The 54,372-nt window shown below is 62.3% G+C and carries 60 protein-coding genes (2 of these 60 running past the window's edge); 33 read left to right on the top strand and 27 right to left on the bottom strand.

Translation table 11 applies throughout. The annotated features are described in order from the left end of the window. From NKJ15_RS21860 to NKJ15_RS21840, 5 genes are all read left to right on the top strand, one after another. Window positions 1-710, top strand: the 3' portion of a protein-coding gene (locus NKJ15_RS21860) for an amino acid ABC transporter substrate-binding protein (protein ID WP_254820740.1). The gene continues 319 nt to the left of window position 1, outside the view; the window shows 710 of its 1,029 coding nt (coding positions 320-1,029); its start codon lies beyond the left edge, outside the window; the stop codon is at window positions 708-710. Window positions 711-773: 63 nt separating this feature from the next. Then, window positions 774-1,961 (top strand): amino acid ABC transporter permease, encoded by a 1,188-nt coding sequence (locus tag NKJ15_RS21855; RefSeq protein WP_352472636.1) that lies wholly within the window; start codon window positions 774-776, stop codon window positions 1,959-1,961. Window positions 1,962-1,965: 4 nt separating this feature from the next. Beyond that, window positions 1,966-3,123 carry an amino acid ABC transporter permease gene (locus NKJ15_RS21850; protein WP_352771783.1) on the top strand — a complete coding sequence of 386 codons (1,158 nt, stop codon included), beginning with the start codon at window positions 1,966-1,968 and terminating at the stop codon, window positions 3,121-3,123. A gap of 69 nt (window positions 3,124-3,192) precedes the next feature. Then, complete coding sequence (locus NKJ15_RS21845) at window positions 3,193-3,942, top strand: amino acid ABC transporter ATP-binding protein (protein ID WP_031212005.1); 750 nt, start codon at window positions 3,193-3,195, stop codon at window positions 3,940-3,942. A gap of 255 nt (window positions 3,943-4,197) precedes the next feature. Continuing rightward, window positions 4,198-6,114: a multicopper oxidase domain-containing protein gene (locus NKJ15_RS21840; RefSeq protein ID WP_352501894.1), complete on the top strand. Its 1,917-nt coding sequence runs from the start codon at window positions 4,198-4,200 to the stop codon at window positions 6,112-6,114. A 74-nt stretch (window positions 6,115-6,188) separates the two neighbouring features. On the opposite strand, the gene NKJ15_RS21835 is transcribed toward NKJ15_RS21840, so the two are convergent. Genes NKJ15_RS21835 through NKJ15_RS21825 form a run of 3 tightly spaced genes read right to left on the bottom strand, consistent with a single transcriptional unit; the run spans window position 6,189 to window position 8,215 of the window. After that, the gene (locus NKJ15_RS21835) at window positions 6,189-6,902 is read right to left on the bottom strand and encodes a HoxN/HupN/NixA family nickel/cobalt transporter (RefSeq protein ID WP_352817522.1); all 714 of its coding nucleotides are present in this window, start codon (window positions 6,900-6,902) and stop codon (window positions 6,189-6,191) included. Between the two features lie 30 nt (window positions 6,903-6,932). Further along, window positions 6,933-7,955, bottom strand: a complete 1,023-nt coding sequence (locus NKJ15_RS21830; RefSeq protein WP_502906936.1) for a cation diffusion facilitator family transporter — start codon at window positions 7,953-7,955, stop codon at window positions 6,933-6,935. Further along, on the bottom strand, window positions 7,952-8,215 hold the full coding sequence (locus NKJ15_RS21825; RefSeq protein ID WP_023719742.1) for a metal-sensing transcriptional repressor: 264 nt from the start codon (window positions 8,213-8,215) through the stop codon (window positions 7,952-7,954). Before NKJ15_RS21825 ends, NKJ15_RS21830 begins: the two co-directional genes overlap by 4 nt. Before the next feature lie 104 nt (window positions 8,216-8,319). Between NKJ15_RS21825 and NKJ15_RS21820 the strand changes: the two genes are divergently transcribed. Beyond that, window positions 8,320-8,991 (top strand): TIGR02117 family protein, encoded by a 672-nt coding sequence (locus NKJ15_RS21820; RefSeq protein WP_352817520.1) that lies wholly within the window; start codon window positions 8,320-8,322, stop codon window positions 8,989-8,991. Between the two features lie 33 nt (window positions 8,992-9,024). Here NKJ15_RS21820 and NKJ15_RS21815 read toward each other — a convergent pair whose 3' ends face one another. Next, complete coding sequence (locus NKJ15_RS21815) at window positions 9,025-10,242, bottom strand: FAD-dependent monooxygenase (RefSeq protein ID WP_352817517.1); 1,218 nt, start codon at window positions 10,240-10,242, stop codon at window positions 9,025-9,027. Window positions 10,243-10,261: 19 nt separating this feature from the next. Next, entirely contained in the window at window positions 10,262-10,507 is a 246-nt protein-coding gene (locus NKJ15_RS21810) for a zinc-finger domain-containing protein (protein WP_254820632.1), read from the bottom strand. A gap of 149 nt (window positions 10,508-10,656) precedes the next feature. Here NKJ15_RS21810 and NKJ15_RS21805 point away from each other — a divergent pair, with 149 nt between their 5' ends. From NKJ15_RS21805 to NKJ15_RS21795, 3 genes are all read left to right on the top strand, one after another. Continuing rightward, window positions 10,657-12,858: an RNA degradosome polyphosphate kinase gene (locus tag NKJ15_RS21805; protein WP_352541624.1), complete on the top strand. Its 2,202-nt coding sequence runs from the start codon at window positions 10,657-10,659 to the stop codon at window positions 12,856-12,858. Then, window positions 12,858-14,390 carry an exopolyphosphatase gene (ppx, locus tag NKJ15_RS21800; RefSeq protein WP_352817514.1) on the top strand — a complete coding sequence of 511 codons (1,533 nt, stop codon included), beginning with the start codon at window positions 12,858-12,860 and terminating at the stop codon, window positions 14,388-14,390. The genes NKJ15_RS21805 and ppx overlap by 1 nt, the downstream gene beginning before the upstream one ends. Before the next feature lie 63 nt (window positions 14,391-14,453). Continuing rightward, entirely contained in the window at window positions 14,454-15,077 is a 624-nt protein-coding gene (locus tag NKJ15_RS21795) for a hypothetical protein (RefSeq protein ID WP_352588586.1), read from the top strand. Between the two features lie 18 nt (window positions 15,078-15,095). Here the strand turns inward: NKJ15_RS21795 and NKJ15_RS21790 are convergent, their stop codons facing one another. From NKJ15_RS21790 to NKJ15_RS21770, 5 genes are all read right to left on the bottom strand, one after another. After that, window positions 15,096-15,509, bottom strand: coding sequence for a DoxX family protein (locus NKJ15_RS21790; RefSeq protein ID WP_352588583.1), 414 nt, complete (start codon window positions 15,507-15,509; stop codon window positions 15,096-15,098). A gap of 140 nt (window positions 15,510-15,649) precedes the next feature. Then, complete coding sequence (locus NKJ15_RS21785; protein WP_352501902.1) at window positions 15,650-16,084, bottom strand: DoxX family protein; 435 nt, start codon at window positions 16,082-16,084, stop codon at window positions 15,650-15,652. A 159-nt stretch (window positions 16,085-16,243) separates the two neighbouring features. Then, window positions 16,244-17,641: a class II fumarate hydratase gene (gene fumC / locus NKJ15_RS21780; RefSeq protein ID WP_352817510.1), complete on the bottom strand. Its 1,398-nt coding sequence runs from the start codon at window positions 17,639-17,641 to the stop codon at window positions 16,244-16,246. 265 nt (window positions 17,642-17,906) lie between these two features. After that, on the bottom strand, window positions 17,907-18,662 hold the full coding sequence (locus NKJ15_RS21775; protein ID WP_352817508.1) for an SDR family NAD(P)-dependent oxidoreductase: 756 nt from the start codon (window positions 18,660-18,662) through the stop codon (window positions 17,907-17,909). Between the two features lie 114 nt (window positions 18,663-18,776). Continuing rightward, entirely contained in the window at window positions 18,777-19,559 is a 783-nt protein-coding gene (locus tag NKJ15_RS21770) for an NIPSNAP family protein (protein WP_352817505.1), read from the bottom strand. A gap of 150 nt (window positions 19,560-19,709) precedes the next feature. On the opposite strand from NKJ15_RS21770, the gene NKJ15_RS21765 reads away from it, so the two are divergent. Continuing rightward, entirely contained in the window at window positions 19,710-20,303 is a 594-nt protein-coding gene (locus tag NKJ15_RS21765) for a TetR/AcrR family transcriptional regulator (protein WP_352817502.1), read from the top strand. Window positions 20,304-20,362: 59 nt separating this feature from the next. Here the strand turns inward: NKJ15_RS21765 and NKJ15_RS21760 are convergent, their stop codons facing one another. Beyond that, a complete protein-coding gene (locus NKJ15_RS21760; RefSeq protein ID WP_352817499.1) occupies window positions 20,363-20,956 on the bottom strand; it encodes a hypothetical protein in 594 nt (197 codons plus the stop codon). A gap of 119 nt (window positions 20,957-21,075) precedes the next feature. Here NKJ15_RS21760 and NKJ15_RS21755 point away from each other — a divergent pair, with 119 nt between their 5' ends. After that, a complete protein-coding gene (locus tag NKJ15_RS21755; RefSeq protein WP_352472656.1) occupies window positions 21,076-22,206 on the top strand; it encodes a metallophosphoesterase in 1,131 nt (376 codons plus the stop codon). 63 nt (window positions 22,207-22,269) lie between these two features. Here NKJ15_RS21755 and NKJ15_RS21750 read toward each other — a convergent pair whose 3' ends face one another. Continuing rightward, window positions 22,270-22,449 (bottom strand): CsbD family protein, encoded by a 180-nt coding sequence (locus NKJ15_RS21750; protein WP_254820647.1) that lies wholly within the window; start codon window positions 22,447-22,449, stop codon window positions 22,270-22,272. A 147-nt stretch (window positions 22,450-22,596) separates the two neighbouring features. Here NKJ15_RS21750 and NKJ15_RS21745 point away from each other — a divergent pair, with 147 nt between their 5' ends. Beyond that, window positions 22,597-23,265, top strand: coding sequence for a glutathione S-transferase family protein (locus tag NKJ15_RS21745; RefSeq protein WP_352541615.1), 669 nt, complete (start codon window positions 22,597-22,599; stop codon window positions 23,263-23,265). Between the two features lie 83 nt (window positions 23,266-23,348). Continuing rightward, window positions 23,349-24,104 (top strand): SDR family NAD(P)-dependent oxidoreductase, encoded by a 756-nt coding sequence (locus tag NKJ15_RS21740; protein ID WP_352817496.1) that lies wholly within the window; start codon window positions 23,349-23,351, stop codon window positions 24,102-24,104. Window positions 24,105-24,122: 18 nt separating this feature from the next. Here the strand turns inward: NKJ15_RS21740 and NKJ15_RS21735 are convergent, their stop codons facing one another. After that, entirely contained in the window at window positions 24,123-24,974 is an 852-nt protein-coding gene (locus NKJ15_RS21735) for a LysR family transcriptional regulator (protein WP_352817494.1), read from the bottom strand. Window positions 24,975-25,071: 97 nt separating this feature from the next. On the opposite strand from NKJ15_RS21735, the gene NKJ15_RS21730 reads away from it, so the two are divergent. Next, window positions 25,072-25,533 (top strand): RidA family protein, encoded by a 462-nt coding sequence (locus NKJ15_RS21730; protein WP_352817491.1) that lies wholly within the window; start codon window positions 25,072-25,074, stop codon window positions 25,531-25,533. 66 nt (window positions 25,534-25,599) lie between these two features. Beyond that, a complete protein-coding gene (locus tag NKJ15_RS21725; RefSeq protein ID WP_352771814.1) occupies window positions 25,600-26,391 on the top strand; it encodes an SDR family oxidoreductase in 792 nt (263 codons plus the stop codon). 312 nt (window positions 26,392-26,703) lie between these two features. On the opposite strand, the gene imm45 is transcribed toward NKJ15_RS21725, so the two are convergent. After that, entirely contained in the window at window positions 26,704-27,045 is a 342-nt protein-coding gene (gene imm45 / locus NKJ15_RS21720; protein ID WP_352771816.1) for an Imm45 family immunity protein, read from the bottom strand. A gap of 689 nt (window positions 27,046-27,734) precedes the next feature. On the opposite strand from imm45, the gene NKJ15_RS21715 reads away from it, so the two are divergent. The 5 genes from NKJ15_RS21715 to NKJ15_RS21695 all read left to right on the top strand — a co-directional run bounded on the left by NKJ15_RS21715 (window position 27,735) and on the right by NKJ15_RS21695 (window position 29,627). Continuing rightward, window positions 27,735-27,944, top strand: coding sequence for a cold-shock protein (locus NKJ15_RS21715; RefSeq protein ID WP_010915421.1), 210 nt, complete (start codon window positions 27,735-27,737; stop codon window positions 27,942-27,944). 490 nt (window positions 27,945-28,434) lie between these two features. Then, window positions 28,435-28,662: a hypothetical protein gene (locus NKJ15_RS21710; RefSeq protein ID WP_352817488.1), complete on the top strand. Its 228-nt coding sequence runs from the start codon at window positions 28,435-28,437 to the stop codon at window positions 28,660-28,662. Beyond that, a complete protein-coding gene (locus NKJ15_RS21705) occupies window positions 28,662-29,069 on the top strand; it encodes a hypothetical protein (protein ID WP_352472663.1) in 408 nt (135 codons plus the stop codon). Before NKJ15_RS21710 ends, NKJ15_RS21705 begins: the two co-directional genes overlap by 1 nt. 1 nt (window position 29,070) lies before the next feature. Beyond that, a complete protein-coding gene (locus NKJ15_RS21700; RefSeq protein WP_023722752.1) occupies window positions 29,071-29,235 on the top strand; it encodes a hypothetical protein in 165 nt (54 codons plus the stop codon). A gap of 50 nt (window positions 29,236-29,285) precedes the next feature. Continuing rightward, complete coding sequence (locus tag NKJ15_RS21695; protein WP_352685019.1) at window positions 29,286-29,627, top strand: YkgJ family cysteine cluster protein; 342 nt, start codon at window positions 29,286-29,288, stop codon at window positions 29,625-29,627. A gap of 34 nt (window positions 29,628-29,661) precedes the next feature. On the opposite strand, the gene NKJ15_RS21690 is transcribed toward NKJ15_RS21695, so the two are convergent. Then, complete coding sequence (locus NKJ15_RS21690) at window positions 29,662-30,582, bottom strand: AraC family transcriptional regulator (RefSeq protein ID WP_352817485.1); 921 nt, start codon at window positions 30,580-30,582, stop codon at window positions 29,662-29,664. Between the two features lie 89 nt (window positions 30,583-30,671). Here NKJ15_RS21690 and NKJ15_RS21685 point away from each other — a divergent pair, with 89 nt between their 5' ends. Both NKJ15_RS21685 and NKJ15_RS21680 read left to right on the top strand, forming a co-directional pair. After that, the gene (locus NKJ15_RS21685; RefSeq protein ID WP_352817482.1) at window positions 30,672-31,172 is read left to right on the top strand and encodes a nuclear transport factor 2 family protein; all 501 of its coding nucleotides are present in this window, start codon (window positions 30,672-30,674) and stop codon (window positions 31,170-31,172) included. A gap of 86 nt (window positions 31,173-31,258) precedes the next feature. After that, window positions 31,259-31,870, top strand: coding sequence for a LysE family translocator (locus NKJ15_RS21680; RefSeq protein ID WP_352472666.1), 612 nt, complete (start codon window positions 31,259-31,261; stop codon window positions 31,868-31,870). Window positions 31,871-31,895: 25 nt separating this feature from the next. Here NKJ15_RS21680 and NKJ15_RS21675 read toward each other — a convergent pair whose 3' ends face one another. Genes NKJ15_RS21675 through NKJ15_RS21665 form a run of 3 tightly spaced genes read right to left on the bottom strand, consistent with a single transcriptional unit; the run spans window position 31,896 to window position 33,815 of the window. Beyond that, a complete protein-coding gene (locus NKJ15_RS21675) occupies window positions 31,896-32,282 on the bottom strand; it encodes a nuclear transport factor 2 family protein (protein ID WP_352472667.1) in 387 nt (128 codons plus the stop codon). Window positions 32,283-32,298: 16 nt separating this feature from the next. After that, entirely contained in the window at window positions 32,299-32,745 is a 447-nt protein-coding gene (locus NKJ15_RS21670; protein WP_352622135.1) for an OsmC family protein, read from the bottom strand. Window positions 32,746-32,804: 59 nt separating this feature from the next. Further along, a complete protein-coding gene (locus NKJ15_RS21665) occupies window positions 32,805-33,815 on the bottom strand; it encodes a zinc-dependent alcohol dehydrogenase family protein (protein ID WP_352817479.1) in 1,011 nt (336 codons plus the stop codon). A gap of 95 nt (window positions 33,816-33,910) precedes the next feature. On the opposite strand from NKJ15_RS21665, the gene NKJ15_RS21660 reads away from it, so the two are divergent. Further along, window positions 33,911-34,510 (top strand): TetR/AcrR family transcriptional regulator, encoded by a 600-nt coding sequence (locus tag NKJ15_RS21660; RefSeq protein ID WP_352684914.1) that lies wholly within the window; start codon window positions 33,911-33,913, stop codon window positions 34,508-34,510. Between the two features lie 93 nt (window positions 34,511-34,603). On the opposite strand, the gene groL is transcribed toward NKJ15_RS21660, so the two are convergent. Further along, window positions 34,604-36,259, bottom strand: a complete 1,656-nt coding sequence (gene groL / locus NKJ15_RS21655) for a chaperonin GroEL (RefSeq protein ID WP_352817476.1) — start codon at window positions 36,257-36,259, stop codon at window positions 34,604-34,606. Between the two features lie 62 nt (window positions 36,260-36,321). Further along, window positions 36,322-36,618 (bottom strand): co-chaperone GroES, encoded by a 297-nt coding sequence (gene groES / locus NKJ15_RS21650; protein ID WP_006203049.1) that lies wholly within the window; start codon window positions 36,616-36,618, stop codon window positions 36,322-36,324. A 217-nt stretch (window positions 36,619-36,835) separates the two neighbouring features. On the opposite strand from groES, the gene NKJ15_RS21645 reads away from it, so the two are divergent. After that, window positions 36,836-37,771, top strand: a complete 936-nt coding sequence (locus NKJ15_RS21645) for a bifunctional helix-turn-helix transcriptional regulator/GNAT family N-acetyltransferase (RefSeq protein WP_352817474.1) — start codon at window positions 36,836-36,838, stop codon at window positions 37,769-37,771. A gap of 39 nt (window positions 37,772-37,810) precedes the next feature. Here NKJ15_RS21645 and NKJ15_RS21640 read toward each other — a convergent pair whose 3' ends face one another. Next, entirely contained in the window at window positions 37,811-38,473 is a 663-nt protein-coding gene (locus NKJ15_RS21640; RefSeq protein ID WP_352817471.1) for an FAD-binding oxidoreductase, read from the bottom strand. A gap of 135 nt (window positions 38,474-38,608) precedes the next feature. Here NKJ15_RS21640 and NKJ15_RS21635 point away from each other — a divergent pair, with 135 nt between their 5' ends. The 4 genes from NKJ15_RS21635 (at window position 38,609) to NKJ15_RS21620 (ending at window position 44,965) form a co-directional block, all read left to right on the top strand. After that, window positions 38,609-39,088 (top strand): MarR family winged helix-turn-helix transcriptional regulator, encoded by a 480-nt coding sequence (locus NKJ15_RS21635; protein ID WP_352474535.1) that lies wholly within the window; start codon window positions 38,609-38,611, stop codon window positions 39,086-39,088. After that, complete coding sequence (locus tag NKJ15_RS21630; RefSeq protein WP_352474507.1) at window positions 39,085-40,263, top strand: HlyD family secretion protein; 1,179 nt, start codon at window positions 39,085-39,087, stop codon at window positions 40,261-40,263. The genes NKJ15_RS21635 and NKJ15_RS21630 overlap by 4 nt, the downstream gene beginning before the upstream one ends. Before the next feature lie 304 nt (window positions 40,264-40,567). Beyond that, complete coding sequence (locus NKJ15_RS21625) at window positions 40,568-42,103, top strand: DHA2 family efflux MFS transporter permease subunit (protein ID WP_352474508.1); 1,536 nt, start codon at window positions 40,568-40,570, stop codon at window positions 42,101-42,103. 174 nt (window positions 42,104-42,277) lie between these two features. Next, entirely contained in the window at window positions 42,278-44,965 is a 2,688-nt protein-coding gene (locus NKJ15_RS21620) for an EAL domain-containing protein (RefSeq protein ID WP_352817468.1), read from the top strand. A gap of 43 nt (window positions 44,966-45,008) precedes the next feature. Here NKJ15_RS21620 and NKJ15_RS21615 read toward each other — a convergent pair whose 3' ends face one another. Then, complete coding sequence (locus NKJ15_RS21615; RefSeq protein WP_352817466.1) at window positions 45,009-45,527, bottom strand: CAP domain-containing protein; 519 nt, start codon at window positions 45,525-45,527, stop codon at window positions 45,009-45,011. 235 nt (window positions 45,528-45,762) lie between these two features. Next, the gene (locus tag NKJ15_RS21610; protein WP_352817463.1) at window positions 45,763-46,218 is read right to left on the bottom strand and encodes a MarR family winged helix-turn-helix transcriptional regulator; all 456 of its coding nucleotides are present in this window, start codon (window positions 46,216-46,218) and stop codon (window positions 45,763-45,765) included. 63 nt (window positions 46,219-46,281) lie between these two features. Between NKJ15_RS21610 and NKJ15_RS21605 the strand changes: the two genes are divergently transcribed. Next, a complete protein-coding gene (locus NKJ15_RS21605) occupies window positions 46,282-46,731 on the top strand; it encodes an SgcJ/EcaC family oxidoreductase (RefSeq protein WP_254817420.1) in 450 nt (149 codons plus the stop codon). Window positions 46,732-47,007: 276 nt separating this feature from the next. On the opposite strand, the gene NKJ15_RS21600 is transcribed toward NKJ15_RS21605, so the two are convergent. Then, window positions 47,008-47,373 (bottom strand): winged helix-turn-helix transcriptional regulator, encoded by a 366-nt coding sequence (locus NKJ15_RS21600; RefSeq protein WP_352474516.1) that lies wholly within the window; start codon window positions 47,371-47,373, stop codon window positions 47,008-47,010. A 108-nt stretch (window positions 47,374-47,481) separates the two neighbouring features. Between NKJ15_RS21600 and NKJ15_RS21595 the strand changes: the two genes are divergently transcribed. Next, on the top strand, window positions 47,482-48,186 hold the full coding sequence (locus NKJ15_RS21595) for a glutathione S-transferase family protein (protein ID WP_352817460.1): 705 nt from the start codon (window positions 47,482-47,484) through the stop codon (window positions 48,184-48,186). A gap of 143 nt (window positions 48,187-48,329) precedes the next feature. Next, entirely contained in the window at window positions 48,330-49,154 is an 825-nt protein-coding gene (locus tag NKJ15_RS21590) for a DUF2189 domain-containing protein (RefSeq protein ID WP_352503372.1), read from the top strand. A gap of 6 nt (window positions 49,155-49,160) precedes the next feature. Here NKJ15_RS21590 and NKJ15_RS21585 read toward each other — a convergent pair whose 3' ends face one another. Beyond that, window positions 49,161-49,793 carry a LysE family translocator gene (locus tag NKJ15_RS21585; protein WP_352817458.1) on the bottom strand — a complete coding sequence of 211 codons (633 nt, stop codon included), beginning with the start codon at window positions 49,791-49,793 and terminating at the stop codon, window positions 49,161-49,163. Between the two features lie 120 nt (window positions 49,794-49,913). After that, window positions 49,914-51,881, bottom strand: a complete 1,968-nt coding sequence (locus NKJ15_RS21580) for a pilus assembly protein TadG-related protein (RefSeq protein WP_502906935.1) — start codon at window positions 51,879-51,881, stop codon at window positions 49,914-49,916. Between the two features lie 338 nt (window positions 51,882-52,219). Here NKJ15_RS21580 and NKJ15_RS21575 point away from each other — a divergent pair, with 338 nt between their 5' ends. Both NKJ15_RS21575 and NKJ15_RS21570 read left to right on the top strand, forming a co-directional pair. Next, window positions 52,220-53,080, top strand: coding sequence for a TIGR01459 family HAD-type hydrolase (locus NKJ15_RS21575; RefSeq protein ID WP_352503369.1), 861 nt, complete (start codon window positions 52,220-52,222; stop codon window positions 53,078-53,080). Between the two features lie 9 nt (window positions 53,081-53,089). After that, on the top strand, window positions 53,090-54,073 hold the full coding sequence (locus tag NKJ15_RS21570) for a bifunctional riboflavin kinase/FAD synthetase (protein ID WP_352541594.1): 984 nt from the start codon (window positions 53,090-53,092) through the stop codon (window positions 54,071-54,073). Between the two features lie 79 nt (window positions 54,074-54,152). Here the strand turns inward: NKJ15_RS21570 and NKJ15_RS21565 are convergent, their stop codons facing one another. Further along, on the bottom strand, window positions 54,153-54,372 hold the 3' portion of the coding sequence (locus NKJ15_RS21565) for an HdeD family acid-resistance protein (RefSeq protein WP_352685523.1). The gene runs 335 nt beyond the window's last position; only the last 220 of its 555 coding nucleotides appear in the window; its start codon lies off the right edge, out of view; it ends in the stop codon at window positions 54,153-54,155.

Raw genomic sequence — 54,372 nt, 5'->3', positions numbered from 1 at the left:
TCAATCGCGACACCGCACTCGGCCTGAACTTCATCGGCACGACTTATTACGACGGCCAGGGCTTCATGATCAACGCCAAGAAGCTACCGGGCGTGAACTCGGCGCTGCAGCTTTCGGGCGCGGCGGTCTGCGTGCAGAGCGGCACCACGACCGAGCTCAACCTTGCCGACTATTTCAAGTCGAACAAGATGGAGTACAATCCTGTCGTCTTCGAAAAGCTGGAAGAGGTTAACGCCGCCTATGACGCCGGCCGCTGCGACGTATACACCACCGACCAGTCGGGCCTCTATGGCATCCGCCTGACGCTCGGTGCGCCGGCCGACCACGTCGTGTTGCCCGAGATCATCTCCAAGGAACCGCTTGGGCCGGCCGTACGCCAGGGCGACGACCAATGGTACCACATCGTCAAGTGGACCTATTTCGCGTTGCTCGACGCCGAGGAACTCGGCATCACCAAGGCCAATGTCGACGAGATGAAGAACTCGGACAGTCCAGAGATCAAGCGCGTGCTCGGCCAGGAAGCCGACACCAAGATCGGCACCGATCTCGGCGTCTCTAACGACTGGGTCGTCAACATCGTCAAGGCCGTCGGCAATTACGGCGAGATGTTCGAGCGTAATGTCGGCTCGGGCAGCCCGCTGAAGATCGCGCGCGGCATCAACGCGCTGTGGACCAAGGGTGGCCTGCAGTACGCTCCGCCGATCCGCTGATCGAAAATGGATCCGGAAGGCAGATCGTCTGCCTTCCGGTCTCTCTTTCCAGGGGACTGTCGAATGGCATCGCAGGAAGTTCTTCGCGAGGAGCCAAGCCGCGGTTCCTTCATCAATGATCCTCGTGTCCGCGGAATATTCTTTCAAGCGCTGGTCCTCGTCCTGCTGGTAGCGGGGGTCTGGTGGGTTACCCACAACGTCATCGTCAATCTGACGCGCTTGCACATCGCTTCCGGCTTTGGCTTCCTCAGGGGCCGCGCCGGCTTCGACATCAGCGAAAGCGCGATCGCATATTCGTCGGATTCGACCTATTTCCGAGCCATCCTGGTTGGCTTCATCAACACCGTGATCGTTGCCGTCGTCGGCATCATCACCGCGACCATTATCGGTTTCATCGTCGGCATCGGCCGGCTTTCGCGCAACTGGCTGATCAGGAAGATCTGCACGGTCTATGTCGAGGTCTTCCGCAACATCCCGCCGCTGCTGGTCATCTTCTTCTGGTATTCCGGCGTGCTCGCCGTGCTGCCGCCGCCGCGCGAGAGCATTAATTTGCCGTTCGGCTCCTTTCTCAACCAGCGCGGCTTCTATTTTCCGCGCGCTGTCTGGGGCGAGGGCTCCTGGCTGATCCTGGTCGCCCTGCTCCTCGCCCTTGCCATGGCCTGGTTCGTCGCCCGCAAGGCGCGGCAGCGGCAGATGGCGACGGGTCAGCCGTTCCCGGTGCTGTGGACATCCATAGCGTTGATCGTCGGCCTGCCGCTGCTGGCCTACGCGCTGAGCGGCTTTCCTCTGACCTTCGAATTCCCGAAACAATCGACTTTCAACCTGGTCGGTGGCTTTCAGGTCAGACCGGAGTTCCTGTCACTCTATCTGGCGTTGTCCTGCTATACGGCCGCCTTCATCGCCGAGATCGTGCGCGCCGGCATCAGGGGCGTCAGCACGGGCCAGACCGAGGCGGCCGCGGCACTCGGGCTGCGCTCGGGATCGATCCTCAGGCTTGTCGTCGTGCCGCAGGCGATGCGCATCGTTATTCCGCCGCTGACCAGCCAGTATCTGAACTTGACCAAGAACTCTTCACTCGCCATCGCCATCGGCTATCCGGACCTGACGGCGACTGCCGGCACTGTCTTGAACCAGACCGGGCAGGCGGTTGAAGGCGTGGTGATCATGATGGCTGTCTATCTCGCGCTCAGCCTGATCACGTCGGCGATCATGAACGTCGTCAATGCCAGGATGGCGCTGGTGGAGAGGTAGGGCCATGCAGGAACACGACATGTCCTGGGTGCGGACTGAGATGGCGCTGGCCCAACCGGCGCCGTCGAGCGAGCGTGGCCTCACCGCCTGGATCCGCAAGAACCTGATTGCCACCACGGGCGACACCATTCTCACCATCGTTGGCATTGCGCTGGTCGCTGTGATCCTGCCCCAAATCATCAATTGGGCCTTCATCAACGCCCAGTGGACTGGACCGGACCGCTCGGTCTGCGCCACCGTGGCGCAAGGCGGCATCCAGCCGGATGGCTGGACCGGTGCTTGCTGGGCATTCGTCAACGCCAAGTTCGGCCAGTTCATGTTCGGCACCTATCCTATCGAGGAGCGTTGGCGGCCGATCGTGGTGGCCATCCTGTTCGTGGCACTGCTGGTGCCGTTGCTCATTCCGCGCATACCGCGCAAGGGGCTGAATGCCATTCTTCTCTTTTTTGTACTGCCGGTCGTCGCCTTCGTTCTGCTGGTCGGCGGCATGTTCGGCCTGCCGCATGTCGAGACTTCGCGTTGGGGTGGACTGCTGGTGACGCTCAGCCTGTCGTTCGTCGGCATTGCCGTGTCGCTGCCGATCGGCATCGTGCTGGCGCTTGGCCGGCGCTCGAACATGCCGATAGTCAAGCTGCTGTGCGTGATCTTCATCGAGACGGTACGCGGCATCCCGCTGATTACGGTGCTGTTCTTTGCCAGCGTGATGCTGCCGCTGTTCCTGCCGGCCGGCGTCAGCTTCGACAAGTTCCTGCGCGCGCTGATCGGCGTGTCGCTGTTTGCCGCCGCCTACATGGCCGAAGTGGTGCGTGGCGGCCTGCAGGCGATCCCCAAAGGCCAGTATGAGGGCGCCGATTCGCTCGGCCTCAGCTACTGGCAGAAGATGGGCCTGGTCGTCATGCCGCAGGCGCTGAAGCTGGTCATTCCCGGCATCGTCAACACCTTCATCGGCATGTTCAAGGACACCAGCCTGGTCATCGTCATCTCCATGTTCGACCTCCTCGGCATCGTCAAGCAGAACTTCTCCGACGCCAATTGGGCGACGCCACAGACGGCCAGATCCGGCCTGGTGTTCGCGGCGTTCATCTTCTGGCTGTTCTGCTTCGGCATGTCGCGCTATTCAATGTACACGGAACGCCGTCTCGACACCGGCCACAAACGCTAAAAAGGGGACCTTGTCATGGCCATAGAAAACGCCGTCAGCGCGGAAGAGATCAAGGTCAATGCCGCCAAGATGCACATTTCCACCACCGATGTCGCCATCGACATCATCGCCATGCACAAATGGTACGGCGAATTCCATGTGCTGAAGGACATCAATCTAAAGGTGATGCGCGGCGAGCGGATCGTCATCTGCGGCCCGTCGGGCTCCGGCAAATCGACGATGATCCGCTGCATCAACCGGCTGGAGGAACACCAGAAGGGCAAGATCATAGTCGACGGCAAGGAACTGACCAACGATCTGAAGAAGATCGACGAGGTGCGTCGCGAGGTCGGCATGGTGTTCCAGCACTTCAACCTGTTCCCGCATCTGACCATTCTGGAAAATTGCACGCTGGCGCCGATCTGGGTGCGCAAGATGCCGCGGAAACAGGCCGAGGAAATCGCCATGCATTTCCTCAAGCGCGTCAAGATCCCGGAACAGGCCAACAAATATCCCGGCCAGCTTTCCGGCGGGCAGCAACAGCGCGTGGCGATCGCCCGCTCGCTGTGCATGAACCCGCGCATCATGCTGTTCGATGAGCCGACCTCGGCTCTCGATCCGGAAATGATCAAGGAAGTGCTGGAGACGATGGTCGGGCTGGCCGAGGAAGGCATGACCATGCTCTGCGTCACCCACGAAATGGGCTTTGCGCGCAAAGTCGCCAATCGGGTGATCTTCATGGATCAGGGTCAGATCGTCGAGCAGAACACGCCGGCCGAGTTCTTCGACCACCCGCGCCATGAGCGCACGAAGCTGTTCCTGTCGCAGATCCTGCACTGATCCTTACTCCGGTTCGGGACAAGACCGGCGGATCACGCCTCTCTGTCTTGCTGGCTTCGCGCGTATTCGGCGAGCGCTGACCGTGCGCTACGCGAGAAGATAGCAAGCGTGCTTCAGGCCGTTCGAGTGGTCACGTTGCAACCTGGTAACTAGCGCCGGCACGGATCATAAGCGCGCCGGCTGCGTTCATTGCCATTGGGAGTTGTATAACGAGCCGCGTGGGCGCGTGCGGCGGCAGGTCACGGGTTCATCCTGATGCTCATCCAACCGATCGATTATTTCCTCGTCGTCTGGTTCGCGCTGGCGCTGGCTTCGACGCTTTACGTCGGCTTCGACCAATATCGCAACAATCCCGAGCCGGTGGTGATGAAATGGGGCTTCATCCTGGTCACCCTCTATATGGGTCCGCTCGGCTTGCTGCTCTACGTGCTCGCCGACAAGGAGCCCCGGCCGGGCGATCATGAACTCTTCACCCGGCCGCTCTGGAAGCAGGGCGTCGGCTCCACCATCCACTGCGTCGCCGGCGATGCCACCGGCATCATTCTTGCCGCCGCCGTCACGGCGGCGCTCGGCCTGCCGATGTGGATCGACCTGATCGTCGAATATCTCGCCGGCTTTGCCTTCGGCCTGTTCATCTTCCAGTCGCTGTTCATGAAATCGATGATGGGCGGCACCTATTGGGAAAACGTACGCAAGAGCTTCCTGCCCGAGTTCATCTCCATGAACTTCATGATGGCCGGCATGGCGCCGGTCATGAGCTTCCTGATGATGGGCCGCGACATGCGCGCGATGGAACCGACGGAGCTGCTGTTCTGGGGCGTGATGTCGATCGGCGTCATCGCCGGTTTTGCGCTTGCCTATCCGGCCAATGTCTGGCTGGTCGCCCGGGGGCTGAAGCATGGGCTGATGACGCAGCGTGCGCAGGCAGCGGGCATCGATGTCCGGGAGCAGCCTGCCACGAGGCAACATGCGCAGATACAAATGCAGCAGGCCGACGCCAGCGGCCATCGCGGGCAGCACCACGATATGGTTTCCCACAAAGGCAAAGGCGGCGGCCATCACATGGAGACGGATGCCACGACGCCGCAGGTCGCTGCCCTGGGTGCCGTCTCCCTGCTGGCGCTCGCCATCGGCATGGTCGCGCCGGCGAACTGGCTGAACCTGACGCTGTCGGCACGCGACGTCGGCGGGGTGATCATGCCGCGAGGCATGATCATGGATCGCGACACGCCAGCCGATACAATGCGCGACATGGCGGCTACCGATCCACGCCTCGTGGCCGCCTCTTATGGCCTGACGGCAAGGGGCGACCAGGAACTGCCGTTTCGGATGGAGAACGGCATCAAGGTGTTCGAGCTCAGGCCTTCAGTGGTCCGCTGGCAGATCCTGCCGGACGTCGCGGTCGACGCCTATGCCTATAACGGCCAGATTCCCGGTCCGCGAATTCATATTCGCCAGGGCGATCGGGTCAGGATCAACGTCACCAACGGCCTGCCTGAGGAAACGACGGTGCATTGGCATGGCTTGATCCTGCCGAACCAGATGGATGGGCCGGCCGAGATCACGCAGCCGCCGATCGAGCCCGGGCAATCCTATTCATACGAATTCACCGCGACCCAGCACGGAACCTATTTCTATCACCCCCATGCCAAGCCGGACCGGACCCAGGCGCTCGGCCTCTACGGTGCGCTGATCATCGATCCCGCCAATCCCGCCGACGAGGTCGCGGCCGACCATGATTACGTCATCGAGCTTCAGGAATGGCTGGTGCGGGAAGGGCTGACCTACCCGTCGATGCCGATGGATGGCGGCATGCCGAATTTCTTCACCATCAACGGCAAGGCCTATCCCTCGACCGAGACTATCCCGATGAAGGTCGGCGAGACGCTCAAGGTGCGGTTCATCGGCACCAACAACGGCTTCATCCATCCGATGCATATCCATGGCGGACCGTTCGAGGTCGTTGCCCGCGACGGCGAGACGGTACCCGCTTCGGGTCGTTTCCTTGCCGACACGATCAACGTCGGGCCGGGTCAGCGCTACGACGTGATCTGGAAGGCGCAGCGTCCGGGCAAATGGCTGATCCATTGCCACATCCCGCATCACACCACGAACAACAATGTCGAGGAGAAGGGCGGCGGCGGGCTGATGGTCGTGATCGATGTGACATGACCGGCGTCGCCTTGGCGCGTTCCATCCGCTGCACCGGCCCGGACGCCATGCAGTGGCTGGGGCCAAATTTTCTCTCAAGCTGAGGTGATCTGCCAGACAGCGACGCCGGCAAGGGCGAGACCGGCGGCGCCCTCGATGGCCCGGGAGATGGTTTCGAACAGCCGTGGCTGGCGCGCGAAAAACTGTACAAGCCGTTCCCGAAACACGATCGACAACACGGCGACGCAGGACAGCGTCAGCGCCACGCCGACCATCATGGTGATGGCAAACAGGACGCCCGCTGCCGGAACACCCCTGGACATCGCGAAAGTCATCGCGAAAAGCGTAAGCGGACATGGGATCAGGCCTGCCATGACGCCGACAGCCTCGCCCTCGTGCCTGTGGTGATGGCTGTGGCTCAACGCGCGCCAGATCATCCACACGCCAATGAGGCCGAGCAGCCCGCGACTGATATGCTCCAGAAGCGGAGCGCGGCCGACGCTGCCCAATGCTATTGAGACCAGTGGCAGCGAGAGAGCCGCAATCAGAACGGCAATCGTCACATGCGTGAACGATAGCGTGATAGATACGAGCAGACCACGCGAGACCTTCGCATCCGAACCGGCAAGATAAGTCGCCAGGACGGCCTTGCTGTGCCCCGGCGTCAGCGCATGGGCAGCGCCGAACACGACGCCCATCGGCAGGAAGGCCATGAACGCCAGCCAATTGCCTCCGGCCGCAAGCAGCTTGATCTGTTCGCCGAGCGTCAGATAGATCGTGCGCTGAAATTCGACGAGCGTCTGGAACATCGGACGAGACTAGCAGAAAATCGGCGAGCGTCAGTGCATGTGGCCGTGGTCATGCGTGTGCTCGTGAGGATGGTCGTTCTCTCCACGTACCGTTGAAAACCGCACATTCGCCTCAGCCAGGGCCGGCATATGCTGGGATAGTTCGTCCTTCAGCGCTGCGGCGATCTTGTTCGCCGCCGACAGCGGCAGGGTTTCGTCTGCGGCAATTGCGATGTCGGCGTGCAATCTATGACCGATCCAGCGCGCCTTGGCATCGACAATGCGCGCGCCCGGAACATGCTCGGCGGCATGTCGGATTTCGTCTATCACACTGGGTTCGATTCCATCCAGCATGCGGGTCAGCACCGAGCGGGCCGATTGCCAGACGATACCGAAGATCGCAATCGTGATCAGCAGGCCGACGATCGGATCGGCCAAGGAAAAGCCAAACCAGACGCCGATGGCTCCGATGACCACGGCAAGGCTGGTAAGTCCATCTGTGCGGGCGTGGTAGCCGTCGGCAATCAGTGCCGCGCTGTTGATTTCGCGGCCGACGCGGATACGGAACACGGCAACCGCCTCGTTGCCGAGGAAGCCGACAATGCCCGCCGCAGTCAGCCAGCCCAGGTGTGTCACCGCTTGTGGATTGATCAGCCTGTCGATGGCTTGGTAGGCAGCGACTACAGCGCTGAACAGGATGATGAGCACGATGATGATGCCGGCCAGATCCTCGACCCGGCCCAAGCCATACGTGAAGATCCGCGACGGCTTGCGCCGCGCCAGAACGAACGCAATCCAGAGCGGGATCGCCGTGGTCGCGTCGCCGATGTTATGGATCGTGTCGGCCAGCAATGCCACGCTCCCCGACAACGCAACCACGACCATCTGCAATGCCGCGGTGATGGCCAGGATCACGAACGACCATTTGATTGCCCAGATGCCCCGGTCGGTGGTGGCAATTGTCGCGTCGATGACGCCATGGCTGTGACCGTGCGGACCGTGATCGCCGTGATGATGTGCGGCGTGCGAGCCGAACCCGAGCCAGTCCAGAATGCGGGCTACGATGGCATTCATAGATATTTCGCCAGCTGCTTGAGTTCCGCCAGCGAGTTGCCGCCGGTTTCGACGCTGTCGGTCAGGCAATGCTCGATGTGATCGTTGATCAGCTCGCGCTTGGCGCTGCTGATGGCCCTTTCGACGGCATGAAGCTGCTGCGCCAAGTCAACGCAAGGGCGATGCGCCTCGATCATCGCCAGCACCGCCGCAAGGTGGCCTTGCGCGCGCTTCAGGCGCTTTATGATGGAAGGATGCGAGGCGTGGAGGTGATCTGACATGCCTCAGCGTATCCTCCCGGGGAGGATACGCGTCAAGCTCTAAGTCAGCTGTGCAACTTTCGGAGGGGCTTCACCTTGAGCATTGCTTGTTCTATGCCTTTCCCATGAAGAAGCTTGCCCGTTTTCTTGGCCTGCTGGTCGTTGCAGCAGTCCTTGCGGTGGCATTGGGCACACTGCTGCCGCGCCCGCTCTGGCCGGCGGCAGTTGCCGATCCGATCGGCTCAAGCCACCGCATCCTGGTGCTGAAAAATCCGATCCACACCGACATCGCCATCCCGGTCGACGACGATGTGCGCCAGCGCTTCCATTTCCTGGTCGATGCCGGCATTCCAGCAGACGTGGCGGAGGTCCGCTACATCGTCTTCGGCTGGGGCGGCCGCGCCTTCTATCTCGAGACGCCGACCTGGTCGGAACTGAAGGCAGTGCCGGTGATGAAGGCGCTGACCGTCGATGCGTCGGTGATGCATGTCGACATTTCAGGCGAAATCGCCGAGCCGCATCCCGACGTCGCCGGCTTCGATATCGGCGAGGAGCGGTTTACGGCGCTGCTCGATTACATTGCGGGAAGCTTCCGGCAGGGACCGAACGGGGCCATGCCGATCGAGAATGCGGCGTATTCCCGTTTCGATCGTTTCTTCGAAGGCAATGGCCGTTTCAACGCGCTGGTCGGCTGCAACACCTGGGCGGCGGCGGCACTGCGCATCGCCGGGCTGCGCACCGGCTGGTGGAACCCGCTGCCGGCATCGCTCGGCCTGTCGATGCGGCTTTACAATTGACAAGGCGCCGATGACTTAGGACCGCCGAACGTCCTACGCCCGCCAGCCGTAGAGCCAGTCGAGATCGGCGGCGAGCTTTTCGGGTGAGCGCATCGCCAGGAACAGGTTGCGGGCCATCGCCACCGGCCCGGCCGCATGCCAGGCGACGCGATTGATGGCGCCGCGACGGGCGACCTGGGCGACGCGCGGCCGCCGCGCCTGTTCCCAGGCGACAAGCGCGCTGCTGAGATCGGCGGGCGAGGTGGCAACGAAACCGGCAAGGGTTACCGCGTCTTCGATCGCCATCGCCGCGCCCTGTGCGGCAAACGGCGTCATCGCGTGCGCCGCATCGCCGGTCAGCGCGATGCCTTCCGGGGTCGTCCACCGCCGCTGCTCGACTATGTGGATCGGCCGTGCCGTCCACGGCGCGGCCTCGTTCGCCAGGCGGACCAGCGCCGGCGCGGCGCCACGCATGGCGCTGGCGAGGCTGGCGGGGTCGGCATGCCCTGACCAGCCCTCGGCGATGCGCTTGCCCTTGGTGAAGGCCGCGAGGTTGAAGACAGTGCCACGGCTGACCGGATAGGCGACCATATGGAAGCCTGGATGGAGGAATGCGGTAACGCAATCGGGCGCACCGATCGCCCTGAAGGCTTGTCCGGCAAGGCTGTCCGCGGCCACCGTGGCGCGCCAGGCAAGCTCGCCCGAGAATCGGCTTCTGCCGAATTCGGCCGCCTTGCGGGCCAGTTTTTCTCGCACCGACGACCAGACGCCATCGGCTCCGACCAGCAACGATGCTTCGGTTTCGATGGTCGTGCCGGCAATCTCGACTGTTGCGGTGATGCCATTCGGTCCGGTTGCGACGCCGCCGACGCGGGCACCGGTGACAAGCTCGACCTCGGGCCGCTCGGCTATCCGCTGCATCAGCGCTGACTGCAGATCCGCGCGGTGGGCAACGAGATAGGGCGCTCCCCAGCGCGTGTCGGCCGCCTGGCCAAGCGGTACGCGCGCCAGCTTGCGCAGCGTGGCGGCATCCTTGAGCACGACTGCCTCCGGCCGCACCGCCGTCGCCAGCAGCCGATCGAGTACGCCGAGCTGCCGTAGGATGCGCGTCGCGTTGGGCGAAAGCTGGATACCGGCGCCGGCAGCCTCGAGGTGCTGCGCCTGTTCGAACAGTTTTACCCGATAGCCGCGCTCGGCGAAGGCCAGTGCCGCGGTCAGCCCGGCGACGCCCGCCCCGGCGATGACCACCTGCCGGGACTGCGTTTCCTGCATCAGGCTTGTCGCGGAAGAATCAGGCGGCCTGGTCGATATAGAGGCAGCCCGGCGGCTGCGTTTCCAATGCCTTCAGTTTCGGCGAATAGCGATAGAGCGTCGAGCAATAGGGGCAGACCTTTTCATTGTCGTCGCCCATGTCGAGAAATACATGCGGATGGTCGAAAGGCGGATTGGCGCCGGTGCACATGAATTCCTTGACGCCGATGTCGATTGCCGGGTAGCCCGCATCGTTCTGGAAATGGGGAATGGAACCGCCTGCCATCGTCGTCTCCTGATCTCGTCGATTGCATCTGGATCATAACCCGTCTCTTTGCAAGATCGATGAAATGAAACTGTCGCAAAAGCCTGTCAGAGGATAAGTTAAGCCGGTTAAGGCTGTGCTCGTCGAACGGTGTGGGAAGAGCGGGAACCATGAACGAACTGAAGCCGGTGCAGAACGAATTCATCACCGTCGAGGCGGCGAGCCCCGAAGGCGGCAATCCCGATCGCTTCGTCAATCGCGAGTTTTCCTGGCTGCAATTCAACCGGCGCGTGCTCGAGGAATCGCTGAACGCCAATCACCCGCTGCTCGAGCGCGTTCGCTTCCTGTCGATATCGGCCGCCAACCTCGACGAGTTCTTCATGGTCCGCGTCGCTGGTCTTGCCGGCCAGGTGCGCGAAGGCATCGTGCTGAAGAGCCCGGATGGGCGCACTCCCGAGCAGCAGCTCGAACAATTGCTGCGCGAGGTCGAGCGCCTGCAGGAGGACCAGCAGAACAGCCTTTCGGCGCTGATGCTGCTGCTCGACAAACAAGGCATCGAAAGCATCACCCGCGATGGCCTGACCAAGGACGAGAAGACCTGGCTCGAGGACCATTTCCAGGAGCAGGTATTTCCGGTCCTGACGCCGCTGTCGATCGACCCGGCGCATCCGTTTCCGTTCATTCCCAATCTCGGTTTCTCGATGGCGCTGCAATTGCGCCATCGCAAGAACGGCGAGGAAATGAGCGCGCTTCTGCGCCTGCCGGTGGCACTGAGGCGCTTCATCCGTTTGCCGGATCGCAAGCATCATGTCCGCTTCATTCCACTCGAAGAGGCGGTCAGTCTCTATATCGGCAAGCTGTTCCCCGGCTATGAGGTCAAGGGCTCCGGCACGTTCCGCATCATCCGCGACAGCGATATCGAGGTCGAGGAAGAATCAGAGGATCTGGTGCGGCTGTTCGAGACGGCGCTGAAGCGCCGACGCCGCGGCTCGGTCATCCGCATCGAGTTCGACCGGCTGATGCCGGCCGAATTGCGCGATTTCGTCGCCGGCGAGCTCGGCGTCTCGGCAAGCCGCATCAGCGTGCTCACCGGTCCGCTGGCGCTCAGCCAGATCTCGGAGATCGTCGCCGTCGCCCGCGACGATCTGAAATTCACCCCCTACAATCCCCGCTTTCCCGAGCGCATCCGCGAGCATGGCGGCGATTGTTTTGCCGCGATCCGCGAGAAGGACATCATCGTCCACCATCCTTACGAATCTTTCGACGTGGTGGTGCAGTTCCTGCGCCAGGCAATGGCCGACCCGGAAGTGGTGGCGATCAAGCAGACGCTCTACCGCACCTCCAACGACAGCCCGATCGTACGCGCTCTGGTCGACGCCGCCGAGGCCGGCAAGTCGGTGACCGCGCTGGTCGAGCTCAAGGCGCGTTTCGACGAGGAAGCCAACATCCGCTGGGCGCGCGACCTCGAGCGCGCCGGCGTTCAGGTCGTCTTCGGCTTTCTCGAACTGAAGACCCATGCGAAGATGTCGCTGGTGGTGCGCCGCGAGGATGGCAGGCTGCGCAATTACGTGCATCTGGGCACCGGCAACTACCACCCGGTCACGGCACGCATCTACACCGACCTGTCCTTCTTCACCACCGATCCGACGATCGCGCGCGATGTCGCCCAGCTGTTCAACTTCATCACCGGCTATGCCGAGCCGGCCGAGCAGATGCGGCTGGCCATCTCGCCGTTTACGCTGCGCGACCGCATCCTCCAGCACATTTCGGATGAGATCAGCCACGCGCTGGAGGGCAGGCCGGCCCGCATCTGGATGAAGATGAACGCCTTGGTCGACCCGATCGTCATCGATGCGCTCTACGATGCCAGCCGCGCCGGCGTCGAGATCGATCTCGTCGTGCGCGGCATCTGCTGCCTGAGACCGCAGGTGCCCGGCCTATCGGAGAACATTAGGGTGAAGTCGATCGTCGGCCGTTTCCTCGAGCACAGCCGCATCTATTGCTTCGGCAACGGCCACGGCCTGCCCTCGGACGGGGCGATCGTCTATATCTCCTCGGCCGATCTGATGCCGCGCAATCTCGACCGCCGCGTCGAGACCATGGTGCCGATCACCAATCCAACTGTGCATGAGCAGGTGCTCGGCCAGATCATGCTCGGCAACATCATGGACAACCAGCAAAGTTTCGACGTATTGGCTGACGGAACCTCCCGGCGCGTTGTGCTGGAGGAGGGCGAGGAACCGTTCAACGCGCAGGAATATTTCATGACCAATCCGAGCCTGTCCGGACGGGGCGATGCGTTGAAGTCGCATGCGCCCAAGCGCATCGCGCAGTTCAAGCGCCGCAAGAAACAGAACGCAGCGACGGGCTGATGATTTCAGCGTCCCAGGGCCGGCTTCAGGACCGCCGACCGCTGTCCATCATCGATATCGGATCGAACTCGATCCGTCTTGTCATCTATGAAGGACTGGCGCGCTCGCCGACCTTGCTGTTCAACGAAAAGATGCTGGCCGGCCTCGGCCGCGGCATCGTTTCGACCGGAAAGCTCGATCCCGAGGCGGTGACGCGCTCGATGGAAGAGTTCCGCCGCTTCCGCGCGCTCTCCGACCAGGCCGGCGCCGAGCGCATATATGTGCTGGCGACCGCCGCCGCTCGCGAGGCCGTCAACGGCCCCGACTTCATCCACCGCGCCGAGGATGTGCTCAAGACCGAGATCCAGGTGCTGAGCGGCCGCGAGGAAGCCCATTATTCGGCGCTCGGCGTCATTTCCGGTTTCCATCCGGCCAACGGCATTGCCGGCGACCTTGGCGGCGGCAGCCTCGAGCTGATCGATATTGACGGTGAGACGATCGGTGACGGCATCACGCTGCCGTTGGGCGGCTTGCGCCTGCAGGACATGGCGAAGAACTCGCTGACCCAGGCGGCAAGGATCACGCGCGAGCAACTGGCGCGGGCGAAATTGCTGAAGGGCGGGCAGGGCAGGGCGTTCTACACGGTCGGCGGCACCTGGCGAAACCTCGCCCGGCTGCACATGGAAATGACCAACTACCCGCTCGGCGTCATGCACCATTACGAGATCGGCATCGAAAGCGCCGCGAACTTCCTCCGGCAGGTTGCCAAGGCCGAGATCGACAAGATCAAAGGCATCGAGGGCATCTCCAAGAACCGCCGCTCGCTGCTGCCCTATGGCGCCATCGTGCTGCAGGAGATCATGGCGGCGATGCAGCCGTCGAAGATCATCGTGTCGGCGCTGGGCGTGCGCGAGGGCTTTCTCTATTCGCTGCTCGACAAGGCCGAGCAGAAGGCCGATCCGCTGATCTCGGCGGCGGAAGAGCTTGCCCGCCTGCGCTCGCGCTCGGTCGACCACGCGCATGAGCTTGTCGAGTGGACCGGCAAGGCCTTCGCTGCCTTCGGCATCGACGAAACCAGGGACGAGGCGCGCTACCGCCACGCCGCCTGCCTGCTCGCCGATATCGGCTGGCGTGCCCATCCCGAATATCGCGGCAAGCAATCGCTCAACATCATCGCCCACGCCTCGTTCATCGGCGTCGACCATCCCGGCCGCGCCTTCCTGGCGCTTGTCAGCCTGTTTCGCCACGAGGGCGTGTTCAATGAAGCCGCGCCGGAAATCCGCGGGCTGGCGACGCCGCGCTATCTCGAGCGCGCCCGCGTCTTGGCGGCGCTGCTGCGCGTCGTCTATCTCCTGACGGCGGCAATGCCCGGCGTCATGCCGCGGCTGAAATGGGAAAACCGCGGCAATGGCGTGCTGGCGCTGGTGCTGCCGGCGTCGCTGTCCGACCTCTACGGCGAGCGGCCGGCCGGCCGGTTGGCACAGCTGGCAAAGGTCACCAACCGCCGGCTGGTGCTGGCGGTCGAGGGCGGGCCTAGTATTTCAGTGAAGTAGTTTCAGGCACGACGCCAATTGCATGTGGCAATTCGCTGCGAGCTCCACGCTTGGGAGAAGATCGTGAAATCCAGTCAAATCCTGCTGCTGCTTTCCATCCTGCCATTGTTGATTTTCGACGCGGCCAGAGCTCAGACGGTTTCCAAGGTTTCCGTTGCTGCAAAAGGCGCGTTTGAGTTTGACAAGAGTTATCCAAAAGCCGCAGACGGAAAAACACTGTTCAATTTGCTCACAGGTTTTCTAAAACCTAAAAGCGGGCAAAAGATAAACTATTTTGTATTTAGAATAAGCGACGAAATGATCAAATTTCAAAGATCGATTTCGATGAACACGTTTTATGCGGACGTTAATCTCTGTCCTGGCGCTGTCGATCGAACCGTGTCCGTTCATCAGCCCCTCGGCAACTTTCTTGAGCCTGTCGCGGGCCGAATCGACCTGTTGCCATACGTTAAGAGGGCAAGCCTGATCCAACTGCGCAACTACCTGTATGTCGCGATTGACAGCAATCTTCGGAGCTACTCCCCCAAGGGCGCAGATCAATATGGATATGAATGGTTGCCGATCGCGGTACAAAGCAGACAGGTTTGCCTGACCATCAGCGTCGGCCGAATGGGGCATGGGGGCTTCCTCTCTCAGCCCATAAACATAACCAGGCTTGCGGAGTTCGTCTTTCTCGACAGCAAATGAGCCGAGCCGGGCGGCAGCTTAGCCAGTCCCTGCAGCCATCCGGCCGTCGGCCGACCATGCACCCGCGCCAGCCATCGCCAGCGCCAGAAAACCGCCTGATATCGCGATGTCCTTCATCAGCATCTGCGAATGCATAAAGGTCAGCGTCGGATCGCCGCCGCCCTGGCCATAGTGGCCGATGAACGCTGTCGCGACGCAAAAGGCGGCGAGCAGCAGCGCCACGATCGGCGTCTTGAAGCCGACGAGGATTAGCAGCCCGGCGATCAGTTCGAACAGCCCGGTGCCCCAGGCAGCCAGCGTCGGCAGCGGCAGGCCAAGGCCGGCGAAATAGCCGGTCGTGCCGGCAATGTCGGTCAGCGCGTGGAAGCCGGACGGCACGAACAGTGCGGCGAACAGCAGTCGGGAAAGCAAAAGCAGCGCATTGCGGGGCATGGTAACCTCCGTTGTCGGCCGGGTGGCCAAGAGCCCGATCCTAGCAGAATTCCGGTCAGCGGACCGACAGGCACAAACGACAACGAAAAAGGGGCGCGGAAAATTCCGCGCCCCTTTTGTTCAGGAAATGCTGGACTGCTTCAGCCGCGCTTGGCGTCGATCGAATACGCGCCTGGGCCCGAGGAGGCGAGCACGAGGAAGCCGCCGGCAATGCCGAGGTTCTTCATGAAATTGATCATCTGCATCTGATCGGCCCAGCCCGTGTGGGCAACCAGCGCGGTGGCGACGGTGAAGATCGCCATTACCCAGCCGACGATCCGGGTCTGGAAGCCGACGAGGATGGCCAGGCCGCCAAGCAGTTCGATAAGGCCGACGACAATGGCGGTCACCATCGGCAGCGGCAGGCCAAGGCTGCCGAAATAGCCGGCGGTGCCGGCAATCGCCGTCAGCTTGCCGAAACCGGAAAGCAGGAAGATGACCGAAAGCAGGATGCGGCCGAGCAGGATCGTGCCCGAGGCGCCGGCGGCGGTGCCGGAACCGGCAAACGAAGTATTGGCGGACGTGTTGGTGGACATGCGTAACTCTCCAGAAGGGTTTGGCCAAACGGCTTGGGATACCCGTCTAGTTAGCGCAGGCCGACTGTTCACCAAAGATGCCAGATTGGTTACGGATTGTTCACCAAGGTAACGTTTTCGCGATCAACATGGGTGTTGAGATCCAGGCATATCAACGCCCTAGCCTGGATGCGTCATGTCCTCCGGCCGCACCAGCCGCTCATAATCGGCTTCGCTGACCAGCCCGGTGGCCAGCGCTTCCTGGCGCAGCGTGGTGCCGTTCTTGTGCGCCGCCTTGGCGATCTTGGCGGCGTTGTCATAGCCGATCGTCGGCGCAAGCGCCGTCACCAGCATCAGCGAACGGTCGAGTGCTGCCTTGATGTTGTCTTCGCGGGCCTCGATGCCGACGACGCAATTGTCGGTGAACGACACGGAAGCGTCGGCCAGCAGCTGTACCGATTGCAGGAAACAATAGGCCATCAGCGGATTGTATACGTTGAGCTCGAAATGGCCCTGACTGCCGGCGAAGCTGATCGCCGCATTGTTGCCGAACACCTGCACGCAAACCTGCGTCATCGCCTCGCATTGGGTCGGATTGACCTTGCCCGGCATGATCGAGGAGCCCGGTTCGTTTTCCGGCAGCGACAATTCGCCGAGGCCCGAACGCGGGCCGGAGCCGAGCAGGCGGATGTCGTTGGCGATCTTGAACAGCGCCGCCGCGCAGGCATTGATAGCGCCGTGCGAGAAGACCATGGAATCATGCGCGGCCAGCGCCTCGAACTTGTTCGGCGCGGTGACGAAATCGATGCCGGTGATCGCGGCGATGCGCGCCGCCACCTTTTCGGCGAAACCGACCGGCGCGTTGAGACCGGTGCCGACCGCGGTGCCGCCCTGTGCTAGCTCCTGCAGGCCGGGCAGGGTCATCTCGATGCGCTTGACCGATGAGGCGACCTGCGCCGCGTAGCCCGAGAATTCCTGGCCGAGCGTCAGCGGCGTCGCGTCCTGGGTGTGGGTGCGGCCGATCTTGACGATGTGGGCGAAAGCCCTGGTCTTGGCCTCGAGTGCCGTATGCAAATGTCTTAGCGCCGGTAGCAGGTCGTGAGTGATGCGCTCGGCGCAGGCGATGTGCATGGCGGTCGGATAGGTGTCGTTCGACGACTGGCTCATGTTGACGTGGTCGTTGGGATGCACCGGCTTCTTCGATCCCATGACGCCGCCCAAAAGCTCGATCGCCCGGTTGGAAATCACCTCATTGGCGTTCATGTTGGACTGGGTGCCTGAGCCTGTCTGCCAGACGACCAGCGGGAAATGCTCGTTCAGCTTGCCGTCGATGACCTCCTGCGAGGCCTCGACGATGGCCTTGCCGATCGCCGGATCGAGCCGCTTCAGCTCCATATTGGCCTCCGCTGCCGCCCGCTTGACGATGCCCAGCGCCCGCACGATCGACGCCGGCTGTTTCTCCCAGCCGATCTTGAAATTGGCAAGCGAACGCTGCGCCTGCGCGCCCCAATAGCGGTCGGCGGCGACCTCGATGGGACCGAACGTGTCGGTTTCGGTTCTGGTCTCTGGCGCGCTCACGAAGTCTCTCCGGTTTGCAATTTGCAAACGGCGTATCGCGTTGCACAAATGCCTTCAAGCGGAGATTGCGGGTGACGGGAATGCAAATCGGTTGAAGGTGCTGGCAATCTCCCCACTTGAGGGGGAGATGTCGCCGAAGGCGACAGAGGGGGGGCGGTAGGTCTTGACGCAACTCCCATAGCGGACGGAACAGGCTGGTGTTCCACGCGAGACGACCCCCTCTGGCCTGCCGGCCATCTCCCCCTCGAGGGGGGAGATCGCAACCTTACCCCGCCGTGTATCCTCCATCCACGGCGAAGATTCCGCCGCTGGTCCTTGCCGCTTCGTCGCTGGCGAGATAGACCGCGATGCCGGCAAGGTCGCTGGTCCGGCCGATGCGGCCGAGCGGATAGCTGCGCTCGACATAGGCCTTGAGCTCGGCTTGCGCGGCCTCAGGCAGGTTTTCGATCGACCTGCGCCGCATCGCTGTGTCGACCGTGCCGGGCGCGATCGCGTTGACCCTTATGCGCGGCCCGAGCTCGAAGGCGAGCGACTTGGTCAGCGAATTGAGCGCGCCCTTCGACAGCGAATAGAGGCTGGACGGCCGCTTCGGGATCATCTTGTGCGCGAAATAGGACGAGATGTTGATCACCGAAGCCGCACCCGGCGCGAGATGCGGCAACAGCCGTTGGGTGAGAAAGAATACCGCCGTGACGTTGAGCGCGAATGACTGCTGGAACTGGTCCTCGCTGACGGTCTCGAACGGCACAAGGAACGCTACGCCGGCATTGTTGACGAGGATATCGACAGGTGGGCCGCGCCTGGCATGCTCGACCACGGCATCGATGCCGGCGCTGGCCGACAGGTCGGCCGACAGCGTGTCGACATTATTCCCGAGCTGCTTGCGGGCGGCGTCGAGTTTTTTGCCGTCGCGGCCGACGATCAGCACGTCCGCGCCTTCGCGCAAGAAAGCCTCGGCGATTGCCAGCCCGATCCCGTCCGAGCCGCCGGTGACCAGTGCCCGTTTGCCGCCTAGTCTCATCCAACACTCCCGCGCATTGCCGTCTTCCGCCGGCGGCATGAACCCCAGAGCAGCGCTGCCTGCACTCCGGGTCAAGTCGCCTGCCTATCCCAGCGTATGAAACTTCGCCTCGTCTCACCGCCCAAGCAGCGATTGTGAGGTTGGCGACAGCCGCAAAGTCTCAGTCGGCTTGGCCATACGTGACTGCACGCTCTGCTCGAACACTTGCCACTCCGGGGAGGCAGCCAAGGCTGCCTCGTGGCGGGCATGTGCATCGGCGCTGGCGAAACCGGTGATGCTGATGAAGACGTTTTCGCTGGCCCGCACCGGCAACCGCGGAAAGCTGTTTTCGGCATGCTCGGTAACGAAGGCGGCGAGCGGCGACGCGCCAAATGCGGCGAGCACCGGAAGGGCCGCGGTCTGGAAGTCATTGGCGAAACGGGCTTCCAGGCCCGGTTGCAAATGATGAATCCTGATGACAACAATTGCCTGCAAATCGCTGCCTGCGCACGGTTTTTCGAGGTCCGCCTGGGGTAATCGTAGTGATCCCGAGAGGTCTAGGCCGGCGCCTGGCCAGGCCGGCTTCAGCAGCAGCACGTCGTCAGAATCGATCATCGTGGCGTTGGCGGCGTCGCGCCAGGCAGTCCAGACCGGCCCGTCATAGAAGGCGGTCAGAGCGTTTTTCCGCGCTTCCATACCGTCGAAGCCGCGCAGCCAGACGAACATATCCGGCCGGTCGAGATCGCGGAACTGGCCGATGATGGTCATCCCCGCGGTTTCCTGGCCCTCGATCAGGTGATTGTCGAAGATGCCGATCAGCGTCTCGCGCCTGCCAGGCTTCAGCGTGTATTGCCTGAGTTCGACAACGGGCGAGGCGAGCATATCGGATTTAGATTCGACGTTCAAAGGCAGGTTCATTGCGCGATCTCCAAAACAGGACAGTCATCCTGTTTTACAAAACAGACCGGTTGTCCTGTTTTGTCAATCTGCTATCGTGTGAAGATGTCAGCAGAGATATCCGCTCGCCCAAGGTCGCGGGCTCAAAAACGCACCAACGACCCCGAAGGCATGCGCAAAAAGGTGCTCGATGTCGCCGAGGAGGCGTTTCAGGCACGCGGCTATCATGCGTCCAGCATGGGCGACCTGATGGCGACGGCGGGCGTCACCGGCGGCGCGCTGCACCACCATTTCCCAACCAAGAAGGCGCTGGCGCTCGCAGTGATCGAGGAGCGGGTCGCCGCCGCCGTAGAAGAGACATGGATCGCGCCGGTGCGGATGGCTCCCTCAGCGCGCGAGGGCGTGCGCTCCGTGTTCGCGGCCATCGCGGCGGAGCTGGAGCGGCAGGGATTCGTGCGCGGCTGCCCGCTCAACAACCTGGCGCATGAACTGTCGCTTGCCGATCCGGATTTCCGCATTGCCCTTGCCAGCATTTTTTCTACCTGGCGTCAGGCGATCGCCGACAAGGTCAGGGCCGACCAGCAGGCGGGCCGGGAGCAGGGCATCGATCCGCAGCGCTTCGCGTCGCTGGCTGTCGCCACCTATTCCGGCGCCATGTCGATGGCCAAGACCGCGCAGGACGCAAGCGTGCTGCGCGATTGCCTGATGGCATTGGAACAGGGAGTCACGAGGCGACGTCGCAGGATACTGCACAGGGCGCTTTAACGCTGGCAGGACAGAGGCCGCAGTCGCTGATATCGCGACCGAGGCGGGAGGCCGAGCTCTTAATTCGGCAGCGGCTTGATCAGCTCGTAGCCGACCACGCTTTCGGCGCTAGTGCCCTCGTCATAGCGCCTGGCCACAACTGCCTGCAGGTCGGGTGCGTAAAGCGCGGTGAACTCGTCTCGCGTCTCGCCGGCCTCGCTCCTGATCGTCTGCTTGACCGCGAGTACGGAGTATTTGCAATCACCCAGGCTGAACGTCTCCTTGCCCTTGACGTTCATCTCCAGCGTCTCGGTGCCCTTCGGCGGCTTGTTCGGTGCAAGACGGGCAAACACGATCTTGCTCTTGGCACCCGCCTTCAGCGGGAACACCTTCCTGAGATCGGAAAACGGGATCATCGCCAGCTGCCCCGTGCTGCTGTCGCGAAACACCTCGATCAGCCCGCCGAACAGGTACTGCGACTGCGGCGATTGCGACTGGTATTTGTTGGCAACCGCCACCATTCCGCCCGCCGCCGGGCGAAATTCGCTGTGGATGCCGGGCCTTTCGAGAATGAAGCCGGCCTTGGCCGATTTGGCGTCGATGCACCCGGCGCCATGCGCTGCGCTCGTCACCGCCAGAATCGCCATTGTCATGCCGATGGATGTAGCTTTCATGGCGTCCTCCTTTGCCCGCGCAAGTTGAATGCCGAAAGCAATGCCAGACCTGGGAGAACGTGTCGACATACTTTACGAGCAACTGGACTGCCGGTCCCCGTCGTGCTGAATTTTAGCGCATGATGCATCGCATTCCCGCCCGGCCGGTTTCCCGGCGCAGGTTCCTGATGCAGGCAGCGGGCCTTGCCGCGGCCGGCGCCGTTTCGCACCCGGCCTTCGGCCAGACCGGCCAGCGCATCCCGCCGATCGACGCCACCTTCTTGTTTATCGCCGATGTCCATGCCTGCCGCACGGCGAACGGATTGAGCCCGCATTGCGAGCAGGAGGGCAAGACCGACGCTGCCTTGCTGCGCAACGTCGCCGCACTCAACGGCGTCGGCGACAGGCAATGGCCGGCTGAAATCGATGGCGTTGCCACCGGCCTGCGCTCGACGGGCAACATCGGCACGCCGCTCGGCCTGGTCGTTGGCGGCGACATCACCGATGATGGCGGCGGCCAGATCACCCAGCCCAGCGAGGGCACGCAACTGCTTCAGTTCAGCCAGCGCTACCAGCAAGGCGTCGGCCCCGACCGCGTGCACATGCCGGTCTATGTCGGCCTCGGCAACCACGACCTCGACCAGAACGGCCCGCGCTCGCATGTCGACTGGTACCGCCGCGAAATGCGCGACTACGTCGAGGTCAACCACCGCCCCGGCGTGTTCTTCAAGCCGCCTGCGCCGGCGACCGACTACGATGTCGGGACCGATTGCTATTCATGGGATTGGGGCGGCTTGCATCTTGTCCAGACGCACCGTTTCGCCGGCGATACCGGCCATGGCGCCACCAGCAGCCTGCCATGGCTGAAGCAGGACCTGGCAACCTATGCCGGCGACGGCCGCCCGGTCATCCTGTTCCAGCATTATGGCTGGGATACTTTTTCGATCGAAAGATGGGACGCCGCCGAGAAAACCTTCGACGACGGCGGCAAGGGTCCGCCCCACTGGTGGAGCGAAGCCGACAGGCAGGCGCTGCTGGCTGTGCTGAAGGGTTACAACGTCGTCGGCATCTTCCATGGCCACCAGCACGCGACGCCGATGATCTACCACCGTGACGGGGTCGACTTGTTCAAGCCGAAGGCCGCCTTCATGGGCGGCTTTGCGTTGGCGCGGGTGACGGGAAACAGCATGGATGTGGTGCTGGGCGAAGCCGCCGGAGATCATGGCGAGGTCACCTTCACCAATGCATACAGCAAAAGCCTGACTTTCTGACGGGCAGGAGAGGGCCAAAAAAGGCGGCCGAGCCGCCTCTTCCTGGTTCACGAAGGGCCGGCGTCAAAGCGCCTTCTTCACCTTGTCCTTCACGTCGCCGTAAGCCTTCTGCATCTTGCCGGTGGCCTTGTCGACGTCGCCTTCGGCCTCGGTGCGCCTGTTGCCGGTGGCCTTGCCGGCGGTCTGCTTGACCGAGCCCTTGGCTTGCTTGGCAACGCCGGCAACCTGATCCTTGTTCACCATCTCGCATCTCCTGGACCGTTCGCCTGGAGAAACGGTCGCGGATCGCTTAGGTTCCGGCTTCTGCCCGTCGATTGGGATAGCTTCCGGCCGCGAAGCCGACAGGATAGGGTGCACCAGAACGCCCGAACAGACAGGGCCGGAGGGACAATGGCTGAATTCACGCTCTTCATCGGCAACAAGTGTTTTTCGTCGTGGTCACTGCGGCCGTGGCTGGCGATGAAGCATCTGGAGATCCCGTTCGAGGAAGGTCTTGTGCGCCTGCGCACGCCCGAGACCGCGGCCAATCTGGCCAGGATATCGCCGACCGGCCAGGTGCCGGTGCTGAACCATCGGCTGCCGAATGGCGAGGTCCGGATCGTCTGGGAAACCCTTGCCATCCTTGAATATCTTGCTGAGCTGTTTCCCGAGAAAAAGCTCTGGCCGGCCGACATCGGCGCCCGCGCGCTGGCCCGCTCGGCGGCGACAGAGATGCATTCCGGCTTTCGCGAGGTCCGCTATGGCTGGCCGATGAATTTGCGCCGGCCGAAAGGCCACAAGCCGCTCGACGCCGAAGGTGAGGCGCAACGGGCGCGCATCGAAGGGCTATGGCGCGAATGCCGCGAAAAATACGGCAAAGGCGGGCCGTTTCTGTTTGGCCGTTTCACCGCGGCCGATGCCATGTACGCGCCGGTCGTCACCCGCTTCGACACCTATGGTGGCACGCTGGCGCCCGACACCCGCGCCTATGTCGACGCCGTGCTTTCGATACCGGCGATGCGCCACTGGTATGCCGAGGCGGCGAAAGAGCCTTGGCCGGAGCCCGGCCCAGACGAATAGAGCCGAGCAACCGGCAAGCTGGTCTTCCACTTCGCGGCCCGCGGCCTATCTGAAGATCGGGCTGGGGCCTTGGAGACTTCACAATGACATCTGTTTCTTCCGCACTGGCCGGCAAAGTCGCACTCGTCACCGGCGCCTCCTCGGGCATCGGCGAGGCAACGGCTGTGGCGCTCGCAACCGCCGGGGCCAAGGTGGCGATTGCCGCACGCCGCGCCGATCGTCTCGAAGCGCTAGCCTTACGTATCGAAAAGGCCGGCGGCACGGCGCTCCGCATCGAGGCCGACGTCACCAGCAACGACGATGTCACCGCCATGGTCGACAAGGTTGTCACCGAATGGGGCCGCCTCGACATACTCGTCAACAATGCCGGGGTGATGCTTCTGTCGCCGGCCGCCGAGGCGTTGCTCGACGACTGGCGCCGCATGATCGAGCTCAACCTGCTGGCGCTGATGGGCGTCACCAAGGCGGCGCTGCCGCATCTCAGGGCCGCCAAGGGTCACATCGTCAATGTCTCGTCGATCGCCGGCCGCGTCGCCAATCCCGGCGCCAGCGGCTATGCCGCAACCAAGTTCGGTGTCGTCGGCTTTTCCGAATCGCTGCGCCGCGAAGTCTACGCCGACAAGGTTCGCGTCACCGTCATCGAGCCTGGCCTGGTGCGCACAGAGCTCGGCGACCACATCACCAATCCGGCGTTCAAGGCTGATCTGGATAAGCGGCTTGCCGCCATGGAGGCGCTGACCGCCGAGGACATCGCCGCGGCCATTTTCTACGCCGTGAGCCAGCCGGCACATGTCAACGTCAACGAGATCGTCATCCGCCCGACCGACCAGGAACGGTGAACGGCGTCAGATATTTCGCTACGCTTCGAATCCCGCTCGCAGGAAATCGCCACACTCCTCGACCAGCCGCGACGGGTCCCTCGCGAGATAGAGGCCGAAATCCGCCATCGCCGCCGGCGGCAGGTTGAAGCGTCCGTTGAGGCTTTGGCAGTCGGGCGGCAGTCCTTCTTGCAGCAGAAGCCCGATGCCGAGCCCGGCCCTCAGCGCCGAGATCAGCGTCGCGAAGGTCGACACGCGGCAGCCGATCTTCCAGCCGATCCCGGCCTCGGCGAGCGAGGCCAGCATTCTGTCCTGCCAGGAGCAGGCGCCTTCGAAGATGATCAGCGGAAGCTCGACCTCGTCATCGATCTCGATCATGCGGCTTGCCGCCCAGACCAGCTGTCGTGACACATGGCCTCGCGGCGCCATTGTGAAGCGCGCCGGATCGGCCATGACGATGTCGCATCTTCCTTCGCCCAGCGACTTGCTGAGATCGCTGCTGCTGGCCGACGTCAGCTCGATCTCCACGGAAGGATGCCGGCGGCGGAATTCGGCGATGATCAACGGCAGCCGCGTTATCGCCAAATCCTCGACGATGCCCAGCCGGACACGGCCGACCAGCCTGCGGCCTTCTATCTCGCGCCTGGCATCGTCACCGATCGCGATGGCCTTGCGGGCGAAGGCGAGCAGGATCTCGCCGGCCTCGGTCAGCGTCACGCCGCGCGGCGAGCGGCGCAGCAGCTCGGCGCCGACTTCACCTTCGAGGCGCTGAAGCTGCATGCTCACCGCCGCCTGCGTGCGGGCAAGCCGATCGGCGGCCCGGCTCACCGTTCCCGTATCGGCCACGGTGACGAAGGCGCGCAGCAGCCGGACGTCGATATCTCCGGTCATAAGAATTCCTGATAGCTGTGTCAGCACTATCAGGCTATCCGAAAGCCCGATCTGAATTCAAGGTCCGCTCGCACGAATGAAAACAGGAGCAGCCACCTTGCCCTACAGAAGAAGATTTGAGGAGTTCGGTGTCGCCTGGCCGTCGCTCGATCGGCCTGCTTTGCCGTTCTCGCCGACGGCTCGGGTCGCCGACATCGTCTATGTCTCCGGTCAGATCCCCGAGATCGGGCAGGAGATCGCTGCGATCGGCCAAGTCGGCGCAGAGATCGATCTGCCCGCGGCCCGGAACGCCGCCCGGCTCTGCGCGGCCAACATCGTCTATTGGCTGGACAAGGAATTGGACGGCAATCTCGACCGCGTCGTGAAATTCGCCAAGCTGACCGTCTATGTGAACGCGGCGGCCGGCTTTGCGGCCTATTCGGAGGTCGGCAACGGAGCATCCGAATTTCTGCTCCATGTTTTCGGCGAGCGTGGCGAGCATGCCCGCTGCTCGCTCGGCATGGCCGGCTTGCCGGCCAATGTTCCGGTCGAAGCCGACGCCATTGTGCATGTCCGCTGATGCACGCCCAAAGCATGCACTCGGGCCTGATCCGAGAGTGCGCAGCGAAACCAGGGGAGGCTTGGCTTGATTAGCGCAAATCTTGAGGGGCGGAAGGCGCTTGTCCTCGGCGGAGGCAAGGGCCTCGGTTTCGGCGTTGCCGAAGCGCTCGCGGCGAAAGGCGCCGAGATCATCCTGGTCGGACGCGGGAAGGAGACCCTGGATGCGGCGCGGTGCGCGATCGAGTCCGCCAGCCCCGTCTGCTCGACCTTCAGCGCCGATCTTTCCGACAACGACAGCGTCTCCCGGCTGATCCGTGCCATCGAGGACGAGCATCAGCGGATCGACATCGTCCTGCTCAATGGCGGCGGCCCGCCGCCCTTCGCGGCCAGCGTCTTCGATGCGAGCGTCTGGGAAAAGCAGTTCACCAGCATGGTGCTGAGCCAGATGCGCATCGCCATTTCTTTCCTGCCAGGCATGCGGGCACGGCGCTGGGGACGCATCATCGCCGTTTCCTCCACGTCCGTCCGCGAGCCGATCCCCGGGCTTACCGCTTCGAACGCGCTGCGTGCGTCGCTCGCCGGCTGGGCCAAGACGCTGGCCGGCGAAGTGGCGGCGGACGGCGTCACGGTCAACCTGTTGCTGCCGGGCCGTTTTGCGACGGACCGGACGAAACAGTTCGACGCGATGGACGCCGCCGACAGGGGTGTCGACGCTGCTGTGATCGCCGCCGAGAGTCAGGCCGAAATCCCGGCAAAGCGCTACGGCACGCCCGCTGAATTCGGCGCCGTTGCCGCATTCCTGGCCAGCGCCGCCGCCGCCTATGTCACCGGCGTGGCGTTGCCGGTGGATGGCGGGCTCAGCCGCGGCATGCTGTGAGGAGCAGGGGCAGCGGCGCGAATGGTCGCATCACACAGGAACGCCCCTCGTGCCTTTTATCTGCGCGGGGGGCGTCCTGTTTGTCGTCCGCCTTTTCTCAAGATCGCTCTTTCGAGAACGGCTTTCGACACCGAAGAAAATGCTCCGGCGCCAAAATGGTTCCCGGCTAAGTGGCTTCGGCTCGCCCGGCTTTCGCTCTCCAATATGCCTGCACGGGCAGTCGCGGCGCCCTCGGCGAGTGTGACAAATCGGTAGTGTCTCAGTTTGAATTTTCAGAATTGGGCGGAAGGCTGCCCGACATGTCAAAGGGCATCACTCGTCTGGCAGCCGCTCCGGCCGCACTGGCGCCTCCTTGGATACCCAAACTTGGCTTGGAATAGAATGACCGATCCATTCGCGCCAATGCGAGGCGAGCCACTTGGGCGATATTGCCACTGCCCCTTCTGCCTTCGCTTCTTTTGGCAGGTAAACGAGCACGTGACCTGCGCCATAGCCGCTGCACCGTACAAGACCCAGACCTGATGCCTCAGACGTTTCAAACAGCATGTACTCTCGGATTTCCTCTACTGGAGTTCGAGCGCGGAAGCGGAACACCGCGCCACGGTAGAGGAGATCGTTTTCCCCTAGTGAACTAAGGGTGGTCCAAGTCAGCATCCTGCCCCTAGACTTCGCCGGTGTTCTTCTTGTATGGGCCCGCGCGACCCGGCTTCGGCGCAACGGCGTCCATCTTCTCGCAAAGATCGGCCATTGACCAGAGCGCCTCGGACTGCCGCCATGGCTGGCGACGTCCTATGCGTCTTATAAATGTGAATGAAGTTGATGCGGACTGCATTGCCGATCACGTCGGCCGGGCGCTTCTGGCCTTTAGGTCCGGTCGGCATTGTTCAAGTCCGCCAACTCGGCTTCTGCCTCAGCTAGCTCCGCTTTATATTCGGCGATCTTCTCAGGCGTTGGTTCCCATATTTCCGGGTCACCCATTGTCAGAGCGCGGATCATAGCAGTTGCCGCAGTTACCCGCGCTTCCGCCGCCTGTCGCAGGAGCGAATTCACAAGGTCGTTCGTTTCGTCTGGTTGCTCACTCATACGGCGAGCGTATAGGACAGAGCGTCGCAACGCGACAAGAGAGGCGTCAAATTTCAAACTGCGACACCACCGACAAATCAAAAAAATTGACACAGCGCGCAAAGAAGTCTATAAGAATTTTGTCGATATTTGTTTGACCGACTTTTGTTATCCGCGTGCTTAGGCGCGCCTTTGGCGAACTTCCCCCATCAAAATCGAGACAAACGTTGTTGTGCATCCGCATGACGGCGAACGAATATTTGCCATGGAAAGGGTTCGTTATGAGCACAGGCACAGTTAAATGGTTCAACGCCACCAAGGGTTTTGGTTTTATTCAGCCTGACGACGGTTCTGCCGACGTTTTCGTCCACATCTCAGCCGTCGAGCGCGCCGGAATGCGCGACATCGTCGAGGGCCAGAAGCTTGGCTACGAGATGGTCCGCGACAACAAGTCGGGCAAGATGTCCGCCGACCAGTTGAAGGCGGCCTAAAACGGAATTAAGCCTCACCGGTGACCACGGATGTACTGGCACCGGTGAATGGCAAATTCCAGCGCATGGTGGCGGGGAGGTTAAGTCCCCGCTCATGCGCATGAGAAGAACGTTTCCTTGCGCGTCTCTCGGGATGCGCAGGCGTTCTCATGGGAGGTCAGGCGGTGCCTGGCCTTTTTCATTTTTGCGCTTCGACCGCCGAAAGAGCGCTGCTCGACGGCCCGGACGTGCTAAGAGGCTGTTTCGAAATTCGCTCCGGCGAGTCATATGGTGGTGGTTTCGAGAACCGGAGCGCAGCGGACATTTGGGTCCGTGAGCACCGGAAGCGCAGAAAACCCCATCAGATGGCCGTCAGAGTAGAATTTCCAAACGGTCTCTAAGGACGTTCCAGCAATTTGAAACCGGCTGCCGTATTGCTTTGTGCGGGATCCTGGCCGAAAGACCAGTCTCGCCACTTTTCGGCGGCGTGCTCCGAACCGGGAGAAAGACCTTGACCGAACCTTCAAAAAAACCTCGCGACCAGGCCGAATCCATTTTCAGCAAGACGCGGACCCAGTCGATGTCGCTCGACCGCATCAATTCCGAACGGGATGCCGTCAGCCAGGCCCGCGAAGCCAAGACCGCGCGGCTGCGCGAACTGCGCCTGGAGAAGGAAGCCGACGACATGGCGGCGGCGGTTGCGCTCGCGGCCTCGCCGAAACGCGCAGGCAAATGCTGATGGCCACCAAACGCGTGCCCCAAAAGGCGATCGCCGCAGATTCGACCATCGCCGATGTCGTGGGTGAACTCGACAAGCCGGTCGAATATGTCCGGCGCGTGCTCGAAAAGCTCGAGCGCTGCCGGCGTGTCCACGGCGATGCCCAGGTGCGGCTCGGCGTGCGCGGCCGCGCCGAATGCCCCAATTATCTGATCGAATATGTCCGGGAAAACGCCAAGACGCACGAGCGCGTGACCTATCCGGATGCTGCCTACAGCGGCAGCACGCATCGCGAACTGGCGCCCCGGCACATCGAGGAAGCCAGGAACTGGTCGCCCGAAGAAATGAACATCACGGCCGTTTCGGCGCTCATCGGCCGCCTTCGCAATCCGAATGCGCCATCATCGCGTTTCTCTGACGAGGATTGATATGGCAATCAAGTTTTCCGCCAAGGGCCAGCCGGCAGCGCCTGCTGCCGCCGTGAAGCCGGCCAAGCCGGCGGCCGCGCCAAAAACCGGCGAAGCCGCCGAGGCGGGCACCGATCTGTTCAGGTCGCCGGCGGAAGCACCGCCGCGCAAGCCCAAGAAGAAATAGCGTCCTTGCAGCAAAATGCCGGCCGGAAATCTGCGCCAAGGCTGCTTGCCCTGGCGGTCGCAGAGGAGTTTTCGTCGCCACGAGAGGGCGCCGGTCCGGTTGCCTTCGATTGCCAGACCTGTGGCGCCTGCTGCGCCTACTCGTCCAGATGGCCGCGCTTCTCCACCGAGGATGACGCGCAGCTCGACCTTATCCCGCAAAAATACGTGGCTGCCGACGAAGCCGGTATGCGCTGCGACGGCGCGCGCTGTTCGGCACTGTGCGGCGAGGTCGGCAAGTCAACGGCCTGCGGCATCTACGACATCCGCCCCGACGTCTGCCGCGCCTGCATGCCGGGCGATGACGACTGCCTGATCGCGCGTCGGGCTCACGGTCTGCCGACGCTTGAATGACGGCCCTCGGGCTGGCGTCCCAGTTTGAATTTCGTCAATCAGATGCGCGAAAGTCGCTGCGGTAGAGGCCGGGCGATCGTCCGGTCAATCGTTTGAATGCCTGCGAGAACGACGGCACCGATTCATATCCGACGGCGCGCCCGATCTCGCCGATGTTCTGGTTCGTTTCCCGCAGCGCCCTGGCGGCAAGGTTCATCCGCCACCGGGTCACATAGGATAGCGGCGGCTGTCCTACCAGTTGAGCGAAGCGACGCGCGAAGGTGGCTCGAGACTGTGCCGCGCCGCTGGCAAGGGAAGCGATAGTCCAGGGATTGCCCGGCTGCTCGTGGATCATGCGCAAAGCCTGCGCAATGCCTTTGTCGCGCAAGGCGCCAAACCATCCCCCTGTTCCGAGTGGCTGATGTTCGATCCAGGCACGCAACAAGAAGATCAACGTGCTGTCGAGAAGGCGTGGGGCGACAATGTCGTGGCCGCCGAGATCGCCTTTCGCTTCGACCTGCAGAAGTTCCAGGGCAAGCCGCAGCGGCTCGCTGGTGCCAATCTGATTTCGGGTCAAATGGATCAGCGGAGGAAGCAGCGAAACCATCGGGTATGGGTCGACGCCGTCGAGTGAATATCTCGCACAAAGAAGAGTTGTCGCGCCGCTTTCGCTTTTCGGTTCCGCTCCGCTCCGATTCGCGGAAAGGACGGCGGATATCGATGCCGTCGGTGCATCCGCCGGATTGCAAAGGGTATGCCCGATACCGCTCGCGACAAGGATGACATCTCCCTCGCCTAAGCGGATCGGCTCCCTTTCACCGGCTAACCGCAGCCAGCATTCGCCGTTCTGGATGACGTGGATGGCGGCATTCCTTGTCGGATCCACCGAAATACCCCAGGGCCGATGCAGGGTCGCGCTGCCGATCATGGCGCTGCCAAATCTCAGCGAAGCAAGAACTTCGGACAAGGCATCCATGAGAACCATCCTCCGCCGATAACCAGATTGACGATATTAGACGATTGGATAAGAATCTAGGCGAATAGCGTATCGACCGTCTCACAAGCGTGGCTGATCATGTTGGCAATATCGGCCTGCGGACGCTCCCGTCCACACCGGGCAGAAGCAGGCACCTGAAGGAGCAAAACATGCGTGACGAACCATCAAATCCAGTTCCAGCCAAGATCCATAATTCGCTCGAGACCAACAAGACGATCGTCCTGGACTTCATCGACAAAGCGGTAAACCAGGGCAACATCGAAGCTGCTTCGATGCATTTTGGCGAACGCTACATCCAACACAATCCGAACATTGCGGATGGTGCGGACGGCTTCAAAGCCTATCTGCAGCAGCTCAAACAGTCATTTCCCCTCGTAAGGGGAGAGGTGAAGCGGATTTTTGCAGAAGGGGATTTCGTCATTGTGCACATGCACGCAAAACGCGAACCGGAGGAGGAGGGCCTGGCCATTGTCGACATTTTCAGGCTGAAGGACAGCAAGCTGGTCGAACACTGGGAAGTTCGGCAGCCTATTGCCGATAGCAAGCTGCACGCCAACAGCATGATCTGAATGCGCATAGGCTCTCAGGTTGGCTTGTGCCCGCACGTTTCGCTGATTACGCTGGCGGCGGCAGGGCCAGCACCGGGAGACCATCCGTGAGCATCGAATTTCTATTGACGTCGCTGATTGTCGTGGCTTCGCCCGGTACCGGCGTTCTCTATACGCTGAGCGCCGGGCTCTCGCGTGGTGCGCGCGCCAGCATCATTGCCGCTTTCGGCTGCACGCTCGGCATCATTCCGCACATGGCGGCCGCCATCACCGGCCTCGCGGCGCTGCTGCACACCAGTGCCGTCGCCTTCGAGACGCTGAAATATCTCGGCGTCGCCTACCTGCTCTACATGGCCTGGAACACGCTGAAGGAGAAGGGCGGCCTGAGCGTCGACGAAAATGTGGCGCCGCGCTCGGCCGGCAAGGTGATCACTTCGGGCATCCTCATCAACATCCTCAATCCGAAGCTGTCGATCTTCTTCTTTGCCTTCCTGCCGCAATTCGTCAGCACCACCGAACCGCATGCGCTGTCGCAGATGCTGGAGCTCAGCAGCGTCTTCATGCTGCTCACCTTCGTGGTCTTTGTCGGCTACGGCGTTTTCGCGGCGTCAATCCGCAGCCATGTCGTGTCGCGGCCAAAGGTGCTGACCTGGATGCGCCGTACCTTCGCCGGAGCCTTTGTCATGCTCGGCGCCAAACTGGCGCTGGCGGACCGGTAGACAGGAAGGTCGCGGGCATTCAAATCTATCCCTTCACATAGCCCATGGCCTCGACAATCTGCCCGTCCGCCACGCGCATCAGGTTGACGCCGCGCAGCGAATTGCCGTCGCCCATCCAGTAGCGCCAGCGGATCGTCGCCCGATCGCCGGCGACGAAAGTTTCTTCAATGTCGAAGCGCGTGCCGGGTCCGGTTGCGATCGCCGACCACAGTTCGACGCAGGCGCCCTTGCCGATGCGGCGGGCGCCGTCCGGGGCCGGCGTGGTGTTTTCGATCACGCAATCTTCCGCCACCAGATCGTCGAGCGCCGACGGGTCGTGGCGCTGGAAGACGTCGTTGTAGCGCCGCATGATCTCGGCCGTTTCGGCGGAGCGTTTGGCGGCGGCGATGTCGATGACGAGTTCCTGTGTCATTGGATATTCCTTCCCTTCAGTGATCGGTAGCGGTTTCGATGAGGCGGGCCTTGAGCGTGATCACTGCGACGCCGGCCAGCGCCCGCGACACGAGGCAGCTCTCCTTGGCCGTCTGCGCCAGCCGCTCGAACTCCCCCGCCGCCAGCCCGGCGACGCTTGCCTCGGTTTCCAGCTCGATACGGGTCAGCGTCGGTCCAGCCGCGGTGGCGCCGAGATGCGCTTTCGCGATCGTGTGGATGCGTGCGGGAGTGTAACCTTCGCGGCCGAGGACGGCGCTCAGCGCCATCGAGAAGCAGCCGGCATGCGCCGCCGCAATCAATTCCTCGGGGTTGGTGCCGGGACCGTTCTCGAAACGCGACGGGAACGAGTAGGCGCCTTCGAAGACGCCGCTGCCGAGCTTCAGCCGGCCCGAACCTTCCTTCAACGATCCCTGCCATTGGGCCTCGGCTTCACGAATGGTCATAATGGTCATTGTGTCTCTCCTTTGATTTGAGGGGTCGATCAGATTTTGGGGCGGACCAGTCAGGCGCTGTCGACGACCACTTTCCCGAAGACGTCGCCTTGCTGGAAATAGCGATAGGCGTCGTTGGCCTCGTCGAAGGCGAACACCTTGTCGATGACAGGCTTAAGCCGATGCACCGAGATGGCGCGCAGCATGGCTTCGAGGTTGGTGCGATTGCCGACGAACAGGCGGCTGATGGTGGCGAGGCTGCGCTGGTAGACCGGGCCGGGGATCTGCACCGTCCCGCCTTTCGCATCCTGTATGGTGAGAAGCACGATGCGCCCGTAAAGCGCGCAGGCGATCATCGACTGCGCGAAGGTCGGCGGGCCGCCGGTCTCGACGACGAGGTCGATGCCGCCGGTCTGCTCTCGTACCGCAGCACCCCATTCCGGCATGTCGGCGGTCGAGACGACGAGGTCGGCGCCCAGCGCCTGCAGCCGGTCCAGCTTCTCGTTGCGCGAGCTGACTGCCACGACACGGCAGCCGAGCAGCTTGGCGAATTGCAGCGCAAATAGCGCGACGCCACCTGAACCGATGACAAGAACCCATTGGCCGGGCTTCGGCATTTCGGCCGCCGTCACGGCATTCCAGGCGGTCAGGCCGGCGCAGGTTAGTGTCGCCGCTTGATGCCAGTCGAGATGATCGGGAAGCCGCACCGCCCATTGCTCGTCGAGCACGGCGTATTCGGCCAGCATCCCGTCCAGCGTGCAGCCAAGCTGGTCGATCAGACCGGCATTGATGCGGCCATCGATCCAGCGCGCAAAATAACTGCCGGTGACGCGGTCGCCGACGGCAAAGCGGGTGACGGCCTCGCCGACGGCAACGACTTCGCCGGCGCCGTCGCTCAGCGGGATAACGCCTTGGCGCGGCGCCAGCGGGTAGGTGCCGTTGAGGATCATCGTATCGCGGCGGTTGAGCGCGGTGGCGCGGACACGCACGACGATCTCGTGCGGCTTCGGCGTCGGCTGCGCCTCGTCGCGCATCACCAGGCACTTGGTCCCGCAGGTTCCTTCAAGACGATAGCTGCGCATTTGCCTCTCGATATGTAGACTGATCTACATATTATGTAGACCGATTGTCATATTCGAGGCAAGGTCTATAATGCTCACTCCTGACAGAGGTTGACATGGCGAACGACACCCGTACCCGCATACTCGAGACCACGGGGCGCCTGCTTCGGCAGCGCGGCTATCACGGCACTTCGCTCAACGACATATTGAGCGCCTCAGGCGCGCCGAGAGGCTCGCTCTATTTTCATTTTCCGGGCGGCAAGGACCAGTTGGTCATCGAGGTGACGCGCGACAGCGTCGAGGACGTCTCGAAAAGGCTGGGCGAGGCCCTTGCAGCCGAAAAGGACCCGGCGGTGGCCGTCCACCACATCTACCAGTCGGTCGCGCGCATGCTGGAAGACAATCGGTTCACGCTCGGTTGCCCGATCGCGCCCGTGGTGTTGGACTCGCCGATCGACATGCCGGAACTGGCCGAGTTGTGCCGCTCCGCCTTCGAGCAATGGATAGGCTTGCTCAGGGCGGCCTTCGTCAGGGCAGGGGTGCCCGAGCGCCGCGCGCATGCGCTGGCACTGCTGGTCGAATCATCGCTGGAAGGGCTGATGGTGATCGCACGCGCCACCCACGACCGCGCCCCGGTGCTGGCGGTAGCCGATGAGGTCGCGGCGCTGATTGAGGGCGCTTTGCCGGCCAAGAGTGCCACTGCCGCGGTGCATTGATATCGCCGCTTGAGCCGGGGCAGCCCGCTATGAAGCAAACAAAAAGGGCGGCATCGCTGCCGCCCTTTCCGAAAGCTTGCGAGATTGGCTGGATTAGAAATCCATGCCACCCATGCCGCCCATGCCGCCGCCGCCCATGCCGCCAGGCATGCCGCCGCCAGCCGACTCCTTCTTCGGAGCCTCCGCGATCATGGCTTCGGTGGTGACCAGCAGGCCGGCGACCGAGGCCGCGTCCTGCAGAGCCGTGCGCACAACCTTGACCGGATCGACGATACCCATGGCGATCATGTCGCCATATTCGCCGGTCTGGGCGTTGTAGCCGAAGGTTGCCCCCTTGTTCTCAAGGATCTTGCCGGCAACGATCGATGCTTCCGCACCGGCGTTGGCCGCGATCTGGCGGGCCGGAGCCTGCAGCGCGCGGCGCACGATGTTGATGCCGGCGGCCTGGTCGGAGTTGGCGCCGGTTGCCTTGATGCTCAGCGAAGCGCGCAGCAGTGCGACGCCGCCGCCGGGAACGATGCCTTCTTCGACGGCCGCGCGGGTCGCGTTGAGGGCGTCATCGACGCGGTCCTTCTTTTCCTTGACTTCCACTTCGGTCGCACCGCCGACGCGGATGACGGCAACGCCGCCCGCCAGCTTGGCGAGACGTTCCTGCAGCTTCTCCTTGTCGTAGTCCGAGGTGGTCTCCTCGATCTGCTGCTTGATCTGGGCGACGCGGCCCTGGATCTCGGCCTTCTTGCCGGCGCCGTCGACGATGGTGGTGTTCTCCTTGGAGATCGACACCTTCTTGGCGCGGCCGAGCATGTTCAGGCCGACATTCTCGAGCTTGATGCCGAGGTCTTCGGAAATGACCTGGCCACCGGTGAGGATGGCGATGTCTTCCAGCATGGCCTTGCGGCGATCACCAAAGCCCGGCGCCTTGACGGCGGCGATTTTCAGGCCACCGCGCAGCTTGTTGACGACCAGCGTGGCCAGGGCCTCGCCTTCGACATCTTCCGAGATGATGACCAGCGGCTTCGAGGTCTGCACGACGGCCTCGAGGATCGGCAGCATGGCCTGCAGATTGGAGAGCTTCTTCTCGTGGAGAAGAATGTAGGCGTCTTCCAGATCCGCAACCATCTTCTCGGCGTTGGTGACGAAGTAGGGCGAGAGATAGCCGCGGTCGAACTGCATGCCTTCAACGACTTCAAGCTCGGTCTCGGCGGTCTTGGCTTCCTCGACGGTGATGACGCCCTCATTGCCGACCTTCTGCATCGCTTCCGCGATCATCGAGCCGACCGAAACGTCGCCATTGCCGGCGATGGTGCCGACCTGGGCAACCTCTTCCGAGGTCTTGATCTTCTTGGCGTTCTTGATCAGCGTTGCGACGACGTCGGCGACGGCGAGGTCGATGCCGCGCTTGAGGTCCATCGGGTTCATGCCGGCGGCAACCGCCTTGTGGCCTTCCTGGACGATCGACTGTGCCAGAACGGTCGCGGTCGTAGTGCCGTCGCCGGCGATGTCGTTGGTCTTCGAAGCAACTTCGCGAACCATCTGCGCGCCCATGTTCTCGAACTTGTCTTCAAGCTCGATTTCCTTGGCGACGGTGACGCCGTCCTTGGTGATGCGCGGTGCGCCGAACGACTTGTCGATGACGACGTTGCGGCCCTTGGGGCCGAGCGTGACCTTCACCGCGTCGGCGAGGATGTTGACGCCGCGCAGCATGCGCTCGCGAGCGTCGCGGGAGAATTTTACGTCTTTGGCAGCCATTTTTAGCTCCTGGCAGGGGCTTGGATTGAGCCCGAAGATTTAAATGAGGGTGAGGCCGATATTCAGCCGATGATGCCCATGATGTCGGATTCCTTCATGATCAGAAGGTCTTCGCCATTGAGCTTGACTTCGGTGCCCGACCACTTGCCGAACAGGATGCGGTCACCGGCCTTGACGTCCAGCGGGACGAGCTTGCCGGCTTCGTCGCGGGCGCCGGAACCGACGGCGATGATCTCGCCTTCCTGCGGCTTTTCCTTAGCCGTATCGGGGATGATGATCCCGCCCGCGGTCTTGGATTCGGATTCGACCCGACGAACGACCACGCGGTCATGAAGCGGGCGGAACTTCGACTTTGCCATTTTTTATTCCTCGATGAGAATGGTGAGAACAGTTCCTCCGTCCGGCGGCGCCGGACATGTGGTTAGCACTCATCTTGGGAGAGTGCTAACGTGGCGCTGAAATAGGCTGGCAACTCGCGCGAGTCAAGGCGCCCGCTGGGCATAATCAGGACAATTGCTTCAAACGGATACTTGACCAAGTCAACTAAATCGCTGATCTTGCCGGGAGGAGGATGCCATGACCATTCATCATCACCCAGGCAAGGAGCGGATCGACGCGGTGCGGGCCTTCAACCGCTTCTACACCCGCCAGATCGGGCTGCTCGACGAAGGGCTGCTGAAAAGCACCTTCTCGCTGACCGAGGCGCGGGTGCTCTATGAGCTGGCGCATCGCGATGGCCTGACCGCCACCGACCTTGCGCGCGATCTCGGCCTCGATGCCGGTTATCTCAGCCGGCTGCTGAAGAAGTTCGAGGAGCGTGATCTGGTCGAGCGCGCCACGATCGAGACGGATGCACGGCGTTCGACGATCGCGCTGACCAAGGCCGGGCGGCAGGCCTTCGCGCCGCTGAACCAGGGTTCGCACGACCAGGTCGCGGCATTGCTCGACCGGCTTCCAGTTCCCGAACAGGACAGGCTGGTCAAGGCCATGCAGACGGTACAGCGTCTGCTGGGCGGAAGCGCCGAGCCCAAAATTCCCTATATGCTGCGGCCTCTGCAAGTCGGCGACATCGGCTGGATTATCCATCGCCAGGGCCTGCTCTACGCGCAGGAATATGGCTGGGACGAAACCTATGAGGCGCTGGTCGCCGAAATCCTCGGCGCATTCGTCAAATCCTTCGATCCGAAATGGGAACGCAGCTGGATCGCCGAGAGGCAAGGCGAGGTCGTCGGCTCGGTCTTCGTCGTGCGCCAGTCGGACGCGGTGGCGAAGTTGCGCCTGCTCTATGTCGAGCCGTCGGCGCGCGGCCTCGGCATCGGCAAGCGGCTGGTCGAGGAATGTATCGGCTTTTGCCGCGCCACGGGTTACACGACACTGACGCTGTGGACCAACGACGTGCTCGCCGCCGCCCGCCACATCTATGAGGCTGCGGGCTTTAAATTGACCAACGAGGAGCGCCACCATTCCTTCGGCAAGGATCTGGTCGGCCAGAACTGGAATTTGGAGCTGTAGCAGTGCCGCAAATTTCGAGCATCGGCCTGCGGCGGTCGCTCAGGTCGCAGGCTTGACGTTTTGGTTCAAGCGAAAGAAATTGGTGGGATCATACTTGTTCTTTAGTGCGGCCAACCTCGGATAATTCTCGCCGTAAGCTGCCACAACCCGATCAGTGCCCTCTTCGCCAAGATTGTTGGCATAAACGCCGCCGGTCGAGAACGGTCTCATTGCATCCCACAGGTTGCGCGCCCATCGGATGTGCGTTTCGTCGTCAGACGGATTGTCCCAGATCGATATCGGGAAGCAATCGTAAAGTGCATCTCTGTTGGCGTAGGGCGTTCCGTCCATCGGTACTCGCGAGATGGCGCCGCCAACCTGCTGCAGGACCAGAAGCGATTCGCTGGGTGCAGTCATGTAAGTCGCAAGCATGGTATCGATCGCCTGATCTGTGATTTCGCGCATGAACTGCGCCTTCCAGTAGTAGCGCCGCCCGCGCGGAAAGAGGCTGTCCCCGGCCGATTGGATTTGAAGATAGGGGACAGGAGCAATCCGGCGCTCAACTGGCGTGCCATACTCTCTCAGAGGTTGAATGATTTGCTGGCCTTCGTCGAGTAGGCCGATGTAGCACGCCGATATGCTGAAGAAGCGTTCGCCCGAGGGCGCCGTCACAAGCGCTGCATCCAGGCTCAGCTCATCCGGGGCGCCGCTCGAGAACCGCATCGCTTCGCGTTACAAGCGCCCGGCGTAATAAATTGCTAACTACGATCGCCCTGCACCAACTGCCATGCACACTCGCCGGCTTCTGGCACAATCCGGCTCCTTGAATTATGAGCACGCTTATTATATATGTCGCTCATGGTTTCCGACGGCATCGACAGATTAGGCTTTTTGATCCACGACGTGCAGCGCCTGATGCGCAAGCGCTTCGAGGCGCGCGCCAGTGGTTTCGGCCTTTCTTCAGCGCAATGGCGGCTTCTGGTACGTGTCGCCAAGGAGGCGGGTGTCGCGCAGGCGCGGCTTGCCGAGCTTCTTGAGATCGAGCCGATCAGCGTCTCGCGTCTTGTCGATCGCATGGAGGAGGGCGGCTGGATCGAGCGCCGTCCCGACGCAACCGACAGGCGAGTGCGCATGATTTTCCCGACCGCCAAGGCAAACGCGGCCTACACCCACGTCAAGAGCCTTGCCGGCGAGGTCTATGAGGAATCGCTCGTTGGCGTTTCGCCGGAAGATCGCCGCGTCCTGGTCAGGGCGCTGGAGACAATGGTGCAGAATCTTGCAGATGGTGAGGCGCCGCCCTCGGAAAAAGTGAAGAATACGGAAGGCACAGCAGCATGAACGCGGTAGCCAAACTAGATGAGAATGCGGCCAAGCTGGAGATGGAAGCTCCCGCGAAGCCGGCGGCAGCTCCGGTAACGGTCGCTCCGCAGATAGCTCCGGCGCCGGTGGCGCCGAAGCAGAAGCGCCGTGCCGGCCGCTTCCTTTTGATGTTTGTGCTGCCCGCTGCGTTGATCGCCGGCGGCAGCTATGTCTGGGTGACCGGCGGCCGCTATCAGGAGACCGAGAACGCCAATCTGCAGCAGGCCAAGGTGTCGATAGCCGCCGATACGGCGGGCCGCATCGTTCAGGTCGACATTTTCGACAACCAGTCTGTCAAGCAGGGCGACGTGTTGTTCGCTATCGATCCCGAGCCCTACCGGATCGCATTGGCCCAGGCCGACGCGGCGGTGGCCGGCGCACGGCTCAATGTCGAGCAGTTGCGTGCGGCCTACAGCCAGGCGCTGGCGCAGGAGAAGTCCGACGAAAGCCAGGTCCAGTACGCGCAGTCGCAATATGACCGCGCCGCCGACCTTGCCCAGAAGGGCATCAACGCCAAGTCGTCTCTGGACGAAGCCAAGAACGACCTCGACAAGGCGAAGCAGCAGCTGGCCGTGGCCCAGCAAGGGATCGTCAGCGCCAAGGCGGCACTTGGCGGCAATCCCGACATCGAGACCGACAAGCATCCAACGGTAATGGCGGCGCTCGCCGCACGCGACAAGGCGGCCTACGATCTGGTCCAGACCACGGTCAAGGCACCTGCCGACGGCATCATCAGCCAGGCCGCTTCGTTCAAGGTCGGCCAGTATGTCGGTTCGGGCACGCCGCTGTTTTCGCTGGTCGAGACCGGCGACACCTGGGTCGACGCCAATTTCAAGGAAACCCAGCTCACCAACATGAAACCCGGCCAGAAGGCCGAGATCATGGTCGATACCTATCCGGGCAAGACGTTCGAAGCCACCGTCAAGGCGATCGGCGCCGGCACCGGGGCCGAGTTCTCGCTGCTGCCCGCGCAGAACGCTACCGGCAACTGGGTCAAGGTCACGCAGCGCATTCCGGTCCGCCTGGAATTGACCGATGCCGACGCCAAGGCGGCGCTGCGCACCGGCATGAGCGCGACCGTCACGGTGGACACCGGCGTTTCCCGTGGGCTGCCGAGCATTTTCCGCCGCGCCACGGCAGGCGAGGCCAGGTAAAGAGGCCTGGTAGCGGCCGCATAGCAAACAGCGAGATGGATGCAGGATTGGTCCGAGGGAGGCGCAGGAAAAGTTGAATGCGTAGACGGGCTGCGCTGTAGCCTGCCTGAGCAGACAACGTCGCGCAGGATCTTCGGTCCTCAGGTTTCCGGGCGGCAGGCGCCCGCTTTGTCGAGACGCTCAGTCGATGTAACCCCCACATCGATGCTCGCGTCCCACCGCGATGAGGGTCTCTCTACAGCGGGGCCTCGCCGTCCGGAAACCTAATGTACACGTTTTTGTTACCTGCTGGAAGTTTTACGTCATGAGCAGCCCAGAACCCTTTCGCGAAGTACCGCACCGCGGCCTGATCACAGTTGCGCTCATGCTTGCGACGATCATGCAAGCGCTCGACACGACGATCGCCAACGTTGCGCTGCCGACCATGACCGGCGATCTCGGCGCCTCCCCCGACAACATCAACTGGGTGTTGACCTCCTACATCGTTGCCGCGGCGATCATGACGCCGGTGACCGGTTGGCTGGCCGACCGCTTCGGTCGCAAGGAGCTGTTCCTGACGGCCGTGGTCGGTTTCACCGTCTTTTCAATGCTGTGCGGCATCGCCTGGAGCCTTGAGACCATCGTTTTGTTCCGGCTCATGCAAGGCGTGTTCGGTGCGGCCATCGTGCCGCTGTCGCAGACCTTCCTGCTCGACATCAACCCCAGGGAACGCCACGGCCAGGCCATGGCCATCTGGGGCGCCGGCATCATGCTGGGACCGATCCTTGGCCCGACGCTGGGTGGCTGGCTGACCGAGAATTTCAACTGGCGCTGGGTGTTCTTCATCAACCTGCCGGTCGGCATCATCGCCTTCCTTGGCATGGCGGCATATCTTCCCAGCGTCGCCCGGCGGGTGCGCAGCTTCGATTTCTTCGGCTTCACCATGCTCTCGCTCGGTGTCGGCGCGCTGCAGCTGATGCTCGATCGCGGCGGCGAGGTCGACTGGTTTTCCTCGATCGAGATATGGATCGAGCTTGGTCTTTCCATCACCGGTTTCTGGGTATTCACCATCCACACGTTGACGGCGGAGCACCCCTTTATCGACCCGAAGATCTTCCTCGATCGCAATTTCGTCACCGGGCTCGCGTTCATCTTTGTCATGGGCGTGCTCATCCTGGCGAGCATGTCGCTGCTGCCGCCAATGCTGTCGACCATCTTCGGTTATCCGACCCTCACCATAGGCATCGTCTTGGGCCCGCGCGGTGTCGGCACGATGATCGCGATGCTGTTCGTCGGGCGGATCATGCACAGGATCGATGCCAGGATCCTCGTCGTCATCGGCTTCCTGCTGACCGCGCAATCGCTCTACACGATGTCGAGCTTTTCGCCGCAGATGGACAACTGGCTTATCCTCAGTTCCGGCGTCATCCAGGGCCTTGGAATGGGAATGGTGTTCGTGCCGCTGTCCACCGTGGCTTTCGCCACGCTCGACGCACGTTTCCGCACCGATGCAACGGCGCTGTTCAGCCTGGTGCGCAATCTTGGCTCGTCGATCGGCGTATCGGTGGTGACGGTTCTGCTGGTACGCAACACGCAGATCAATCATGCCGAGCTTTCGGCCTACATCAATCCGTTCAATCCCAACCTCTGGGCGGCATCGCCGGCAGCGGCGGGCGGCGATCCGACGGCGCTGTCGCTGATGGATCGCATGGTCAATGTCCAGGCGATGATGATCTCCTACGTCAATGACTTCAAGCTGCTGATGATGATGACGCTGCTTGCTGTCCCGTTTGTTTTCCTGCTGCGCAAGCCAAAGGCTGCGCCGCCCGCCGGTGGGGCGCCTGCCGCGCATATGGACTAAGCCTCAGGGCTTACGGCAACCGCGACCGGCCACGGCTTCCGTTGCCTGTGCTGGTAGCGTCGGCGTTGAGCCAGGTTCACCTGCCATTAGTATATCCGGACCAATATGCAGTCGCTTTTGGGTTGAAGGCGAGCCTCCATTGCTTGCCTCAAGCATCAGCGGGAGGAATTGTGTTTGGCCACGAAGTCATCCAGGCAAACCGCCGACGCGCCCGAATCCGCAAATTTGACGACGCTGGCACAACTGGCGACTGCCTCATATGAGGCCCTCGAGCGTGAGCTTCGCGCCACGATTGCGGCACTTCAGGACCAGGCACTGCGGTTCCAGACCGCGATAGAGAACATCTCGCAAGGCATCTGTTTCTTTGATGCCGGTGAACGGCTGATCCTGTGCAATCGACGCTACGCGGAAATCTATCGCCTTGCCCCGGAGCAATTGCAGCCGGGTGCGGCGCTGCGCGAAATCGTCGAGCGGCGCGTCGCTGTCGGAACCTCGGCAACGAATGCGGACGCTTATCTGGCGTTGGCCCGGGCAGTCAATTCGGGCACGGCTTCGGGGAACTGGACAGCCGAGCTCGCCGATGGCCGGACAATTCAGGTCTGCCATCAGCCGATGCCTGACGGCGGCTGGGTGGCCACGCATGAGGACATCAGCGAGCTCAGCGCCAACCGCTTGGTCGTCGACGAGCGTATCTCCTTGCAGACGCTCATCGACCTGGTGCCTGACTACATGTGGGTGAAGGACACCGAAAGCCGCTTCGTCGTCGCCAACCGAGCCATTGCGTCCGACAGCGGTCGAGACAGCACGAGCGACATGATCGGTCTGAGCGACTTCGACCTTCACGCGCCGGATCTTGCGCAGAAATTTCGCCTCATCGAGCAGCAACTGATGCGCGACGGACAACCGATGATCGACGAGGAGGAGTTCGTCGTCGATGCGTCAGGCACCGGCAAATGGTTCCTGTCTACGAAACTGCCGTTGCGCAACGTTCAGAACAACATTTTCGGCCTCGTCGACATTGCCCGTGACATCACTGCGCGCAAGCAGGCCGAAATCCTTCGCGACGGGCAGGCGCATATCCTCGAGATGATCGCAAAGAGCGCTCCCCTCGAAGACGTGCTCGAGCGGCTCATGCGTCTGGTCGAGTCCCAACTGGCGGGGATATTCGGTTCGGTCTTGCTGCTCGACAAGGATGGCAGCCACTTGCGCCACGCCGCCGCGCCGAGCCTGGCGAGAGACTACACCGACGCCGTCGACGGCGCCGCGGTGGGCCCAAGGGCAGGGTCTTGCGGTACCGCAGTCTATCGGCGCGAGCCGGTGATTGTCGCTGATATCATGCAGGATCCGCTTTGGCAGGACTATCGCGAACTCGCGCGGCCACACGGTTTGCGTTCATGCTGGTCGACGCCGATCCTGTCGCATCAGGGCGCCGTGCTCGGCGTCTTTGCGATGTATTCTATGACGGTGCGCGAACCGACCAAGGCCGAGACTCGCCTCATCGATTTCACCACGCGCATCGCCGGGATCGCCATCGAACGCAAACAGGCCGAAGACCGGATCCACTTCATGGCCAATCATGACGTGCTGACCGGGCTTCCCAATCGCGCCTTGTTGGAGGACCGGCTTTCACAGGCGGTCTTGTACGCCCAGCGATACGATCGCTGGGTGACGGTGGTGTTCATCGATCTGGACAATTTCAAATTCGTCAACGACACGCTCGGCCACAATGCCGGCGACGAGCTCCTGAAGACCGTCGCAAGTCGCATGGTCGACTGCGTCCGGGCGACCGATACCGTCGTGCGGCTTGGCGGCGACGAATTCGTCGTCGTGCTTTTCGACCAGCCGGCGAACGTCGATCTCGTTTCCGAGACCTTGCAAAAGCTCAGGGCTGCACTCGCCGAGCCGGTTCGGCTCGGAGCGCATCTTGTGCGGGCGACGGCCAGCATCGGCATTGCCAACTATCCCAAGGATGGGACGGATCCCGATACGCTGCTGGCAAATGCCGACGCGGCCATGTATCGCGCCAAGGAGTTCGGCCGCGATAATTTCCAGTTTTACGCTCCCGAGTTCAACACCAGGGCGCATGAAAAATTCCTGCTTCAGGAAGAGTTGCGAAACGCCTTGGCGCGTTCGGAATTCACGCTGCTCTACCAACCGCAGGTGGACCTTCGGTCAGGTCGGGTTTTTGCGGTCGAGGCGCTGATACGCTGGAACCACCCAACGCTTGGCACGGTAATGCCGACGATGTTCATCCCGACCGCCGAGGAGACAGGTCTGATCGTACCGATCGGCGACTGGGTTCTGCATGAGGCGTGCCGGCAGAACAAAGCCTGGCAAGACGCAGGACTGCCGCCCTTGACCGTTTGCGTGAATGTGTCGGCGCGGCAATTCAGGGAGCGCAACCTGATCGATCGCATCGTCAGCGCGCTGAAGGACAGCGGCCTGGAGGCCAGGCATCTCGAGCTGGAGGTGACCGAGAGCCTTATCATGCAGGATATCGAGCTGGCGGTCGCCACCATGAACGCCCTGCAAAGCCTGGGTGTCCAGATCTCGATCGATGATTTCGGCACCGGCTATTCCAGCCTCAGTGCACTCAAGACCTTTCCCGTGGCGCGGCTGAAGATCGACAAGTCCTTCATCAAGGATCTCGCCGCCGACGAGAACGATCAGGCTGTGGCCAGCGCGGTGATTTCATTGGGGCAAAATCTCAACCTGAGGGTCATCGCCGAGGGCGTTGAGACAGATGATCAGGTTGCTTTCCTGCGCAGGAACAATTGCGACGAAATGCAGGGCTATCATTTCAGCAGGCCGGTTTGTGCGCAGGACATCGAGGAATTGCTCGGCGGCGGCCGCAAAGACTGACGGATCGGTCGCCAGCAGGCTTCCGCCGTCCAAATGGTGGAAATTATCTGCCGAGCACAAGACACCAGTAGCGAAGCGTGCTGTCGCGGCCGTCGCGCACATAGGCGAGGCCGAAGCGGGTGAAGCGCGGGTCGAGCATGTTGCGGCGGTGGCCTGGCGAATGCACCCAGATATCGAACAGCTTCTGCTGGTCGAAGCGGCCTTCGGCAATATTTTCGGCGGCAGCGCCGGCAATGCCATTGTCTTTGACGCGCGAGGCAAAGTCCTTGCCCCAGCCGGTGGTGTGGTTCATTCGGCCGCCGCGCGCCATATATCCGGCCTGCTGCAGCGCCGCCTGCTCGAGCCGGGCATCTGGGACAAGCGGCCCCAGACCCGCCGAAGCGCGGATGCCGGCCAGCGTGCCGACGGCGGAAGCAGAGACACCGGCGCTTTCACCGGTAGGCAGCACGGCGGTTGCGCATCCGGTGAGCCCGGCAAAGGCGCCAAGGCCGGCAGCTCTGAGCAGCACGCGCCTGCTTAGGCTTGGTTGGACCTCATAATTTTCGATTTTCGTAAGGGTCATGCCCGCCTGACATAACCGCGATCATGGCTTTTGCCGGGCAGGGCGGTGAAAATGCGTGATGAATGGTTTCGACGCGATGGTACTGTGTCAGATTGATTTCACCGCTCAATCGAAACAGGCCTGCTCGGATGGCAGCATTCGCCCAGACGGCTGTTCGGGCTCGATACTCCCAGGAGCTCGATACCCAGTCAGGCCGTCACGGACAGAGAGTTTCTTTTGCCCTACCTTTGCGGCTTCACAAGCGCTGGCGAGGTATCCTCGGTTGCAAATTTTCGCTGGGGGATATCGCTTGCAGTGACGACCGGAGCGATTCGTACGCCTGAGCACCAAGCAGCCTTCGGTATTGGTCTTCGAGACGCTGGTTGAAATCGTGGACGGTCCGGATCACCGCAAGCGCCGCCTCAGTTGCAACGATTAATTTGGCCCGTCGGTCGTTCGGATCATGCGAACGCCGAACATAACCGAGGCGCTCCAGTTCATCGATCAACTCACCCATCGATGCTTTGCCAATGCCCGCACGCTCTGCGAGGACGCTGGGTCGGGTTCCTTCCGCGTCGATGTTGGCGAATACAGCGCCGTGTTTGGGCTTGATCGCCGAATGGCCGCTCTCCCGGAGAACCTGGACCAAAGCGCTCGCCGACGATTGATAAGCATAGAGAAGCAGAGACTGCGTGTATGGCTGATTATCCATCTTTCCAAACTTATATGGTGCCCATATAGTATGACAACCGAACTATAATGGCAGGAGGTCAGCATGGCTACCGGCAACGTCCGAACTGAAGGGGTGGAAAGTGTCGCGCACAGGCTGATCGAAGCTTGGAATCGTCACGATGCTCGCGCCTTTGCCGCCGTATTCGCGGCAGATGCCGAATTTACAAACGTCTTCGGGATGCAGGCGACTGGACGTGACAAGATCGAGCAGTTCCATGCCCCAATTTTTGAGAAGATGTTCAAGCACAGCCACCTATCCGCCGAAAGCGTGCGGAACAGGCTTGTTCGCCCTGATGTTGCCACGCTCGACCTGCGGTGGTCCATGACTGGCGCGCTCGATCCGATGGGAAACGAATGGCCGCGTCGGCGCGGATTAATCAGCGTAGTGGCGACGCGGGATCATGACGAATGGTTGATTGCAACGATGCACAATATGGAACTTGGGGACGATCAAATGGCAAAGTCTCAGGAGAAACTTCAAGAGGATAAGTAGGCTCTTCTTTCACGTCAGGATCGAAAGCGACAGCCAGCCAGCATGGTCAAGCCGATCTGATCGGGCAACGAGATCGAACGGCGGATCAGGTGATCAGGATTGGCGAGCTATGCTACAGGAGTTGGTGCCGGATGGCGGTGCCTTGTCCCGGTTTGGCCGGCCACAATGGCGCGCCCCATAGCCGGCCGCCTTGGTCTTGCGGAATCTAATGTATGAACGGCTTGGAGCGCTCTGGGCTCTCGCCGGCAGTTCTTTGCGGCGGTGATCGCCGGTCGGCTATTCCGCCGCCACGAGTTTGGTTTCCGGCGTCGATGTAGCCCGGTCGGCCCGATCGTCCTCGGTATCTTCCCACCAATCGCCCAGGGCGTCAATGAGCGGCACAAGCTTGAGACCGGGCTCCGTGAGGTCGTAATCCACGCGTAGCGGATAGCCGGTACGCGCCGTTCGCCGCACGATCCCGGCTTCCTCCAGCTTGCGCAGTTCCAGCGCCAGAATGCGGTGCGAAACTGTCGGGTTGTCACGCCTCAAATCGCTGAAGCGCTTGGTCCCGTCCTTGAGGTAGTAGAGCAGCAAGGTGGGCCAGCGACCGCTGAGCACACGCATGGTCTCCTCGATCGGGCAGCGTGAGACGACATCTTTCATGGCGGGGACCTGGTTACAGAATAGTGCGTAATTTACATGGGGCGACCAGCGTTTAGGGTCAAGTTTCGCTGCGCAGCGTAATCCCTAAATCATGGAAGAGACAAAGAAATGGAACCTGTTCTCCTTTACGGCTTCCCGCTGGGAAGTTCGATGGGGCTTGTCGCTGCATTTGAACGCCTCGGACAACCCTACCGCCTGTGTCGCGTCGATATGCTCACTGAGATGAAGAACGACGCCTATGCCAGCATCAACGGTCGTCAGGAAACACCGGTGTTGATCACGGACGAGGGCAGGGTGCTCACCGAGACCATGGCGATTGCCGCCTGGCTCGAAGCCCGCGATACGCAACGCCGTATCAGCTTCGATCCTCGCTCGCCGGAGGGCGACCGGATGCATCAGCTGATGGCTTTCGTGAACACCGGTTTCACCGCCGCTTTCACCCCGCTCTGGGCCGCATATGAAATGGAGTCGGCCGAACCGATGCAGCTGGCGACCTTGCGTGATTTCGGCCGCAAGGTCGTTACCAACCGCCATGACCAGCTCGAGGCGATGATCCTCGACACGGATTTCCTGGTCGGCGACCGGCCGACGCTTGCCGATACCACGCTGATCGGCGTAGCGCGCTGGGCGGAGTTCCACCAGGCGGTCGACGGCGCCGCTTATCCCAGGCTGGCGGCGCTACGCCGCCGCATCGAAGCCGATCCGGCCGTGCGATACGCGCTCGCTGTCGAGGCTGGCGAAAAGCCCGCCGGGTCCGGCGCTTGCCTCGGTCACGTGCCGCTGGCCGAGGTGATCGATCGCTTCGCGGCCTAATCCGCTCGTTCAGCCGCCCGGCGCCCCGGCGCCGGGCGGTGGCGACAAGCACGCCGAGATCGGCTATCATACGGGCGTTCTTGAAGTGGCAGCTGCGGGCGGCCATCCTGGCGGCGGCCGCCCCGACCCACGGGAGAAAGGTTATGGCCGGCTTTCATGTCATGGCGGACGCACGTGGAATGCATGTACAGCCCACGGTGCGCCGCATCAGCACCGAGGATCTGCTCGATGCGCTCCGTCTCGGCGTAGAGGATTTCTGGGCCAAGCCGTCGCACTACGTGTTCCTGTGCCTGATCTATCCGGTGGTCGGCCTGATCCTGACGCAGTGGACGTCGGGCTCGAACGCCATCCAACTCATCTATCCGCTGATGTCCGGCTTCGCTTTGGTCGGTCCGTTCGCCGCTATCGGCCTTTACGAAATCAGCCGCCGGCGCGAGTTCGGCATGGATACATCCTGGTGGCATGCGCTCGACGTGCGCCACTCTCCGGCGCTGCCCGCGATTGCGGTCATCGGTATCATGCTGGTGGTACTGTTCCTGCTCTGGCTGTTCACCGCGCAATCGATCTACACCAGCCTGTACGGCAATCAGCCTCCGGCCTCTATTGTCGGCTTTATTCGCGAGGTGCTGACGACCAGCAAGGGCTGGACGCTGATCCTGCTCGGCAACCTGGCCGGGTTCGCCTTTGCCGCGATCGTGCTGGCGACGACCGTCGTCGCCTTTCCGCTGCTGCTCGACCGCGATGTCGGCGCGGTCTCGGCAATCGAGACGTCGGCAAGGGCAGTTCTGACAAACCCGCTGCAGATGGCGCTGTGGGGCCTGATGGTCGCCGTGCTGCTGGTCATCGGCTCGATCCCGCTATTTGCCGGGCTTGCCGTCGTCATGCCTATCCTTGGCCACGCGACCTGGCATCTTTATCGCAGGGTGGTCGAACCGGAGCGGGCACAGCCGGACCGGCGGCCGATGTAGGACCGATCAGCGTTGCGCGTCGGTTGCCATCTTGACGGCCAGCGCGGTCAGCACCGTGCCCATCATCCAGCGCTGGATCACCAGCCATAGCGGCCGCCCGGCGAGGAAGAGGGCGATCGAGCCGGCCGTCACCGCGATGATGGCGTTGACGGTCAGGCTGATCGCGACCTGTGTGGCACCGAGCACCAGAAGCTGCGACAGCACGTGGCCCTTGCCGGGGCTGATGAATTGCGGCAGCAGCGACAGATAGAGCACTGCCACCTTCGGGTTGAGCAGGTTGGTCATCAGGCCCATGGCGAACAGCTTGCGCGGTCTGTCTTTCGGCAGTTCGCGGATCTGGAAGGGCGAGCGCCCACCGGGCTTCACCGCTTGCCAGGCGAGCCACAGCAAATAGAGCGCGCCGGCAAGGCGCAGCACATCATAGGCAAAGGGCACGGCGAGCAGCAACGCGGTGATGCCGAACGCCGCCGACAGCACGTAGAACAAAAAACCGAGCGCCACGCCGCCCAGCGAGATCAGTCCGGCCTTCGGCCCTTGCGACAGCGAGCGCGAGATCAGATAGATCATGTTCGGGCCGGGCGTCAGCACCATACCGAGGCAGACCAGCGCGAAGGCAAGATGGTTGGCGGGTTCAGGCAAGAGCGCATCTCCGGGTGGGGACACTCACCACATGCTTCCATAACCCGCAAGGGCATGACGGCAGGAGCCTTTGCGCCAGCGCGCCGGGCCCCCCTGCCTTAGTCGCCAATCCCATCGCCTTCAGCCGACGATGCGCAGGTTCGACAATTCGTTGGCGATTTCCTTGAAATTGTCGGACAGCGTCGCGCCTGTCGCATTCCAGAACAGCTTGGCCGGCTTGCTCGGGTCCGCCGGATCCTTGCGGAAGCGCGAATCCGAGGAACATGCCTTCAGCGCATCGATTGCCTTCTTGTCGCCGGCATCTGTGGGTGACAGGTCGAGCGCCACCGTCATCACCAGAATATTTGAATTCTTTGCATTGGCGCAGAGCGTTTTCATCTGCTCGTCGAGTGCTGCCGTGTAGTTGGCACCGGTATAGGTGGTCTTGCCAATATCGGTGCTGGTATTCATGAACAGGCGGGTTACGCTTCCAGATCCCGGATAGGTCAGGCCAGTGTAGCCGTAGGCGGCGTAGGTCGACCTGTTGTTGGCATAGCTGCTGTCGCTGACGGCGCTATAGGTATTGGCTCCGTCGGTCAGCACCACGACCACCTTGTCGTTGCCCCTCTCGCTGTTCGACCGGCCCTCGGAGAACGGTGGGTTGCTCGATACAGTTCGCCAGCCCCAGGCAAGCCCCTCCGGCACGTTGGTGTTGCCGTTCGGCGCCATCGCGTCGATGGCGTCCTTGATCTCCTGCTTCTCTGCGTCCTGGCTGACGTCCTTCAACGGCGTGATCGGGTTGGTGGTGCAGGAGGAATTCGGCCCATCGCCCGCGGCTGCGGATTGCGAACCGTATGGTTTTACCAGGAAATATTTGCGCATGTCAGACTGGCGCTGGGAAGCGGTAGGACCGGCGACATAGGGCCAATCGGCCCACCAGTTGTTGCCGTAATTGTAGGACGTGCCGATGACATCGTTGATGCCGTCACGGTTGAAATCGAGCCACAGAGTGCCAGCCTCATCCGGGGCGAACATCGGCACGAAAAGCGTGGCCGGCGCGGTTGTATCGGGCGTGGTGTCGCTGACATTGTAGGGATATGGCCGTGCTTCGACGCAACCTTGCCAGCTCGCATAGCGGCTTGTGGTGTAGATATATTCCGGTGCGCTCCAATGGCCGTACTGGCAGGTGCCGTTCTTCTTGTATGTGTCGCAGACATATTGCTTCGAATTGGGTACCTCTTCGCGGCCCGATTCGACCGTCATGTCGGCATAGAGGCTGAAACGGGTCAGCGGCTGGTCCTTGGTCTCGCCCCAGCCGGTGCCGCGCTTGTACCAGACGCCGTTGAGCTTCTCGGCATATTTGTCCGGATTGTTGGCGGCACTCATCGTCGTCCAGTCGAAATCCTCGTGCTGGATCGGGGACATGCCGTCCTGATCCATCCAGCCGTCCTGGTCGTGGGTAGGGCCGACATTGACCGAGGCCGCAAACGGCACGAGAGAAAACTGCACCGGTTTGGTGATCTGCTTCATCTGCTGCGCCTGAAGCGCCAGCGTATCGACAAGCTGCTTGGCGGCCGACTTCAGCAGGTTTATTCGCTTCTCGCCGGTGCCGGAGCCGAGATCGCTCATCGAGCCGGAATTATCCAGCACAAGCGCGACTTCGAGGGTGTTCTTGAGGCGGAGTTCCGAACATTCGGTGAAGGTCGTGTCGCTTGCCGTGCCGCCGATCAGCAGGCTGGCGGCCGGTAGAAAATAGGGATGGAAGGTGAGGCTGGCGCAGAGCTTCAGGGTGCCGCCGCCGGCATTGTTGTTGGGCAGCGTGACGGTCAGCGCTGTATTCGCCGGGTCGATACGTGCGAGATTGGTTTCGAAAAATGTCTTGGCGTAGGCCTTGACGTCGTCGTCGCTGGCGCCGGCAACGATCTGCTGGGCGGCGGCGAGGCCGGCCGCATCAAGGGCGTTCAGCGTTTCGTGCTTTTGGCGCAGCAACTCCCCGTAGTCGACACTGAGCGCCAGACCGGCCATCAGCGGCACAATGGTGATTGCAGTCATTAACGAGTAGTTGCCACGTCTGTCGTGTCGGAATTCTCCGACTATTGCCTTCAGCATTCCCGCCCGCCCCATTTTTCCCGGACGATGCCACGCATTTTTAAATTTCCGATTGCTGAAATACGTTCAAGGCCGGTACGGGTTTTCAATCCCTGTTAACCACGCGTCCGCAATCGGCAATGCTGCTCCGAGCTTCCCGCGGCAAAGCCTCTAAAAAAGGGAATAAGGCGCTGGAAAAGAAAAGCTTTCACCATCGCGTGCTCGCCGGCGTCCCCGTGCGACAATCTTGCGGCGCTATGAAAGCTGGTGACAGGGTGAAGCGCTTCGGTTAATCCCAGCCGGTCGCGGCGGACCGTCGGTCGCGGCGCTTGCAAGCATCATGGTACAGGGACAACGGCATGGCGGATTCGCCCGACATCATCGGTTCGCTCGCAGACTTGTCGGGAGCCTATTCAGCCATCCTGTGCGACGTCTGGGGCGTGGTGCACAACGGCGAATGGCATTTCCCGGCGGCGGCTGCCGCGCTGATCGCTGCTCGCGCGGCGAAAATACCTGTCGTGCTGATCACCAATTCGCCGCGTCGCAGCGCCGACGTGGTGGCGCAGATGAACGCCATCGGCGTTCCTCCCGCCGCCTACGACCGTGTCGTGACGTCCGGCGACGTTACCCGCGACCTGATCGCGGAAGGGCCGCGAAAGATCTTCCACATAGGCGCCGATCGGGATTTCACGCTCTATGAGGGCCTCGACGTCGAACTCGTCGAGGAGTTCGAAGCATCCGGCGTGGTCTGCACTGGCCTGTTCGATGACGAGGTGGAGAAGCCGGAGGATTATGCCGATCTTCTGCTGCGGCTGCGTGCCAGGAACCTGCCCTTCATTTGCGCCAATCCCGACATCGTCGTCGAGCGCGGCGAACGCATGATCTGGTGCGCGGGCGCTTTGGCCCGCGAATACGCACAGCTTGGCGGACGCACGCTGATCGCCGGCAAACCCTACGCGCCGGTCTATGATGTCGCCATGAAGGAGATCGCCGTCATTCTCGGCCGCCCGGTCGAGCGTTCGCAAGTTCTGGCCATCGGCGACGGCATGATGACCGACATCAAGGGCGCGGCCGACAATGGCTTCGACGTGCTCTACGTATCGGGCGGGATCCATGCCCGTGATTACGGTGAGACGCTGCAGCCGGATCCGGCCAGGCTCGCGGCCTTCCTGGAAAAATATGGCTACAGGCCGGTCGCGGTGATTCCCAGGCTGCAATAGGTTCAAGCCATGACGGCCATGTTCGAACGCATTTCCGCAACCGCACCGCTGCCGGCCCATCTGCGCGGCGGCGTGGTGGCTATCGGCAATTTCGACGGCGTCCACCGCGGCCACCAGGCGGTGCTCGAACGCGCGCGCGCCGAAGCGGAGCGTCGCGGCGTACCCGCCCTGGTGCTGACCTTCGTACCGCATCCGCGAAAGGTGTTCAGGCCGGACATGCCGTTGTTCGTGCTGACGCCGCCGCCGATGAAGGCGCGGCTGTTGTCGCATCTGGGCTTTGCGGCGCTGGTCGAGCAGCCGTTCACACGCGAGTTCGCCGCCTTGTCGGCGGAGGCTTTCGTCACCGGCGTGCTCGAGCGCAATCTCGGCATAAGCCACGCCGTCACCGGCTTCGATTTCCATTTCGGCAAGGACCGCCAGGGCGGCCCGGCCTATCTGATGGCTGCCGGCGAGCGCCACGGCTTCGGCGTCACGCTGGTGGATGCGTTTCGCGACGAAAGCGCCGAGGTGGTGTCGTCGAGCCGCATACGCACGCTGCTGTGCGAGGGCAATGTGGCCGAGGCCGCCGGTTTGCTCGGCTACCGTTTCACCGTCGAGGCGGAGGTGATCGGCGGCCAGCAGCTCGGCCGGACACTCGGCTTTCCGACCGCAAACATGAGGCTTTCGCCGGAAGCCACCCTCAAGGAAGGGATTTATGCCGTCCGCTTCCGCCGCGCCGACGGTTCGCTTCACGATGGCGTCGCCAGCTTCGGCCGCCGGCCGACGGTCGACGACAATGGCGCGCCATTGCTGGAGACCTTCGTCTTCGACTTTTCCGGCGACCTCTACGGCGAGATTTGTGCCGTGTCCTTCTTCGGCTACCTGCGCTCGGAGGTGAGATTCGACGGGCTTGACGCGCTGGTCGCCCAGATGAAGCGTGACGAGGCCGAGGCGAAGGCACTGCTCGCCGGCGTCAGGCCGCTTTCCGGGCTGGACGCGGCCATAGCTTTTTAGAGCATGGTCCCGAACCGAAGGTCAGCGAAGCAAAAAAGTGGGAACCGGTTTTCCGATTAAGATCATGCTCAACCAGAATTTATCTCTTCAGCGCCAAGCCAAGAGCGATGAAGCTCCAACCCTGGAAGATCAGGTCGACGGCCAGGAACAGGCCCAGCACCCACACGCTGTTGACCGGCCAGCCCATGGCGATGACCAGTCCCGCCAGCGCGCTGATGACGCCGGCCGCGACCACCCAGCCCCAGCCGGGCTGTGGCCGGTGGCTGTAGCCGACCCAGGCCCTGAGCACGCCTGAGGCA

Source organism: Mesorhizobium sp. M0207 (genome assembly GCF_040321995.1).
Lineage (GTDB): Bacteria > Pseudomonadota > Alphaproteobacteria > Rhizobiales > Rhizobiaceae > Mesorhizobium.
The sequence above is the reverse complement of the archived record's forward strand: the minus strand, read 5'-3'. Positions and strand labels throughout refer to the sequence as shown.

Excerpts from the sequence above, each read along its gene's own strand:
- NKJ15_RS21820 (WP_352817520.1), top strand. The coding sequence starts at position 8,320 with ATGAAGAAGCTTGCCCGTTTTCTTGGCCTGCTGGTCGTTGCAGCAGTC.
- NKJ15_RS21840 (WP_352501894.1), top strand. The coding sequence starts at position 4,198 with ATGCTCATCCAACCGATCGATTATTTCCTCGTCGTCTGGTTCGCGCTG.
- NKJ15_RS21625 (WP_352474508.1), top strand. The coding sequence starts at position 40,568 with ATGAGCAGCCCAGAACCCTTTCGCGAAGTACCGCACCGCGGCCTGATC.
- NKJ15_RS21575 (WP_352503369.1), top strand. The coding sequence starts at position 52,220 with ATGGCGGATTCGCCCGACATCATCGGTTCGCTCGCAGACTTGTCGGGA.
- NKJ15_RS21755 (WP_352472656.1), top strand. The coding sequence starts at position 21,076 with ATGATGCATCGCATTCCCGCCCGGCCGGTTTCCCGGCGCAGGTTCCTG.
- NKJ15_RS21845 (WP_031212005.1), top strand. The coding sequence starts at position 3,193 with ATGCACATTTCCACCACCGATGTCGCCATCGACATCATCGCCATGCAC.
- groL (WP_352817476.1), bottom strand. The coding sequence starts at position 36,259 with ATGGCTGCCAAAGACGTAAAATTCTCCCGCGACGCTCGCGAGCGCATG.
- NKJ15_RS21570 (WP_352541594.1), top strand. The coding sequence starts at position 53,090 with ATGACGGCCATGTTCGAACGCATTTCCGCAACCGCACCGCTGCCGGCC.
- NKJ15_RS21640 (WP_352817471.1), bottom strand. The coding sequence starts at position 38,473 with ATGCGGTTCTCGAGCGGCGCCCCGGATGAGCTGAGCCTGGATGCAGCG.
- NKJ15_RS21855 (WP_352472636.1), top strand. The coding sequence starts at position 774 with ATGGCATCGCAGGAAGTTCTTCGCGAGGAGCCAAGCCGCGGTTCCTTC.
- NKJ15_RS21715 (WP_010915421.1), top strand. The coding sequence starts at position 27,735 with ATGAGCACAGGCACAGTTAAATGGTTCAACGCCACCAAGGGTTTTGGT.
- NKJ15_RS21850 (WP_352771783.1), top strand. The coding sequence starts at position 1,966 with ATGCAGGAACACGACATGTCCTGGGTGCGGACTGAGATGGCGCTGGCC.
- NKJ15_RS21775 (WP_352817508.1), bottom strand. The coding sequence starts at position 18,662 with ATGAGACTAGGCGGCAAACGGGCACTGGTCACCGGCGGCTCGGACGGG.
- ppx (WP_352817514.1), top strand. The coding sequence starts at position 12,858 with ATGATTTCAGCGTCCCAGGGCCGGCTTCAGGACCGCCGACCGCTGTCC.
- NKJ15_RS21785 (WP_352501902.1), bottom strand. The coding sequence starts at position 16,084 with ATGTCCACCAACACGTCCGCCAATACTTCGTTTGCCGGTTCCGGCACC.
- NKJ15_RS21690 (WP_352817485.1), bottom strand. The coding sequence starts at position 30,582 with ATGGATGCCTTGTCCGAAGTTCTTGCTTCGCTGAGATTTGGCAGCGCC.
- NKJ15_RS21750 (WP_254820647.1), bottom strand. The coding sequence starts at position 22,449 with ATGGTGAACAAGGATCAGGTTGCCGGCGTTGCCAAGCAAGCCAAGGGC.
- NKJ15_RS21600 (WP_352474516.1), bottom strand. The coding sequence starts at position 47,373 with ATGAAAGATGTCGTCTCACGCTGCCCGATCGAGGAGACCATGCGTGTG.
- NKJ15_RS21735 (WP_352817494.1), bottom strand. The coding sequence starts at position 24,974 with ATGACCGGAGATATCGACGTCCGGCTGCTGCGCGCCTTCGTCACCGTG.
- NKJ15_RS21605 (WP_254817420.1), top strand. The coding sequence starts at position 46,282 with ATGGCTACCGGCAACGTCCGAACTGAAGGGGTGGAAAGTGTCGCGCAC.
- imm45 (WP_352771816.1), bottom strand. The coding sequence starts at position 27,045 with ATGCTGACTTGGACCACCCTTAGTTCACTAGGGGAAAACGATCTCCTC.
- NKJ15_RS21705 (WP_352472663.1), top strand. The coding sequence starts at position 28,662 with ATGGCCACCAAACGCGTGCCCCAAAAGGCGATCGCCGCAGATTCGACC.
- NKJ15_RS21815 (WP_352817517.1), bottom strand. The coding sequence starts at position 10,242 with ATGCAGGAAACGCAGTCCCGGCAGGTGGTCATCGCCGGGGCGGGCGTC.
- NKJ15_RS21675 (WP_352472667.1), bottom strand. The coding sequence starts at position 32,282 with ATGACACAGGAACTCGTCATCGACATCGCCGCCGCCAAACGCTCCGCC.
- NKJ15_RS21770 (WP_352817505.1), bottom strand. The coding sequence starts at position 19,559 with ATGAACCTGCCTTTGAACGTCGAATCTAAATCCGATATGCTCGCCTCG.
- NKJ15_RS21765 (WP_352817502.1), top strand. The coding sequence starts at position 19,710 with ATGCGCAAAAAGGTGCTCGATGTCGCCGAGGAGGCGTTTCAGGCACGC.
- NKJ15_RS21580 (WP_502906935.1), bottom strand. The coding sequence starts at position 51,881 with ATGCTGAAGGCAATAGTCGGAGAATTCCGACACGACAGACGTGGCAAC.
- NKJ15_RS21615 (WP_352817466.1), bottom strand. The coding sequence starts at position 45,527 with ATGACCCTTACGAAAATCGAAAATTATGAGGTCCAACCAAGCCTAAGC.
- groES (WP_006203049.1), bottom strand. The coding sequence starts at position 36,618 with ATGGCAAAGTCGAAGTTCCGCCCGCTTCATGACCGCGTGGTCGTTCGT.
- NKJ15_RS21595 (WP_352817460.1), top strand. The coding sequence starts at position 47,482 with ATGGAACCTGTTCTCCTTTACGGCTTCCCGCTGGGAAGTTCGATGGGG.
- NKJ15_RS21825 (WP_023719742.1), bottom strand. The coding sequence starts at position 8,215 with ATGTCAGATCACCTCCACGCCTCGCATCCTTCCATCATAAAGCGCCTG.
- NKJ15_RS21665 (WP_352817479.1), bottom strand. The coding sequence starts at position 33,815 with ATGCGCAGCTATCGTCTTGAAGGAACCTGCGGGACCAAGTGCCTGGTG.
- NKJ15_RS21645 (WP_352817474.1), top strand. The coding sequence starts at position 36,836 with ATGACCATTCATCATCACCCAGGCAAGGAGCGGATCGACGCGGTGCGG.
- NKJ15_RS21805 (WP_352541624.1), top strand. The coding sequence starts at position 10,657 with ATGAACGAACTGAAGCCGGTGCAGAACGAATTCATCACCGTCGAGGCG.
- NKJ15_RS21630 (WP_352474507.1), top strand. The coding sequence starts at position 39,085 with ATGAACGCGGTAGCCAAACTAGATGAGAATGCGGCCAAGCTGGAGATG.
- NKJ15_RS21760 (WP_352817499.1), bottom strand. The coding sequence starts at position 20,956 with ATGAAAGCTACATCCATCGGCATGACAATGGCGATTCTGGCGGTGACG.
- NKJ15_RS21590 (WP_352503372.1), top strand. The coding sequence starts at position 48,330 with ATGGCCGGCTTTCATGTCATGGCGGACGCACGTGGAATGCATGTACAG.
- NKJ15_RS21610 (WP_352817463.1), bottom strand. The coding sequence starts at position 46,218 with ATGGATAATCAGCCATACACGCAGTCTCTGCTTCTCTATGCTTATCAA.
- NKJ15_RS21745 (WP_352541615.1), top strand. The coding sequence starts at position 22,597 with ATGGCTGAATTCACGCTCTTCATCGGCAACAAGTGTTTTTCGTCGTGG.
- NKJ15_RS21835 (WP_352817522.1), bottom strand. The coding sequence starts at position 6,902 with ATGTTCCAGACGCTCGTCGAATTTCAGCGCACGATCTATCTGACGCTC.
- NKJ15_RS21670 (WP_352622135.1), bottom strand. The coding sequence starts at position 32,745 with ATGACCATTCGTGAAGCCGAGGCCCAATGGCAGGGATCGTTGAAGGAA.
- NKJ15_RS21810 (WP_254820632.1), bottom strand. The coding sequence starts at position 10,507 with ATGGCAGGCGGTTCCATTCCCCATTTCCAGAACGATGCGGGCTACCCG.
- NKJ15_RS21740 (WP_352817496.1), top strand. The coding sequence starts at position 23,349 with ATGACATCTGTTTCTTCCGCACTGGCCGGCAAAGTCGCACTCGTCACC.
- NKJ15_RS21830 (WP_502906936.1), bottom strand. The coding sequence starts at position 7,955 with ATGAATGCCATCGTAGCCCGCATTCTGGACTGGCTCGGGTTCGGCTCG.
- NKJ15_RS21790 (WP_352588583.1), bottom strand. The coding sequence starts at position 15,509 with ATGCCCCGCAATGCGCTGCTTTTGCTTTCCCGACTGCTGTTCGCCGCA.
- NKJ15_RS21700 (WP_023722752.1), top strand. The coding sequence starts at position 29,071 with ATGGCAATCAAGTTTTCCGCCAAGGGCCAGCCGGCAGCGCCTGCTGCC.
- NKJ15_RS21660 (WP_352684914.1), top strand. The coding sequence starts at position 33,911 with ATGGCGAACGACACCCGTACCCGCATACTCGAGACCACGGGGCGCCTG.
- NKJ15_RS21635 (WP_352474535.1), top strand. The coding sequence starts at position 38,609 with ATGGTTTCCGACGGCATCGACAGATTAGGCTTTTTGATCCACGACGTG.